The sequence below is a fragment of the Leptospira ainlahdjerensis genome (assembly GCF_016919175.1).
Lineage (GTDB): Bacteria > Spirochaetota > Leptospiria > Leptospirales > Leptospiraceae > Leptospira > Leptospira ainlahdjerensis.
Window position 1 is genome coordinate 1 of record NZ_JAFFPU010000034.1, and the last position, 57,671, is coordinate 57,671.

Genomic DNA, 57,671 nt, shown 5'->3' on the forward strand with positions numbered 1-57,671 from the left:
AAGTGTTCGTGGAGTTCCCACATTGTTTTGTCGGAGCAAGCGTTCGTGGAGTTCCCACATTGTTTTGTCGGAGCAAGTGTTCGTGGAGTTCCCACATTGTTTTGTCGGAGCAAGCGTTCGTGGAGTTCCCACATTGTTTTGTCGGAGCAAGTGTTCGTGGAGTTCCCACATTGTTTTGTCGGAGCAAGCGTTCGTGGAGTTCCCACATTGTTTTGTCGGAGCAAGTGTTCGTGGAGTTCCCACATTGTTTTGTCGGAGCAAGCGTTCGTGGAGTTCCCACATTGTTTTGTCGGAGCAAGCCTTCGTGGAGTTCAATTCGCACCGGGAAACAAGGAACGCAAATCGTTCAAGGACCGAATCCCTTGGATCTGAATGTCCAGACTTTTATCGATCTCACTCAAGTTTCCTTCGGGAACGATCACCTTCTTCATACCGACTCCGGCGAGTTCCTTGATTCTTAAACTCGCCTGGCCGATACTTCTTACTTCACCGGAAAGACCCACTTCTCCTAAAACGCAGGTTCCTTTCGGAAGAGGTTGATCCAGATAACTCGAGATGATCGAAGTGCAGATCGCGAGATCGAGCGCGGGTTCGTCTGCGTCGAGGCCTCCCGCGAGATTGCTGAATATATCACATTCTCCTAATTTGAGTTTGATGTATTTCTCGATCACTGCCGCGAGTAAAATCAAACGGCGCGTATCCGGACCTTCCGCCATTCTTCTCGCTTGCGAAAAACCGGACTTGCTCACAAGAGCTTGCACTTCCACAGTCAGAGCGCGGCTTCCTTCTAGGACCGCGCTGATCACGGAGCCGCTTCTTTCTTCAGCTCCCGTGCTGATAAAAACCTGATTTCGATCTCCGACTTCCCGGAGACCTCCTGAGAACATTTCAAAGATCGCGAGATCTCCTACCGCGCCGAAACGATTTTTGACCGCGCGCAACAAACGATAGTAATTGAGGCGGTCTCCTTCAAAATAAAGAACCGTGTCCACGAGATGTTCCAAAACTTTCGGACCTGCGATTGCACCTTCCTTTGTGATATGACCCGTCATCAAAATCGGAATCCCCGATCTCTTCGCGGTTTCAAGCAACACTTGTGTACATTCTCTGAGTTGTGTTACGGTTCCTGCTTGGTTCGGAAGCGCTTCTCTTGCGATCGTCTGAATCGAATCCACAAAAACAACCGCGGGTCTTTCTCCTTCGATCATCGCAGAAATATTTTCGGCGTAGGTTTCGGAAGTAAGAAACAGATTCGCGGAACGAATCCCCATTCTTTCGGCGCGCATCCGAATCTGAGATGGAGATTCTTCTCCCGAAATATAAAGAACTTTTTTGTTTGCGCTTGTCAGATTGCGAGAAACTTCCAGAACCAACGTGGACTTCCCGACTCCGGGTTCTCCTCCGATCAAGGTTAAGGAACCGGGAACGAGTCCTCCTCCCAAAACGAGATCAAGTTCTTTCAAACCCGTTCCCATTCTTTTGAGAGATTCTTCTTCCACCTTATCGAGAGGAATGGGTTCCTTATACGATTTATTCTTCTGAGAATTTCCGTTCGAGGCGGCGAACCTTTCCCCGCCGACCTCTTCCACGATCGTATTCCAGTTTCCGCAGGACTCGCACTTTCCGGCCCAGCGAGCGTAGTCCTGACCGCAAGACTGACAAACAAAGTTTCGAGTGAGTTTCTTTTTCAATGTTCGAAAAGCGCGGGCATCTCAAGCCAATCGATCTGGTTGAATACGGGAAGACAACGAAACGCGTCTCTTGCCAAAGATTCTCTTCCTTCCCTCACGAGAATTTCTGTGAGTTTTTGTTCGAGAGAAATCAGATACTTCACGTCGCCGCTTGCGTAGTCCACTTGGTCTTTGGTAAGAATTTTTTTACCCCAGTCGGAAGATTGATTCTTCTTATCCAATGTCTCGTCATAAAATTCCCGGATGAGATCTTTGAGTCCGTGTTTGTCCGTATAAGTCCTCGCAAGTTTACTCGCGATCTTTGTGCAAAAAACATTTTGCATCGCGATTCCTAAACGATAACGAAGGAAGAGAGTATCCATTCTTGCGAAATGAAAAATTTTTACGATCTCGGGATTTTCGAATAAGGACTTGAGATGAGGAGCTTCTTTTTGATCCGGAAGAATCTGAACCAAACTCACGTTATTGGAAGAATCGCAGATCTGAACCACGCAGAGTCTGTCTCTTCTCGGGTTGAGTCCCATCATCTCGCAGTCTACGGCCAAACGGTCGTCGGCCAGATATTCTTCGAATCTTTTTTGTGTCAGATCCCCGGGAAAAAGCTCCGGTTTTATAGTTGAACGTTTTGGAGGCATAATTTCATAATAATCCGTACCGCGTGGTTTCGGGAACCAAAAATACAAAACAAGGCCGCTGGAATTTTAGAAAAGTTCCCGTTTGAAAAAACGAAAAGCGATCCAAAGCGATAGAACAAAAGAATGAAAGCTATATTAAACTACAAAGTCTATGAGGACGCGTTCGTTTCCTCTTTCGAATTTTCGGGAAAAGAGCTGAAGAGTAAGAGCGATTGCGGAAATTTCTCCCTTGCCCTCGGTTATAAAAAAACGGGAAAGAACAACGTTTACAAACCGACACTCGAATGGATCGGAGAACTCAGACCCAAGGCGGGAACCGAAATTCTTACCTTGGAAATCGAACTTCCTCCGCATTCGCTTACCGATCCGAAAATCTTTCAACACGGATATCAGTCTTGGAGTCTCACCGGAGTTCATTCTTTAAGCGAAGCGGACGAGTCTCCTCGCCTCGACTTCCTTCAATACGTCCAGGAGAATATCTATACAAAACATTTCGGAGTCGGCGGAGACTGGCACAGCGAAGGAATGATTCTTCTGATCTCTTCTTCCAAGGATCCACATTACTTCGCCGGAGCGACCGGTCCCGGAGAACAAGGAGTCAAGTTCCGAGCGATTTCTTCGGAAAGAAAAGAAGAACTCGCAAACGAAAAGAAAAAATCCTGGTTTCCATCTTCGGGAATTTCCTTGATCTACGATTTTTATCGCTACGAAGATTTCAGAGGAAACAAACTTTCTCTGACTCCAATCAGCGTCGTTCGTTTTAGCACAAGCCCGGAAGCCTTTCTCAAAAAGTATTTTAGTGAATTAGGAAAAGCTCATAAAGTAAAACTCTCCTCGACTCAGGTTCCTACCGGTTGGTGTTCTTGGTATCACTACTACACCAAAATTTCGGAAAAGATCATCTTGAAGAATCTGGCGCTCGTGAAGGAAAAAAAACTTCCGATTCAATTCTTCCAGATCGACGACGGCTATCAAAAGGAAATCGGAGATTGGCTTACCACCAACGACAAATTCCCCGGAGGAATGCGTCTTATAGCCGAAGAAATCCGAAGAGAAAAGCTCACTCCCGGGCTTTGGCTCGCACCCTTCTTAGTGAGAAAAAAATCAGAATTCTTCCAGAAATATCCGGAAGCGGTCTTGAAAGATCGAGACGGAAAACCGGTTCCCGCACTTTGGAATCCTCTCTGGGGAATGGACTACACGTATTGTATCGACGTTACCCATCCCACTTCCCGGGACTTTTTAGAAAATGTCTTTTCCACCCTCGTAAAAGAATACGGATATCCGTATCTCAAACTCGACTTTTTATACGCGGCCTTGCTTCCGGGATGGACCTATGACCGAGGAGTCTCGCCTCACAAACGTTATGCGGATACGATTCGATTCATCCGAAAGGTCGTAGGAAAGGATGTCTTTCTTTTGGGGTGCGGGGCTCCTACGTATCCTTCGATCGGACTTTTCGATGCGATGAGAATCAGTTGCGACGTCGCTCCGTTCTGGGGAAGAGAAAAGAAAAGAATTCTCGTAAACGATAAACACGCACTCTGCACGGAAAGAGCCTTGATCAACGACATCACGCGCGCTTCCATGCACAGAAATTTATGGTACAACGATCCGGATTGTCTTCTCGTAAGAGAAAGTAAAAATCAGATGACTCCGGCACAAACTCAGTTTATGGCGAGTGTGATGGCCGTGAGCGGAGGAATGATTCTTGTGAGCGACGACCTCGCATTGATCGGAGAAGAAAGACTTTCCTTATTGAAAAAAACCTTAGAACTCGGAGCGAAGTGTAGAAGCAAAACTCCGATTCCAGTAGGAATCACTTCCGGTCTATTTCCTCCGGCACTTTATAATCCGGCAGGCTTTTTAGGAATTTGGAATCCAACCGAAGAAGAAAACACGATCGAAATCCAAGCGCCGTTTGTCACAAAACAAAAACAATTCCCCGACTTCTGGACTGGCAAGGTTCCGGAGTCCCTGGAATTTTCACCCAAGACCGGAATTCTCAAATTGAAACTTCCCGCGTTCGGATCCGTCGTTTTGCAAACGGGAAAAGTTGTTTGACTGGAATTCGATCCCGGATAAAATTCCAACCGAAAAAACAAACCACACGGAGACCCAAATCGAATGAAACGCACTCAAAAACAAGTTCTGGCTTTGGTCATAAGTCTTTTTATCCTCAGTCTCAATCACTGCTTTATCTCGGAATCGATCTCTGCGGGCGTGAACTCTCTCAGTAAATCCTCCGATTCTCTCGAAAGTCTTTCCGGATCGATCAAGTCCATCTCCGGTTCCATAAGTTCCGTCCTTTCCTCTTCTTCCGGGGACGACGAAAAAAAGGAAAAGGCCTACTTAAAAGACGTTCGCGATCTCACGGCGATGCACGTTGAAAACGGATTTCAGGAAATCGAATTTAAAAACGATCTTACGACCCTCGCGCTTCAAAACGGACTTACGAATTGGAAGACGTTGCGCGTAACGTATCTCGGAATCGGAAGCGGATTGAAAAAAGCGGGAGTAAGCGAGGAAAAATTCCAAACCTTCGTACAAGGATTAGGAACCTCCAAACCGGAAATCGTGGAATCCATTCAAAAAGGATTTACTCAGCTCTGAGATTTTTTCTTTTCTTTTTGTCGACGGCCCTGCTTAATCCTGCGGGGCTCCGTTCCACACCCACGACAGCAGACTTTATCTACGTCGACGCAAATACCGGGCAATCCAGCGGAGGACATACCGGAATCCGAGTCGGAAACAAGGTCTATCACTATCAATTTTTCCCAGACGATATCTTTCATCTCGTAAGAGAATCCTACGACGACTTCGCATTCGGTTATAATATTCTATCCAATCGGACGAGCGTTCTTACAAGACTCGATTGGGATCCGAAAGAAATTTCAATCTTAGAATCCGGACTCAATCGTCTCTATCTCGTTCAGTTCAAACACTTGCAGAACTGGGAAGTTCTTAGGAAAGAAGCGAAGTTCTTCGAGGAATTGAAATCTCCCGAAAAAAAAATCGGACTTCGAGCGACCGCATACTTTACAAAAGAACAAAATTCTAAAATAACAAAGGATCTTAAGGAAGAATTGGAATCGAAATTTGGTAAACAATTTCTTTCCACACTGGAGAATCGTCTAAAAGAGAACGTTCTTTTTCCGAAGAACGAACTCACAAACCTCCGTTTTCCTCCTCTACCCGAAAACATTTCCGCTATCAAGTTTCCTTTTTTTACACAAGGTCCTTATTTAAAAATCCGTGATACACTCGAAGGCATTCTACTCTGTCAAATTTTAAGGGAAGAATGGGGACTCAATTCCGACCTTCTGATCGGCGATTCCAAAAACAAACTTTCCGAAAAGGAAATCGAACTTTTACAATTCTTCTTCCGGAGACAGAAAGAAAGTCTTTTGCAAATTATCGAAGAACAAGACCCGGGATGGGCGTTCAGTGCGTTAGTCGCGCTTGGAAGGATGCAGGCGGTGGAGGAAAGTTTAGAATCCGGTTTTCCGGTTTTCCTTTCCAGTTTTCCGGAAGATTCTCCGCTCATCCAAAAAGAGGCCTCGGGAGACAAGGAAGCGGTCCGTCATATTGAAGTAGAAACGTCTTCGATAGTATCGTTGGCCCGCGAGAAAATATCCTCTCTCAACTCCATTACGGAAAAGGAATATCAAATCTGGGAGGATGCAACCAATCGGGCATTCGAACTTCAAGAAGGTCTTGCAAAAACGATTCCGGTGCGGATGTATTCCGGGAAGTTGATTCCACAAAGAGAGAATTATTTTTTGATCTCGATGTTTTTGCCTCAGAATTCGAAACTCGAAGAATATGCAAGAATTTCAAAAGAAAGAGAATCGGAATATCATTCCCGATTGAAAGAACTCTATCAGTTTCATCTTCTTTCCGAAAACTGTACGACTGAGATCGTAAAAAGAGTTCAAGAAACCTTCGACTTGAAGGAAAAATCCTTTCCGGGGGAAAAGATCGACCCGAAATTTTCTCCATCCTTCATTCCATTCTACGCATCTCATTCGATTTCAAAACGATGGAAGAATTCCGGTGAAACCGTTTTTCTCTCCTATAGAAGAAAAAAACTCGGGGAAGTTTTAGAGAAGGAACCAGGAATTCGAACCGCCTTTCGGGAATCTCTTACGTTTACTTCTTCGATTTACAAATCCAATCGAGAGGACCCTGTTTTTCCGTTTTTTACGGACGATGTTTTTTGGAAAAGACCGCTCTACGGAATGGTTAATTTTACCGCAGGTCTGGGCCTTACAACGGCGGGGTTATTCAGCCTTCCCTTCGACAAAGGAGAACGTCTTCAAAAAGGATTTCAGTCGGCCTTTTTCAGTCTCCCTGAATTTATTTTTTTTAATATTCGAAAAGGCACATTTCCTTATGTTTCGATGAAAGAACTTCCAAAAGAGCTCTTCCAGTTCCAAGAGGAAGATTGATCGATTCGGATCGAAATCAAATCGTTCCTTAAAGATTCCCCGACTTTTTCGTAAATCGAAATTTCCTGCGAACATTTGGTCCGACAAAGAATTTACTTCCTAAAAAAAGCTTTTTCGAGCATGAAGAGCTCCTAGAAGAAGGATTTTTTAGGAGTTCCTACACGGAGATTTGCGCTTGCAAAAAGTGTAATTTTGTGATATAGAAAAGTCCGTCGTGTTTTTTCCCGCCACCTCACCCCTCCACCCGAAATCAGGGCGGGGCGCGCCGCTTTCACAGAAGATCCGTCGGAGTTCCGACAGAATCTTCTTGAGATTCTGGTTTCAGGGTTTGGAACAAGTTCTCCTTTCGGAAGACAATTATGAAAAATCCTTCCTTGCTCGGAAGTCGTGATCCCTTTCTCAAATCGGAAAAAACAATGATGAAAGAACCTACGGGATTTCGAGTAAAACGTAGGAAGCGTCGTCTCTATATTCTCTTGCTGGAATCGTGGATCTAACATAGGTGTCCAAGGAGTTTTTCATCCTTCCGATCGTATCTCCGCCCGCTTTGTGGATTTCATTCAACTCCGAAATCAAAGGATGCGTGAGATTGTTGATAATTCCATCCGTAAAAAGAAAGATGATATCTCCCGAATTCACGAAAACCTCGTGGCTCGGAAACTCAACCTCTTCCAAAATTCCCATAAGCTGACCGGACCTCTCTTTCAAAAAAGAAAAACCTTCCTTATGAAAGTGCACGGGAAACGGATGACCTCCTCTCGCGTAGACGAGTTTTTTTCGCTCTGGAAATAGAATCACACAGGCAGCCGTCATACTGTGAGTCCCGATATTCAAGCAGAGCTCCTGATTCATTTTTTTTAGAATTTCAGAAGGATTGTCCGAATTCTTAAATTCTTCCCTCGCGAGAGTTGTCATTAAAAGTGCGATCAAACCGGAAGTAACTCCGTGATCCTCAACGTCCCCCAAGAGAAGCAGGATCGATTTTTCTTTTTTAAGAATTACGTTAAAATCCCCGCTCACAAAGGAAACGGGAGTGATATCGGCTTCCACTCGAAACGGAGAAAGATCAGGAATGGAAAAAATTTTCCCTTGAACTCTGGACGCAAGACGAAGATCTCTCATGATCACTTCGTCTCTTAGATCTCTTTCTTTTAGGATCGAATAATAATCGTAAGCCCTTTGAATCGCGATTTGGACGGTTTGTATGGAGAATGGTTTGAGAAGAAAGTCGCTCGCCTTGTGAGTCAAGGAGGTTACTACATTGTTGATATCGCGTTCCCCCGTCATCATAATGACTTGGGTTTTAGATTCTAAATTCTTAAAATAAGGAAGGATTTCAAGCCCGCTGCTTCCGGGCATGTGAATATCCAGGAAAACGATCGGATTGAGTTCTTTTTCGAAATACTGTTTTCCCTGCTCTACGGAATCGAAAAATACGCTCTGGTAACCCAGTTTTGTAAGAATGAGTTCCAGCGTCTCTCCTACGTCTCTATCGTCGTCGAGAATGATGATTTCCGGTCTTAGGGAAAATTCCGCCATATTAGACTTTCCTTATATAATGAGTACCTGAAACGATCTTTTTCACTTTTTTATAATATTCTTCGTCGAAAAGCGTCGATTCGAGATAAGCGCTGATACAAGAGACCATCTCTCCGTACTTCCAGATATAAACTTCTCCGGTCGTGGAATCGCAGATTTGTTCTCCGTGAATTTCGTTGCTGAGTTCCCTCAAATTCGTTCTGCTAAAAGACTGAAGGATCGCTCGAAACTTTCCTTCCTTTTCGGGATCCACGAATTGAAACGACTTATGAAAAAGAACCGCGTCGTGAAAGTATTCCGGAATATTAAAAGCCCCGTAGGCCCCCATTTTGGTCGCGAGAATTCTGATAAAACCTGTGATCTCGTTCATCACGCTTAAACCCGGATATTCTTGACCCTGATGGAGTTTCTTTTTTACTTTCATCGTTTTCGCTTTTAGGTTCTGGGTCAGGAGCCAGTCAATATAAACGAGCTTGTAGGATTGATCCAGCTTTTTAAACTGAAAGTCTGAAAATTTTAGACGCATGTGAACGAGAATTCCGCCGGAAGAATCCTTGATATAAATCCGATTGTCCATTTCGGAAATTCCGTCTAAGGAAATCTGAAAATCGGAATAACCCCTCGCCTCGAGAATACGGAACATTCCTGCGTCTTCCATCATCACTCTTACTTCTTCGATCGTGAACCGATTGAAGAGACTGTTCTCGATTCCGAGCGAAGTCTGAAATTCGCGCGAGATGTCGATCATTCCGAGTTCTTGACCGTCCAAAAAACCGGGATTGCCCTTGTTTTTATCCGAATCCGAGAAGATTCCCATAACGTTAGTCGGCCGCAAAAACCTTGATCGTATTGTAGTGAATCGTGACGGTATCGTGGAAGTCCTTCGCATATCCTCCCGCCGGAAGAATCACAACGGGCGCGTCGACACGAAGCGCAAAGTCTTTTACGATCTTGTCCCTCTTTCTCAAACCTTGAAACGTAAGCTTCAGATCTCCCAAAGAATCCCCTTCGAACGGATCCGCTCCCGCGATATAAAAGATTAGATCGGGTTGAAAAGAAGAATAGATTTTCTCGAGCGATTCTTCCAGAAGTTCGTGATAGGTCTTATCATCGGTTCCTTCTGCAAGAGCAACGTCCATTCCGGACTTTTCTTTTTTGGGATAGAGATTTTCCTGATGCATGGAGAAGGTAAACACGTTCGGGTCGTTTTGAAACACCACGGAATTTCCGTTCCCCTGATGAAGATCCAAATCGATGAATAATACTTTTTTGCGGGGATTCTCTTTTAGAAATAATTTCCCCGCGATCGCGGCGTCGTTGAGATAACAAAATCCTTCCGCACGATCGGGCATACTGTGATGAAAGCCGCCGCCGATATGATAAACGAATTTATATTTTTTTGTGAGTTCCATAGAGAGAATCGTTCCTCCGACCGCGAGTACAAAACTTTGGACGATTTGTTTTGTAAGGGGAAGTTCGGAATACTGAGTTCTGTCCGTGAGTTTGAGAGAAAAAAAATCCTTTAAGAATTCTTTCGTGTGAACCAGGGCCAATTCTTTTTCTTTGGCAGGGTCCGGCTTGTGCACATAGAGATCCGCGAGTTTAGGATCTTGTTTTACGAGATTATAAACCATCTGGTATTTCCTTGCCGGAAATACGTGGGGCCCCAGATCCATATTATAATCCGGATGATATACTAATCCAATTCGTTCTAACTGCTTCTCCAAGGAGAGGACGCCTATTTTTGGTTCATTCTATTTTCCTCTTTCCGTTCGTAAAGAGGAAATATTCGCTGGAACAACGGAAGGTGTTTCTTTAGAATTGCCGTTCATGAAAACCCTACACGGGAAAAAAACCAAAATCGTTTGCACCATCGGCCCCGCTTCCTCATCGGAAGAGACCGTTTTTTCCATTCTCAAGGCGGGAATGGACATCGCGAGAATGAACTTTTCGCACGGAACCCACGAATCCCACAAGAGAGTCTACGAAACGCTCCGAAAATGTGAGCAAATATCCGGGTTTCCACTCGGAATCATGGCCGATCTTCAGGGTCCGAAAATCAGAACCGGAAAATTAAAGTTAAACTCCATTCTACTCCATAAGGACCAGGAAATCAAAATCGTTCCCGACGCGGAACTCCAAGGAGACGAAGCGACGATCGGCTGTACGTATCCGAATCTGATCCAAGACATCAAAGAAGGGGACAAGATTCTCATCGATGACGGGAAGCTTGTTCTCAAAGTCATTTCTAAAACTTCCGACTCGGCGATGTTAAAGGTGATCGTGGGAGGAATCCTCTGGAGCAACAAAGGAATCAATCTCCCGGGAACTCCGATCTCCGCACCCGCCTTATCAGAGAAAGACATTGAGGATCTGAAGTTTGCACTCGCTTTGGGTGTGGACTACGTTGCTCTCAGCTTTGTTCGAACCGGAGCCGATTTGGAATTGGCGAGATCTCTGTTAGCTGGGACATACACGGGGCTAATCGCAAAGATCGAAAGACCCGAAGCGATCGGGAACATAGAAGAGATCATCGAACGTGCGGACGGAATCATGATCGCGAGAGGAGATCTTGGAGTTGAGATCGAAACGGAAAAAGTTCCGATCCTTCAAAAAGAATTGATCTACAAACTCAACCAAGCCGGAAAACCGGTGATCACAGCGACACAGATGTTGGAATCGATGATCGAAAATCCGAGACCCACGCGAGCAGAAGCAAGCGACGTCGCGAACGCGGTGATGGACGGAACGGACGCAGTGATGTTGTCCGCCGAATCCGCGAGCGGCCATTATCCGGTCGAATCCGTGGAGATCATGGCGAAGATCATCCAAGAAACGGAAACCATCGATCATATCTATGAAATTCACTGGAACATCAAAAAAACGTTTTTGGAATCAGAAAGAACGGCGCTTGGAAACGCGGCTAGAGAGATCGCTCACGGGATTCATGCAAAGGCGATCGTCAACTTTACGAGAAGCGGTTACTCCGCTTTGATCACTTCGGAGATGAGACCCAAGGTTCCGATCTACTCTTTTACTCCGTTTGCTACGACCGCGAGAAAGATGAAACTCTACAGAGGTGTGATTCCATTCGTGATGCCGTTCTTTACAAGACTGGAAGATATGATCGCTTATATGAATCAAAAACTCAAAGAAGACGAATTCCTGTTTCCGGGCGACAAGGTCGTGATTCTTTCCGGAGCTCCTGGAACCAGCGTTCGAAGCGTGGATTTTTTACAGATCTATAGAATTCATTGATCTCAAATACGATCCGAGAGAAGAAAGGATTTCATTTTATAAAATTCTAATTTATCTGTGTGAGTTCCCACAAATTAGGCCTTATCGAATTTTTGTGCGATTTCAAATCGTTCTCTGATCGTCCTAAACCAGTGTGAGTTCCTCCATCGTGACCGTTTTGAAAAAAAAGTTAATAAGAATCTCCTAAAGACGGTTTTTCCGGGGTCAACCAGGAAAGGACTGAAAATTCGTTTACCATTCTTTTTCTAAAAGGTTTTCCCAGTAGGAACTCCTCCAAAAATTCTTTTTTATCGTTTCAGAATAGTTCACCAAAACCAACCCGGAATCCCGCGAATCCGTCCCACAATCCGAAAAGAAATCACGAAAGTAAACTCTAAAGAAAAACGCAGGAGTTCCCACATCCTATCCCTAAAAGCGCGCCATGAACTTTCCAAAGAATTGATTTCCGAAAAATTTCAGCGGAGTTCCCACATTTTCTTTCGTACGGTGGACACGGAACCTTCTAAAAAACTCGATCCCGGCTGAGTTCTTATTGGAGTTCCGACATATTCCCGAAAATCGGCCGCTCGTTTCTATCGGAGTTCAACAGGTCTCGAAAAAAGTTCGAAATCATTTTTTCACAGCGGAATTATCAAAACCCAAATAACTCCAACGAATGTTCCCTAACATTAGAATTTTATAAAATCGTTTCAGAGAACAAAAATAGTCCCTATCCCCTTCGCAGATTTTTGTGGGAACTTTGTCCTGGTTCGAAGACAAATACGTAAAAGCAAACTTTCCGATCACCTTGTCGAAAGAAATCGGCCCAAACATTCTGGAATCGATAGAACCGTCCCGATTGTCGCCCAATATAAAAAGTTCGTCTTCCGCAAGTTTGACCTTAGGGAAAAGAAGAATCCCGGAATCGGATTTGGATTCGAGAATCGGAACCAAACGTTCTCCGAGTGCCTCCGCCAAAACAATTCTTTCCTGCAGATCTAAACCGGAATAAAAATCCCCGCTTTTCATTTGAGTTCTTTCTTGAGGAATTTTTTCACCGTTGATAAGGATGCGTGCGATCGTAAAACGATCCGGCGTTGTTTCTTCCAAAACCGAAATCGATTCTCCGGGAAGGCCCACGACTCTTCCGAGCAATTGACGTCCGGAATCTTCATTTTGATAAGCGACAATATCTCCTCGTTTCAGTTCCTTTTTGTAAAACAATTCGGTAACGTAGAAATGATCGTTTACGTTTACGTTAGGAATCATTCCCGAGGAAAGTTGAACCTTTCCTTTTAGAATCCGATCCTTTGCGAATTCGTCGATTGCCACTCCGAAAAACAAAAAGAAAAAGACGCTCAGCGGCAAAAACCAATACGGAGAAGGGAACGGTTTGGAACTGGAAATCGAACCTCTTTTTTCCGAAACAAGAGTAAAAAGAATGAGAATCCCCCCGTTGAAAAAAACAAAAAACACAAGAAAGAATAACGCGGCTTTTCCGGAACGGTTTTCAAAAAGAATATAGGTAAAAACGGAAACGGCAAGTCCACCGAACAAAGTATATCCGTAAAAAATCCAGAATAACAAACGGTCTTTGAGATAATAAAAACCGAAGGGAGGAAAGATCAAATTTAAGAATATTCCGATGACTTTTCGTTTCATAAACGGTAACTTCCGAGTGGTTGTTCCGTTAAGAAAATCATTCCGGCAAAAATAGGGAAATCATAAAACAAAAACAAGATCGCTTATCGTCTTTTGTTCGAAAGAAAAAACGATCAATATCATCCCGATACGTCGTTGCAGTTAGAACTTCCTCCATTAAGGGACACAGGTTCAATCCTCTTTCGATCCGCAAAACAAGAATAAAAGACAAACCGTCCACCAGGACGGGAAAAAGTCTTACAGAATATTATAAAATTCGAATACCCGGAAAAAGTTTAAATTCTTTCAGAATTGTATGAGCGATTTTAGTCTTCATGTCCCTTCTTTCCCGAACGTGCGTCAGATAACGAAGAGAAAAAAGAATCCCTCCCTCCTCGAGAGAAAGATAGACGATCGGGGAAGTTTTACCGAGACGCACCAAATAATTTTTGGAAAGTTCCTGAAGGGTATAATCGATTTCTTCCTGATCGATGATCGCATTGTTTTGTATGATGCCGTTGAGTAATTCTTCAGCTTTTTCAAAATCGGAATCGTAAGGAATTTTGATTCTCATCTCGTCCCAGACGTAATTCATCTTGTCTTTCACGACGACGATCGGTTTTAGGATGACATAGTGATTCGGAAAATGAACGAGACGATTTGTGGATTGATCCGATTTCGGATCGGAGGAAATTTCCATCAGAGTAAAACGATTCATACCGATATTGATCACGTCGCCGCGAACACTTTCGATTTCGATTCGATCCCCGACCTCGAAACCGTTGCTTCCGTGAATAAAAAACCAACCCACGTAATTCAAGGTAATGTCTTTTAAGGAGATCACGATCCCCGCCCCGGCGAGTCCCATCACTGTGGGAAGATAGGAAAGTCCGGAAAAAGCGACGGGAAGAAGAATGATCAATCCGAGAATGACGAACGACATCCGAGCCATCTTTCTGCGATTGTAGCGCGCGGTGACGTCTATCGTAGGTCTGAAAAAATCCAAAATGAGAAGAATAACTCTATAAGAAAGAATCAGAAAAAAAACAAAATAAACGATTAAGATCAATTCTTCCGAAAGGCTTCTTTCCTTGAGTCGAAGCAAAACCAAAGGATTGAGAGATTTTAAAAAATCGAATTCAAAATTCATTATAGACCTTTTTGTTTTCGAATGCTCAGAATGATATCGCGGGAATCCACGGGAATATCGTACACCGGAGAACCGGGTTTTTCCAGAAGGACAAAACGGATCGAACCACCCACGTTCTTTTTATCGTGGAGCATGTGTTTGGTGAGTTCCTTCGATTTCAACTTTGTCTGAAACGGAAGTTGATAACGTTTCAAAGACTCGACCGTTTCCTTCGTAGTAATCGGATCCAAACCGGATTTTTCTTCGCTGATCAGAAGCGCCGTGACAAGGCCGATCGCAACGGCTTCTCCGTGGGAATATTTTTTATACTTCGTAACGGACTCGATCGCATGGGCTGTCGTATGTCCCAAGTTGAGAATTTTTCGAAGACCCGTTTCCTTTTCGTCGCTCGAAACGACGGAAGCCTTAAATCGAACCGACTCGGCGATCATATAAGGAAGAATCGGGGAATCTACATTCAAATCTTGGAATGAATGTTCTTTGACCTTCTCCCAGTATTCCCCTCCGGAAAGAAGAGAATGTTTGATGATTTCCGCCTGACCGCATCTCCATTCCCGATCCGGAAGTGTGGAAAGAGCGAACAAAGGTGCGAATACAAATTCTGGCTGATAAAAAGAACCGATCATATTCTTACCAAGATCCGCGTTGACCGCGACCTTTCCTCCCACCGAAGAATCGACGCAGGCGAGAAGAGTTGTGGGAATCTGAACAAAACGAATTCCACGCAGATAAGTGGAAGCAATAAAACCCGCAAAGTCGCCGACCACTCCGCCGCCAAACGCAAGAATCAAAGACTTACGATCGGCTCCGTGTTTGATGAGTTGGTTGTAGACGTCTCCAGTCTTTCCGATATGTTTTGCTTTTTCTCCGCCCTTGATATAGATCTCTTGAAAACGAATTCCCAGAGGCGAGAGTTCTTTCTCTAAATATTTTGCGTAGATGGAATGAATCGATCTTTCGGTGATCAAAAAGATCGAAGTGACACCTGGAAGTTTTGCGATCTCTTCCGATAAACCGGAGAGGTCCGAATGAATTTGAACCGGGACGGACTTGTGTTCCGTATTCACTGTTATGGTTTCGATATGACTCATTTTTTTTCTGATACCCAGGTGCTTTTGATAAAAGGGGCCGGACTCAAATCTCCTTCGAAAAGAAAGGATTTGATATCGGGTCTAAGATCCATCTCTCTCACGGCGGCCGGACTAAAATAACCGAAACCGGTAATTGCCTTTTCGTTGAGATTAAGTTCGGGAACTTCTTTTTTTACGTTCACTAAAAATACGAGTTGAATGAGATGTCTTTTTCCGCCGGGTTCTATGGACTCGTTTAAAAGTAAAAACGAGGCCGACTTCATTTCCAGAGAAAGTTCTTCTTTCAATTCTCTTTTGAGAGCGTCTTCGGCGCTTTCGCCGAATTCGATTCCGCCGCCCGGTAAAAGCCAATAGTAAGAATCTTTTTTCTTTTGTTGAATGAGAAGGATTTCATTTTGAGAATTGAAAATAAGAGCCGCTACCCTGACTCGCATTCCCTTCTTTTTAAAGAAAAAATCCATACTAACTTGATTGTCGTCCTTTGATCCGTTGAATCTTGATTTGGCGAGGGACGTTTTCTTCTAAGACCCTCTTTGAATCCGATTGTAAAGTTCTCTCGCTGCGTTTTGTTCCGCAGCCTTTTTACTCACTCCGCTTCCGCTCGCTTCCCACTGATCTCGGATTCGAACCGAAACTTGAAAGACCTTTGCGTGATCCGGACCTGATTCTCCTTTCATGCGGTAAACCGGAAGAACCTTAAAATTCTTCTGAGCGTATTCTTGGAGTTGAGTTTTGTAGTCTCTGACAGATTCTTCTTTTTCCGGATTTTCCGCAAATTCTATTAAGTGTTTTAAGATGAATTTTTCGGAAGCTTCGAATCCGAGATCCAGATAGATCGCGCCTACCAAAGACTCGAAAAGATTCGCGGAAAGTTTACGGCGCCCTTTTCCTTGAGAACTCGCCTCCCCTTTACCTAAGAGAAGATACTCGGAAAGACCCAGCTTCTCCGAGATGGTGTTTAGAATGGGTGTAGAGACGATTCTCGACTTAATCCGAGACAATTCGCCCTCGCTCGCTCTGGAATAGTTTTGGAAGAGATAACGCGCCGCGACGAGACCGAGAACGGAATCTCCGAGGAATTCCAGACGTTCGTTGTCTTCGGGAATCTCCAGGTTTTCATTTTTAAAGGAACTATGAATGAAGGCGGTATTATAAAATTCTAGATTGGAAAATTTGATCCCGATCTTTTTGGAAAGTTTCTGTAGAGTTTTGACCCGCTCGGGGTTTTTGAGAGAAGAAGGAGATTGTGATTTTTTAAAGATCAAAGGAAGGAAAAAAGAATTCCGAGTTCCGTGAAGAACCCGGAAAGTCTCAAACGATTAGGACTTGAGGTTGTCGATGAACTTTGTTACGTCACCAACAGTTTGAATTTTCTCAGCGTCTTCGTCAGAGATTTCGATTCCGAATTCTTCTTCGAGAGCCATTACTAATTCAACTGTGTCCAGAGAATCTGCACCGAGGTCATCTATAAAGTGAGCCTCAGGTGTAACTTCAGATTCATCCACTCCAAGTTGTTCTACGATGATAGATTTAACTTTTTCAAAGTCTGCCATTGTTTCCTCCGTACCACATTTTGTGGTATGATGATTTTTTGTTAGATTTAGTCAGGTGGATATAAAATCCACCGAATTTTATAGATTTAATTCCGAAAATATTTGGCAAGCCAATATACTTTTTTTCAGAAAAAAACTCCCTTAAATTGTTCCGAAGTTTTTGTTTTTCAATTCGATTTTGATCATTCAAAAAACGATCTCATGCGTAGCAAAAAAAGATCGTAAAAACACGTTGTATGAGGCCTGGAATGATCTTGAGGAATTGAGGAGCATACTTCTCGCAGAATGCCTCGAGTCCTCCTTTGCGTCGATTCTACGAAGAGAAGTGAATTTGGTCTTTGATAAGAGTTTGTCTCATTAGAATCGCTTTGAATCAAAATTCTTTCTCCTTCTGAATTTTAATTCTCAGAAGAATTCTAAAAAAGAAAAAAAACGAATTTAAGTACAGGGAGGCAGGAAGAATTGACCGCGAATTCTTTTTTTTCGAACGGATTAAAGGAAATAAAGAAATTGAAAATCTTCTTCCACTCCGATTTTGGAATGGAAGAAGATTTCAAAAATGATTATTCGGTGACGCCTGGAAGAAATCCTCCGCCGTTCACTTCTATCACCTGACCGGTAATGAAAGAAGAAATGTCGGAAGCTAAGAATGCAATGGTGTTCGCGATATCATCTGGAAGTCCGGCTCTTTTCAGAGGAATCGCCGCAACCATTGCGTGTCTGATTTTTTCAGGAATCGCATCGGTCATTTCAGTAGCGATAAAACCGGGAGCGATCGCGTTACAACGAACCTTGCGAGACGCCATTTCCAGAGCGACCGCTTTTGTAAATCCGATCACACCCGCTTTCGAAGCGGAGTAGTTGGTTTGTCCGATATTACCGTTTACTCCAGCAATCGAAGAAAGATTGATGATGGATCCGCCGTTTGGATTTTTCATCATATATTTGATTGCGGCTTGTGTGCAGTTGAATGTTCCGGTTAAGTTAACGGCGATCACCGCGTCCCACTGTTCTTTTTTCATTCTCATAAGAAGAGTGTCTTTTGTGATTCCCGCATTGTTTACGAGAATATCAACGGAACCGAATTCTTCCACGCAAGCTTTGATAGCGCTTGCCGCAGATTCGGAATCCGCTACGTTGGTTCCGACTCCGATGGCTTTTACACCGGTTTGTTTTGCGATTTCTTCCGCAGTTGCCTTGCTGGATTCTTCATTGAGGTCTGCGATAACAATGTTGGCTCCTGCTTTTGCAAGAACGAGGGCTGTGGATTTTCCGATTCCGCGTGCGGCTCCGGTGATAACAGCGTTTTTACCTTTTAAATCGATCATAATTCTTTCCTTTCGGGTGCTCTGCGGCTAAGGTATTTTGCTCAAATACCGGGTCAAGGGAGTTTTCCGGGTTTTGAGACTCTGGGACAGAACGAACGTTCTGCTTTGTTCGGAATCCTTTTTGGGACTTTGGAAAGATTAGTTTTATTGTAAGAAAAGGAAATGTAGGAACTCACACTTTTCAAAAATACGGGAGAAATTAGATTCGATTTGATTCGAGATATTCCGAAGTTTTTCGAAGTGTGGGAACTCCTCCTCTTTTGCTTAACAAGGAAGAATCTCCTATTCAAAAACGTCCTCTCTCAAAATCCTTCTCTCTTTTTGTCGAAACTTCTACAAGAATCCTCAGCGAAAGCCGTGGCCTAACCCTGATTTTACATCCCCTTACTCACAAGTTCTGAGGGGTCCTGCAACGAGAAACGTCCCGAGAAGAGGAATTTTTTAGGAGTTCCTACATAGGAGTTTGTGCTTGCAAAATTAGAATTTTGTGATATAGGAAAATTTCCGGAAATTTTCCACCACCCGCCCCGCCACCCGAAATTTGGGCGGGGCGCAACTTTTACGGAAGAGCGTCGTAACTACGACGGATTTTTTTTAAAATCTTTTCTACTTATAGGCAAGGTTAAGCGATTTTCGGGTGGTGGGGCGGTTACGCAGGGAAAAACGCGGAGGCATTTTCCAATATCACAAAATTCTAATTTTGGAAGTTGGACATTCTTCCCTCACACTTGTCGGAAATACAACAAGAAAATCCCTCGGATCGTCTTCAGTTCCCTACTTTAGAAATCGTCCCCTCTGACGGAAGATTTCATCCCAAGAACATAAACGGGAGAAAAACCTCCTCCCGGAGTTCTAAAATTCGTGGTTTGCCCTTGGTATAAACGCGCCGCTAAAAGTAGGATCTCCTCCCGATAAACATAAGTCCGAAGATCCATCTTATAAGGAATTTTTTCCCCTTCCTTGAGAAGAATCCTCTCGGAAGGAAGAACGATCTCTTGAAAAATATTCTCTCCTTCCAAAATTTCTTGGAACGTTCCTTTTGTGAGCTTATCGCCTCTATAGGCGGCCTTGCCTCCGTAACCGCCCGATCCTGGTTTGAAGAAGAATTTTTTTCTTTCTCTCCAGAGTTCTTCCGCGTTCTCTTTTTTTACGACCCCGGTCAAAGGAATCGACCGAGCTAAAACTGCGAGATCGGACTCTTCCACACCGGCTTCGCGTAGGAACTCCTCGTTTTTCCAAAAAACCAAATTCGTTTTTTTTGCATAGAGTTCGTAGTCGAGCGGGTTCGGAGTTACGACCGTCTTTTCCAATTCCCAGGAAGTTCTAATTTTTTGATTCACGGATTCTAAAAGATAAAAATCCGTGAGCCGATTATAAACCAGATCTACAGTTCTCCCTTCGAAAGAAAGAGAACCGTTTTCTTCTAAGGTTAGAAGCTCCGGTTCCAGGATTTCGCAGGCAATTCCTTTCGATAAAAACATCTCACGGAACAAAAGAAATTCCGGAAAAAGAAACTGCTCCTGGGGATGATTGTCCACGATCGCAACCAAAGTAGGAACTCCCTCTTTTGCCGCGGCCTTCCATTCTTCCAAAAAAGAATCAAAGAATCGCGTTTCAATCGCCAAAATTTCTTCGGGACTCGAGAGCGCTTCTCTCACTTCGGGACAACATTCTTTCTGAGCCTCGACGAGTTTTGTCTGTAAAAAAGCCCCGCCCGCATTCGTATTGATCTCGATCAGTTTCGGGCCTTCTTCCGCAAGATGAAAATCAAAGCTTAAAAAAACGCCGCCCTCAGAAAAACGATCTCTTAAGTTCTCGGGAAATTCTTTGAGAATCTCCTTTCTCACCTTTTCGTTTTTAAGAAGTTTCTGAATTACTTGGATCGTCTTTTGAATTTTAAAAAAATCGCTCGGATCCAGAAAAGAGGCGCTGGATGCAAAAAAACGATCCGTCAAGGAATCAAGATCGGAATTCTCCTCGCTCATGGAAGCTTTAATTTTTTTAAGAAAACTCCGGTCCAAAACTTCTTTTTCGATCGTGATACACTGACATTCTCGATTGAATACTTTTGAAATCGTCGTCATCTTAGGCCTCCTTTACGACTGGACTTTGAAACCATCGTTTTCGCATTCCAAGAGCGGCTCTTACAAGAAGAATTAAAGCCGGAACCTCCACAAGAGGACCGATCACTCCCGCAAACGCCTGACCGCTCGAAATGCCAAAAACTCCAATGGAGACCGCGATCGCGAGCTCGAAGTTATTTCCGGCAGAAGTAAAAGCAATCGATGTGGTTTTAGAATATTCAACTTTCATAATTTTTCCGATCCAAAAACTGATAAAAAACATAATAATAAAGTAAATCAGCAAAGGAACGCTAATAATTAGAACATCGAAAGGAATTTCAAAGATCAAATTCCCTTTGAGACTGAACATAAAAAATATAGTAAACAAAAGCGAAAAAAGGGTGATCGGGGAAATCGCAGGGAGGAATTTTTCCTCATACCAGACGTTTCCTTTGGAACGAATCAAAATCACGCGGCTAAAAATCGCGGCCAAAAAAGGAAGCCCGAGATATAGGAAAACACTTTCAGCGATTTGTCCGATCGTAAGATTGATTTCCGCACCCGAAAAACCCAAGTAAGGAGGTAAAACGGAAATGAAAAAATATGCGTAAATACTATAAAAGAATATCTGAAAGATGCTATTCAGAGCGACAAGACCCGCCGCATAATCTCGATTCCCCTCGCTCAATTCGTTCCAAACGATCACCATCGCGATGCACCGAGCAAGCCCGATTAAAATGAGTCCGATTCTGTATTCGGGATAATCTTTTAAAAAGAACACGGCTAAACCGAACATCAACAAAGGTCCTACGATCCAGTTTAGAAAAAGGGAAATTGCAAGAACTCTTACGTTTGAAAAAACTTCCTTCATTCTTTCAAACTGAACTTTTGCGAGAGGGGGATACATCATCAAGATAAGACCGAACGCCAAAGGAAGATTCGTGGTTCCGATCGAAAGGCCACTTAAATCTTCCTCGGCGCTGGGAACCAATTTACCGAAAAGAACTCCTCCGCCCATCGCTAGAAAAATCCAAAGAGTGAGATAACGATCCACAAAATTTAATTTTGAATTCATTTTTGCCTCAGTCGTTAAAAGCCGCAGAGTATAATTTCAATTCTTGGATCCAGTTTTGAGAATATTCGCGGATCATTTCACGAACCTTTCTAAATTCTTCTCGGATTTCCTCTTCGTTTCCTTTGGCCTTTGCGGGATCCGGAAAGTTCTGATGAAACCGCAAAGCCTTGGAAGGGAAATAAGGACAGTTCTTTTTTGCGTGATCGCAGACGGTGAGGATGTAGTCGAACTCGATGTTCTTGTATTCGTCGATATGATTGGAAGTATGATTTCCGATATCGATCCCGACTTCTTTCATCGTTTGAACGGCCCTTGGATTAACCCCGTGAGTTTCGATTCCAGCGCTAAAGATTCTCGCGCGATCACCCGCAAAATGACGCAACCAACCTTCTGCGATTTGACTTCTACAGCTGTTTCCCGTGCAGAGCACAAGTATATTCGGTTTTTTCATGGACAACAATTCTCACTTTGTGATTTTTTTAATCGATTTAGTTTTTCAAAAAAGGAATTCAATTCTTCCTGAAATTCATCCAATCGGGACCAATCGATACAATAACAGGATTTATTTCCTTCCACCTCCCCTTTGATGAGTCCCATCCCTTTGAGTTCTTTCAGATGTTGGGACACCGTCGCCTGAGCAAGAGGAAGCACTTCCACGATTTCACCGCAGATACATTCGTTTCTTTCGGCGATCGTTTGAAGAATGGATAAACGGGCGGGATGAGCCAAAACCTTTGCAAACTCCGCAAGGAGCATCGTATCTTTTGCAAACTTCGCTTTTTTCTTGACGATCATACGCTTTATCGTAAATATACGATAAAGAAGTCAAGAACCTTCTTTGAAAATTTAAATTTTAGAAAAAGGAATCTAAGTGTCGAGTTTGGATTTTTTCTTTCATCCTTCTTTTGAGAATGTTTTAACTCTTCTCCTAGACCAAGGCCTTCCCGTGGAAGATCTTAAAAACCAGGATCTTGATCAATTTATCGGCTATGGAAACGAAAGCGAACTCAGAGCTGTGATCGGTTTGGAATTACACGGTAAATTTGCTTTGTTACGTTCTTTGGCGGTCGGTGACGGCTTTCAAAAAAATGGATTGGGGACAGAATTGGTACAAAAGATCGAAGAACAAGGTCGTCGTCTTGCAGTCGAGACCCTATTTCTTTTAACAACGACCGCGAAAGAATTCTTTCTAAAATTGGGATATCATGAAATGGAAAGAGATTCTCTTCCTGAAGAAATCAAAAGAACTGAAGAGTTTGTATCTCTTTGTCCGGCAAGTTCTTCGATTCTAAAAAAAGACCTTTGATCGAGAGAATTCAATTCAAAGAAGAATGAGACCTTTTTTCTACATTCAAAATCGCTTTTATCCAAAGAGAATTCCAGATTATTCTTACGATAGTTTTCAAGATCATCAGGATAAGAAAAGACATCGATAGAATCTGTTGAACTTCGGACCTCATTCTTTCCAAGCCGTTAAAACGATCCGCCTCCAATTCGGAAGTTGTTTTCCAAAACATCTTGTAAAAGAAAAGAATCCAATTCGAAATCACAATCGATTCCGCAATTAGAACCGCAAAAATCAAAACTCCGGAAAAGATCAAAATTCTTCTATCGATCCTTTTCTCCAAAATTAAAAAGCCGTCTATGAGCGCGAAGTAGATGAGTGAAAATGTTGATACCAACAAAGGTAAATGAAAGTTGCTCATCGTTTCCGGATTCTCCGGATCCCCAACGAGCCCAAGAAAACGATTTATGGAAACGCTGAAGAGATACAACAAAAAGGCAAAGACCAAATCCAAGCCTATGATTTTTCTTACTTTGTTTGAATAAGTGTCATTTTGTTCGGGATAAGTTTCTATATTCATAAATTCAGTAGTTGTGCTCCACTCTCATCACTTTAAAATCTGGGATCTTTTTTAGGGAACGAAACGCGTCCTTGTTTTTTAAACTTTCAAGAATTTCACCGATCGCCTTTGCATATTCGGTTGTCTTTTGTGTTTCATCATCCGCGCCATAGTGTTCTTCGTAAAGGTCGTCGTCAAAAGGCCCCCTTCGATATCCTTCTTCGTCTTCTAAGTTGAGGTCTCGAAAATTGACAAAACCTTGATAAGCCCAATCCCCCGGATTGTATTTTAGTTTTGAGATTTTTTCCTCGGTGTCATATTGTTTCGGCCATTTGGTCGAATATTCTTTCAGAGATTTTTCAAAAGCTTCCAGAGAATTCAAACAAAGGAGACTCGCGTCGATTGCAAATGCATAGAATGTTTCCTCGGGATGTTCTTTTGAAAACTTCTCAATTTCCAAAAGAGCAAATTCTGTGAGTTTAGGAATATCGAACATAAAAAAAGACCGCCGGCAAAAAAGTTAGATTCTCTTCATTCTACAATCGGACAACTATTTTTTGATCCATTTATGGGGAGGAGAATATTCGATTTTATTGATATATTGAGAAAAAAAATCTGAAAATCAAAGGCTTAGAAAGAATCCAATCGCACAGCTCTTTCCGATCCGATCAGAACGTTTTTAAAAAAGATATTTGTCCAAGATTTCCAAAAATCAAAGCGATTTAGAAGATTGTAAAATCGGATTTCAAGTCTTTTCTGGAACGGATTATCACTTTACCAAGATGTTGAGAGGATCTTCAGAAAAAACTGTCGGAACTACGACAATTCTCGCGTAAAATTCGGGCGCCCCGCCCGAATTTCGGGTGGTGGGGTGGGTGGCGGAAAAATTCCGGAGAACTTTCCTCTATCATAAAATCAAACTTTTCGCAAGTAAAATAGTCCCCTTCCCTTCTTTGTCGGAATTCCTACAAACTCACATGGAGTCGATTTTCCCGGCTTCTTTCTCGATTTCAGTTTCTCGATTAGCGGAGTTTAGCGACAAGGACTTGATGATTTGAAATTAGAATCTCAGAAAAACAAATTCTAAATTTCCGAAAACTTGATCAAATTTCTTAAAAAAGAATTCGACTGATTCTTCAATTGGAATGAGTCACGCTCAGGATTCTAAAATCACTTATCTTTTTTAAAACTCGAAACGCATCCTTCTGTTTTAAAATCTCAAGAACCTGATCCATAGCAACCGCATAAGCGCTTTTTTTCTGGGCCTCTTGGTCTAAGTCGCAATGTTCTTGATAAAGAATCTCATCGAACGGCCCCGGATCGGAAGCGTCCTTCTCCGCCGAATTTAAACTACGAAAACATACAAAACCTTTGTAAGCCCAAGTCTCAGGACTTTCTCTGAGTTTTCGAATTTGATCCGGAGAATCATAGTATCTCGGTGATTTGGCGGCGAATTCCTTCAGAGATTTTTCGAAATGTTCGATCGAATTCAGACAAAGCAAGCTGGAGTTGATTGCGAACGTATAAAAAGTTTCGTTCGGGTGTTCTATGGAGAATTTTTCAATTTCGGAAAGGGCAAAATTGGCCAATCTCTGCACGTCAAACATAAGATCCGATCCTGCTTAAAGAGTATTACATTCTCTACAAGTAACGGATTTTTTTTTGATTCCTTTTCGAATCAGATATTGTATTTTTTGATATCCGTCGCGATCCGATCGTTGATTTGGTGCTTTGCACATTCGATCACAACTCGGATCGCACTTTGAACCGCCAACGCGTTAGACGATCCATGTCCGATCAGACATACTCCGTCCACTCCCAACAAAAGTGCGCCGCCGTATTCGGCGTAGTCGAGACGTTTTTTGATCGCGGCAAAAGTCGGCTTGAGCAGTAAAGCGCCGGTCTGTGCGAGGCTGGATTGTTTGATACTTTCTCTTAATACGTTGAAAATGGACTTGGAAAGACCTTCCGTCGCTTTGAGAACGATGTTTCCCGTAAAGCCGTCGCAGACGACAACGTCCACGTCCTTACCGCTTCCGTAGAGATCTCTTCCTTCAACATTGCCCACAAAGTTGAAAGGCAATTTTTTGATCATCTCGAAGGCTTTCAAAGAAACGGTGTTTCCCTTTTTATCTTCTTCCCCATTGGAAAGAATTCCGACTTTCGGATTAGAAATATTGAATATAAGTTTAGAATAAATTTCACCCATCACGGCGAACTGCGCCAGATAATCGGGCTTACAATCCACGTTAGCTCCCGCGTCCAACAAAAGCATCGGAGGCCCGTTCTCTTGAGGAATCGGAGCCGCGATCGGCGGACGTAAAACTCCGGGGACTCTTCCCAGATACAAAAGCGCGGACGCCATTGTCGCGCCCGTATTTCCGGGAGAAAACATACCGACGCAGGTTTTATCTGCAACGAGTTGTGTAGCTTGAACGACGGAAGAATCCTGAAGTGTGCGTACGGCAATCGAAGGAGAATCATTCATATCGATGATTTCCGATGCGTGTTGGATTCTTACTTTGGTTGTATCGTAATCGAACTTGAGGAGGATCTCCCCAATCTCTTCTTCTCTGCCGACCAAGACGACGTGAGCCCCATCCTGGTTAACGGCATTTACGGCGCCTTCAATAATCTTCTCCGGCCCGTAATCGCCGCTCATTACATCGACGGCGACCCACATCATAGGAGTTAATTATCTTCTTTTGCCTTCTTGACTTTCGGCTCTAAAACGATTCCGGTTTTATAGAACCCGCAAGTAGGGCAGATTCTATGAGGGAGTCTGTAAGAATTACAATTAGGACAAGGAACCAAATTTGGTTTTCCGATGGCATGATGGGCCCGTTTTGTCCTTACTTTTGATTTCGATTTGCGTCTTTTGGGAACTGCCATTGATTTCCTCTTGGGAAAATGAATTGTTAAACTATCATTTTTTGAGGCTGGTATTCCTCAACCATTATTTCATTCCATCGATAAGAATGAAGACTCTTTTACCGGTAAAAACCGATCAGCTTCCCAAAAACGCTTTGAAATCGTTCGCGAACTCGAACAAAAAGCTTCGGGACGACCTCTTCGCGGATTGCGTTCTAAAGATTCGAAAGAGAATCCATAAATTCGACCGCTTCCTTTCTTTTTCCGTAAAGAGAAGAACGATTGAACACGAGTCGCGCTGAAGATTCTAAAATTATGTCCAATTCCTTGAGACCGTTGGCCTTTAGAGTTCCGCCCGTTGAAACAAGATCCACGATACAATCCGAAAGACCGACTAACGGCGCCAATTCGATACTACCGTAGAGTTTGAAAATCTCACAGGACAACCCTTTGTGAAAGAAAAATTCTCTGGCTAAGTTTGGATACTTGGTTGCGACGCGAATTTTCCGATGACGGGCTTCCAAGGTAAAACCCTCAGGCGCCGCAAGAGAGAGTCTGCACTTTCCGATTTTCAAATCCAAAGGTGTTGCGAGGTCGTAGCCGCCTTCTTTTAAGACGTCCCAGCCGCTGATACCCGCGTCCGCGGCACATTGTTCCACGTAAGTCGCCACGTCTTGCGAGCGCACGAGAAGAATTCGGATTCTTCCTAAAGGATCATTGTAAATCAGTTCTTTGGAGTTGGGATCGGGTTTGGAAGAAAGCCAGCCTCTGGAGATCATCAGATCGATGCTCTCCTCAGCGAGTCTTCCTTTTGGCAGGGCCAGTGTAAGCATTAGCCTTTCTGGTTGAGTTGAACGAGTAGAAAAGTTGCGTATTGTTTTACGGTGTTGTAATCCGAAGCGGGGGTTTTGATTTCTTGATCCAAAACTTTTTTTAAAGATTGAATCGCCTCCGGCTTTTTACCGTTCTTCGCCTGGAGCCTTCCGGTTTGATACAAACTCCAGGCCAAAAAGCCGTTTGCCTCTCTTGTGTTCGCAAGGAGATTTGCGGCTGTGCTGTAATTCGTTTCCGCGGAAACAAGATTCCCTTCTCTCTCACGAAGATTTCCCGCCAAATAGAAGTAATACGCCTTTACTTCCGTCGGTTCGTCGATCTTCTTACCGGCCCATTCTAATTTGTCTGCGGCCTTTTGAAATTCTCCGTTCCTCGAATAAAGGTCGGAAAGAATTTTTGCAAGTCTGAGTTCGAGTTTTTTGGAAGAATACTGAGAGGAAACTTCTTCGTAAGCCTGAATCTTTTCTTTCAAATCGATCGCAGGATTGAGACGAAATTTTTTGTCTAACGCTTCGAGGGCTATGGTTCCTTTCTCGAATTGGGATTCTTGGTATTGAACGTAAGTAACGATCGCAAGGACGATTGCGAGAATCACCCCTGCCCCGATCAGAACTTCTTTGATATGAGTCGCGACGGATCTGAAAAATTTTATCAGAACCAGCTCGAGCTTACTTCCTTGGAAGTCCGCGTAAGGATCGACTTTGACTTCTTTTGCGGTCTGACCGACTTCGTACCGTTTCATCCTTTGGTCCTTAACTTTGGATTCTTATCTCAGAGAAGTGTTTAGGAAACTTCCCAAACTTTCGCGAGAAGGAGTATCCGAAGTTTTGAGGTATTTGGACATTTCCTCTCTTTCGAGAGCTTTGTCAAAATCCTTGATGGATAAAGAAATTTTCTTATTCTTCACATCCACTTTGATGACTGCGGTTTTTACGATTTCATCCGGCTTGTAAACTTCCAGAATGTTCGTTTCTCTTCCGTTTGGAACTTCGGAGATATGAACGAGCCCTTCGATTCCGGGAGCCACTTCCACAAAGATTCCGAATTCTTTGATGGATTTGATCTTTCCTTCTACGATGGTTCCGATCGGATGTTCGTTACGGAAAATTTCGTATGGGTTTTCCAGGAGTTGTTTCAGACCACAAGAGATTCTTTGTGCGTCTAAGTTCACATCCAGGATCATGTATTTCACTGTGTCGCCTTTCTTCAGTTGTGAAGTCGGGTTGGAAGCCTTTTCGTCCCAAGTGATATCGCTGATATGGATCAAACCTTCGATTCCGTTTTCCACTTCTACGAAAGCTCCGTATTTAGTGATTCCGGTAATCACACCTTCCAGGATATTTCCTCTGCGGATTTCAGGACCGAGTTGATCCCAAGGATTCGGCTGAAGTTGTTTTAGTCCGAGAGAAAGTCTTCTGTTTTTGAAATCGATGTCCAAAACCAGAGCTTCCACTTCTTGACCTTTTTTTAAGATGTCTTTTGGTTGAGGAGGTTTTTTAGCCCATGCAAGTTCCGATGTGTGAATCAGACCTTCTAAACCTTCTTTCAATTCTACGAACGCTCCGAACTTCGTAAGAGAAGTTACGGTTCCGCGGATGACCATTTCTTTTTCCAAAGAACGTTCCGCCCAGACCCAAGGGTCTTCGTAGAGTTGTTTCAGACCTAACGCGAGTTTGTTGTTTTCCTTGTCTAGTTCGAGAACGACGAGTTCCACTTCTTGTCCGATCTGAAAGTATTGTTTGAACGGTGCATATTTTTTGTAAGAGATATCTCTCTGACGAAGAAGTCCGGTAACTCCGTCCACTTCGCAGAAAACTCCGAAAGAAGCGATCTTGCTTACGGTGGAAGTAACTTTATCGCCTACTTTGAGTTTGAGAAGAAGAGCGTCCCATTTTTCCTCGTTCACTTCATCCAGAAGTTTTTTTCTGGAGACTACCCCGGAACGAGTGCGGTCGTTGAGTTCGATGATTTTGAACTCAAGTTCCTTATTTTTGAAGGTTTCCCCTTCTTTGAATTTATAGCTGAGTTGAGAAGCGGGAAGAAAAAGATCCACACCTTCCACGTTAACGATATAACCTTTGCCTTTGATTTCGTTTACCAAACGGCCGGTAACTTGATAGCTGTTTTTAAAAGCTTCTTTGACGATTTCCCAACCCTTTCTTTGGTCGGCTTCTTTCTTAGAAAGAATGCATCCGGAATCCTGAGATTCCTTTCTTTTTACGATTGCAGAGACATAATTTCCGCGTTCCGGAGTTTCATCGAAATCTCCTCTTGGAATACGGCCTTCTTGTTTGAGCCCTTCGATTGCCACATAAACGTAGTCGTTGTCTACAGAGACGATTTTTCCTTCAACGACTTGATCTTTCCGGAGTTCCGGTTCTTCGTGTATTGATTGTTCCCACTGTTTGAATACTTCTGCAAAAGTGGACTTCTCTTCCTTGTTTGTCATGGGGCGTAGGTTACTCGGCTAAAATGGTAGTCTGGGATCCGCTGGATGTCGGGGGTCATCGATCCAGAATCTCGAGGATCTTGCTAATTACACTATTTTTGGAGAGTATATCAGTGTCAATCAGGATTGCGTCCTTTGCCTGATAGAGAGGCGCGATATCCCTTTCCATATCCGATTTATCACGAAGAATGATCTCTCTTTCGATCTCATTTTGATCTGCGGAAATTCCCTGTTCTTTCAATTGAAGAGTTCTTCTTTCGGCGCGAACTTTCGAAGAAGCGGTAAGATAGAATTTAAACTTTGCGTCCGGAAAAACTTCGGTCCCGATATCTCTTCCATCCATGAGAAGTTTATGAAGTTTTGCTAGAGAATGGAGTTCCTTGTTCACAAAATCCCGATAGATCCGTTTGTTCGCGATATGTTTGATTTCTCTCGTGATTTCCGGAGTTCGGATTGCAAGAGAAACATCTTCTCCGTTTAACAGAATTCGATTTTCGTTTCCTGCAGAGAATTCACAGAGAATATGCGCGTGAGAGATCGAAGTTTCGGCCTCATTCGTTTTCACCCATTCGGAGAATTCTCCGGCGTTAGGCGTCTTTTCGTGGAGACGAACCAAATAAAGTGTGAGCGCGCGGTAAAAGGCGCCGGTATCTAAGTAGTTAAATCCGATCTTTTCGGCGATTTGTCTGGCGACGGTGCTTTTTCCGGAACCGGCGGGCCCGTCGAGTGCGATTACATTTTCATTCATACAGACATCCTTTCAGTAAGGCTTCAAATCCGGGAAAGGAAGTTTCGATCCAGGAGGTTTCGTCGATCTCCAGAGCAAATCCGGAAAGAGCTTTTAAGATCAGAAAACTCATCGCGATCCTATGATCCATAAAGGAAAAAATGGGAACTTTTTTTCCGGACGACAATGTATTCCAAACCTCGTGTGATTTCTTGGAGGTTCCGTCTAACGCGTATCCGTCCGGAAATTCTTCCACTTCGATTCCGAGCGAACGGAAATTGGAAACCATCGTATGAATTCGGTCCGATTCCTTTGCTCGCAATTCTTCCGCGTGACGAATTTCAAAACCTCCTTCCGCAAAAAGACCCGCGACCGAAAGGATCGGGATTTCGTCGATGATCGAAGGGATCAACTCTTCCGGAATATTCGCTTTTCTTAAAGTAGACGGATAGGTTCTCAGATCGCCTACCGGTTCCCCGCATTCGATTCTTTGATTTTCGATTTCTATTTTTGCGCCCATCAGCTTGAGCGCGGTCAAGATCCCGGTCCTCGCAGGATTGAGCCCGATATTTTGAATCAAAAGAGTTCCTTCTTTTGCCAAAACCCCTAGGACTAAAAAGAACGCGGCAGAGGAAATATCTCCCGGCACCTTAAATTCTCCCCCGTTCAAAAAATACGGAGGGGAAATTTTAAAATGGAGTGAAGAAAGGTATTCGATCTTGTTTCCCAGAAACCGAAACATATTTTCCGTGTGGTCTCGAGATAGTATGTTTTCTGAATATTCCAATTCCGTTTCAGATGCAATCGCCGCGAGCATCAGACAGGATTTGATCTGCGCGCTTGCGATCGGACTTTCGTATCGAAAGGAAGCGAGTTTTTTTCCCTGGATTTTGAGGGGCGCGGTTTCTTTTTCTCCGAGTCCGACGATGGAGGCGCCCATCGCAGTGAGAGGTTTGATGATTCTTCCCATAGGACGTTTTTTTAGGGAATCGTCTCCCGTCAAAACCGCGTTCACACCGGGGAGGCCGCAGATCAAACCCGCGGAAAGACGAATTCCCGTTCCCGCGTTTCCGAAGTCCAATTCCACGTTAGGCGAAACAAGCTTATCCTTTCCTGGACTTTCAAACTCGTATTCTCCGGGTGCAATTTTTTGCGATTTCAATCCGAGTTTTGTGAACGCGGCCATCGTATTCAAAGGATCTTCCGCTTCTAAAAAACCGGTGACCTTGGATTTCCCCTTGGAAAGGGCCGCGAACAAGACGGAACGATGGGAAAGGGATTTGTCTCCGGGAACTTGTATATCCTTGGACTTGAGTTTAGTGTTTCTTGGAATCATCCTGGTTCTTCAAAATATAATCTCTGGATTTGCGGGAGGTTTCCATAAACTTTTCCCATTCCTGCGGATTCAATGTGTTTTTTGGATTCAATTTTTCTAATATAATATCGAGTCGATCGCGAAAATCCAAAAGGGAACGATAGATCTCTTCCTGATTGGAATTAAAAATGGCCGCCCACATTGTCGGATTGGAACCCGCAATCCTCGTCATATCGCGAAACCCTCCCCCGTTCAACGGAATCGGAGAAAGATCGGTGTATTGTTTTACGATCTTCTGATTGGCCGCCCAATCCGCCATGATCGAAGAAAGTATATGGGGAGAATGGGATAAATAGGAAAGAATCGAATCGTGCTCGACCGCAGGAATTTCAATCACATCCATTCCGATCGACCTCCAAAAATACTCCAGGTTTTCTTTAGTATCTGGTCTTGCATTTTTGGGAGAAGTAAGAATACAAAGTCTTCCTTCGTAGAGCGAAACGTTGGCCGACTCGAGTCCTGATTCTTCCGATCCGCACATGGGATGCGAGGAAACATAATTATGGGAACTTTGAAAACGCGCTTCCACAGCGTGGATGATTTCTTTTTTTGTCGATCCGACGTCGGTAATAATTCCGGAATAATCCAGAGGAAGTTCGGAGATCAACTTTACCGTAAGATCGACCGGAACTCCGAATATGATAAAATCGTAATCTTTCCATTGTTTGGAAGAATGAAACTCTTCCGAAGTCAAAACAGTATCTGCGGATTTCAGGAGCTCCCCCAGTTTTTTGCTTTTGAGAGAGCTGACTACGCCTGTTATGCGGGCGGTGACTCCTTTTTTTTTGAGGGCCAGAGACAGAGAGGCGCCCATTAGTCCCAAACCGTAGATAAGAATATTAGAATATTCTGTTTTCACAGGATTTGAGGAGACATCGGATACGAACCGAGCACCCTTAGAAAGATGGTATTTTCCTTCAGACTCGAAAGAACTTTTTGAATGGATTCGTCTTTTTGATGACCGTTAAAATCGATAAAGAAATTGTATTCCCAAGAATTTCTTCTCGTAGGTCTGGATTCTATCTTAGTCAAATTCAGCTGATGATCAAAGAAAGGTTTTAAAACACGGTACAAAGCTCCCGGCTTATCGGGACAAGAAAATACAACGGATGTTTTGTCGTTTCCTGTCGGGGGACACTGATTTTTTCCGATGATCAAAAAGCGAGTCGTGTTGTCCGCGAGATCCTCTATGGATTCTCGAATCAAACTGAGGCCGTAGATTTCCGCGGCGATCGAGGACGCGATTGCGGCGCATCCTTCTTTTTTTTCGGCGACGATCTGTGCGGCTTTTGCAGTTGAAGAAGTTTCCACAATTTCCACGTGAGGAAGATTTGCGGCGATCCAGTTCTTACACTGAGAGTTTGCGATCTTGATTCCATAGAGAGTTTTGATTTTGGAAAGATCGTGTTCGAATCCGAGAAGGCTGATGCTGATTCTTAAATAATGTTCCGAGTAGATGAGAAGGTCTGAAACCAAAAACTGATCGAGCGTGGAATTGACAAGACCCTCGCTCGAATTTTCCACAGGAACCACTCCGTAGTCGATCTTATCGGTTTCCACCGCGCGAAAGACGTCGGGAATCGAATTGAATTCTAAAGCCTTGATCGAAGCTCCAAAACGAGTCCGCACCGCTTGGTTCGAAAAAGAACCCGCAGGTCCGAGATATCCGACCTCCAATCCCTTCTCAACCGAGATGGAACCGGACATGATCTCGCGATAGATCGCGACAAGAACCTTGTCCGGAAGCGGCCCTTCGCTCAGGGACCTTACCTTTTCATAAACTTCTTTTTCACGATCGGGACGAAAGACGGGTTCGTTTCTCTCTTTTTTGATCTCGCCGATCTTGGACGCAAATTCCGCCCGGGTTTGGATCGCCTTTACGATCTCTTTGTCTAAGGAATCGATCTGATCCCGAAAGGTTTTTAGTTTTTGATCCAGGTCACTCATTTTCGAGTAGATCATCCAAGTTTTCGAATTTCAGCTCTTTGACTTCCACAGGAGCCGGAAGATCCGATAGTTTATTCAATCCAAAATGAATCAAGAATTCTTTCGTGGTTCCGTAGAGCGCCGGTCTTCCGGGGACTTCTTTGTTACCGATCGGTTTGATGAGTTTTTTGGAAATGAGGGAAGTTACCATAGCCCGAGAAGAAACTCCTCGGATCTCGTCGATCTCAGGAAGTGTGATCGGTTGTTTGTATGCGATGATGGCGAGAGTATCCAAACTGGAGCGGGAAAGTTGTTCTCTTCTTTTTTCTTTGAAGATGTTTCCGAGGATTTCGGAAAAGTTTTCGTTGGTCACGAACTGATAGGCGCCACCGATTTCTTTCAAAAGAAAACCGCCGTTCTTTTCGGAATAATCCAAAACGAGTTCGTCTAGGATTTCTCTGGCTTCCGTTTTTTCGATTCCTGCTGACTTGGCGACGCTCGCCAGTTTTAAAGGTTCACCGGAAACAAAAAGTAATGCTTCAATCAATCCTTTGAGTGTTGCTCTGTCCCGTTCCACTGTCCCTCTATCAGAAATAAACGGATTTCACCGAAAAGCTTATGTTGCCTTGCCCGGAGAATCCTCTGCTTACTTAGTTCCAGCAATGCCAGAAAAGTGGCAACGATTTCTGCTTTTTCCGGATGTTCCTTCTCGAATAATTCCGGGAAAGAGACTTCCTTTTTTTCACGAAGGGAAGCGAGAATTTTTTCCATTTTTTCTTCAACGGTAAATCGATGAGGAGTCGTCAGGAGTGCGGGAATTTCCGCGTCGTCCACTTTCGATTCTAAGATTTCGTTGAATGCGGAAATCAATTCCAAAAGAGAAACGTCGAGCCAATTCTCGTCGTCATCCAGCGTAACGTTCGATTCTCTTCTAAAAACTCCGGCCTGAGTCAGATCGATGTCCGAAAGTCTTTTGGCAGTGAGTTGGAATTTTTTATGTTCTAAAAGTTTTTCTACAAGTTCGGGAGGAAGTGGAGGTTCGTAGTCTTCTTCTTCAAATCCAGGATCCGGCAAAAGCGCCTTGGATTTAAGATAGATCAGATTGGCCGCCATCAGCGCGTATTCCGCGCTGAGTTCCAAGGAAAGAGTCTCTGAAATTCGCAGGAAGCTTAAAAAATCCCGGGTGATGCGAGAGAGAGAAACATCAAAGATGTCCACTTTGTAACTTTCAATCAAATTCCAAAGGACTGACAGAGGACCTTCTGACAAACCTCCCTCGGAATTGTTCCATTGAACTACAAAGGACTTACCGGATTCTTCATTCTCCATTCAAAGACAGTTCCTTAGGAATTGAGAGCTTTGTCCGCCGCCTGCTGAAGTCTTTCGGGTGAAAACGGTTTTACAACGAAGTCCTTTACTCCCATCTTAATGGCTTTGGCTAAAAGGTCTTCTTGTCCGAGTGCGGTAACCATGATGATTCTCGCTTTTGCATCCAACTTGAATATTTCCTGAGCGGCTTCGATTCCGTCTTTTTCACGCATGGTAATGTCCATCGTTACTAAGTCCGGTTTTAAAGTCTTATACTGCTCGACTGCAATATTTCCGTTTTCAGCTTCCCCAACGATCTCGTGACCTGTTTGGGTGAGCGCATCCTTTACCATGGTTCTCATGAATTTGGCATCATCCACAACGAGAATTCTGGCCATATTAAATTCCTCTCTCTTTCAAAATGATTTGGATCCTATTGATGATTTCAGTAACAGGCTCGATATATTCGACGCCTCCCATTTCAACGGCCTGACGGTTCATTCCATAAATTACGGAAGTTTGTTCGTCCTGCGCGATCGTAGAACCGCCGGCTTCTCGGACTTTCACCATAGCCGCCGAGCCGTCCTTGCCCATTCCGGTCATGATCACACCGATGAGGCCGCTCTTATATTCTTCTACCGCGCTGTTTAGGAGAACTTCAATGGAAGGTCTGTGTCCATTTACAGGAGCTTCCCTGTTCAGGGCAATCCATTTCCTCCCGGCGCGAGATTGAATCGAAAGATGCGCGTCTCCCGGTGCAACATAACCGGTTCCGGCTTCGATCGCTTCTCCGTCTTCCGCTTCTTTCACTTTGATCTTTGAGTGATCGTTGAGTCGCATCGCAAATGCTTTTGTAAAACCCGCGGGCATGTGTTGAACGACAAGAATGGGAAGAGAAATATCGGCGGGGATTCTTGAAAACACTTCCTGAAGAGCGCGAGGACCGCCGGTGGAAGTGCCGATACAGATGGCTTGCACAGGAGTTTTTTTTCCGGCGACTCCGCCGGAAGGCAAAACGGTGACTGGAACTTTTTTGATTCCCGCGTGAGAAGGAACTTGAACCTTACTTTCAAAATACGCGAGAATTTTTGCTTTGAGAATGTTTCCGATTTCTTCCGGATCGAATTGAAACGCACTCGAAGGTTTGGAAACGAAGTCGATGGCTCCGTATTCAAGAGCTTTGAATGTGGCTTCGGCTCCGTGCTGAGTCAGAACCGAAAGCATAATCACCGGAATTCCGATCTTCTTTTTTTGAAGTTCGCTCAAGGCCGTAAGTCCGTCCATAACGGGCATTTCGACGTCGAGGATGATGATATCGGGATTTAGTTTTTGTGCGAGTTCGATACAATCCACTCCGGTTTTTCCCGTAGCGACAACCGAAATCTTAGAATCTTTTTGGATCTGATCGGAGATGATGTTCCTCACCAAAAGAGAATCATCCACAATGACCGCGCGAACCGGGCTTGGTATCATTTGAATCAGAACCTCGGAAGCAACTGGATCAGTTCGTCAAAGTCCGGAAGGAAGAGAAGAACTCCCAAAAGATCATTCCCCTCGTGATTGAACTCGGTAAGCATACTTAAGAATTTCGTTCTTTCCGGTTTTACGACGTCCAGGACCTGCATAAAAGTTCCTTCTAAAAATTCGGGAACCGAAGGCATAACGGTGGCCTTTGCTTTGTTTGAGATCGAGTTCATAACGGAAGAACAGACGATGTTCGAAATCTCGCTCAAAACGGACTTGGAGTCGTCGTTCAAACCTTCCCCCGGAATCGGTTCTTTGCCGAGGAGTTCTCTGGCGAGATTGCCCGCGTTTTCACGGGAGAACATCATAAGAAGGTTTCCGTTGAGATCGCCGTTCATACGGATTTTTAAACCGTAGAAATGATCTTCTGAAAAACGAATTTCTTCCGCGAGGCCGTCCCGATCGTTCATGATGATTTCAGGAATAAAAAGATCGATGTTCTTTTTGAGAAGTTGGGAAAGGACCATACCGGCGTTCATCATCCCGGTATTGACCACATTCTCCAATTTTTTGAGTTCTTCTTTAGAAAGCGCGCCTTTGAAATCATTGGAAGGCGCGACCGACATCGTTCTTTCTTTTTTCTGAGTTAAAAAACTGTCGATGATCGCCTTCGCGCGTTTTTGTTCTTCTTCGCTCGCAGACTGATCGAGGGCGATGTCCGTGATATGAGAACGGTATTCTTCTTCCGAGGAAACGAACGGCTTTTTCGGAGCGGAAGGAGGATCGGAAGAATACGAAGTAATTGTAGGAGGCGTCGGAGCCACAGGAGTAACGGGAGAATCCGGATTGTTCGAAGGGGGGATCTGTCTTTCGATCGGAGCTTTCATTTCCACGCTCAGAGCGGCAGCCAACTCCTTCTCTTCTCTGTAGACTTCTTCCTTATCAACGACGATTCGTTTTGTGTCCCGATTTCGTTCCGTCTTTTTCTTTTTCAGACGTTCCCGATTCGTAATCTCGTGAAGTTTGTGATTGTAGACGTTCGTAGGATTCGTCGTTTTTTGAATATAAAGTTCTTCTTCCCGATCCGCGGAATGAATCGAACTGATTCTTTGCATCGTCTCGAGATGGTAGTGAACGACCGCGTCCGAGTCTTCGAGTTCGGAAGCGATTTCCACGATTCCCGGAATATCTAGGACCATGATGATCGTTCCGTCTCCCATGATGGAAGCGCCCGTAAGACCGTGGACGTTCTTAAAATTCTTCTCGAGAGATTTGATAACGGTCTCGTGTTTGCCCACGAGTTCGTCGACCATAAAGCCGAGCTTTCTACCCTTGTATTGGACGATGACGACGGGAAATTCATCCCGATCGGTTTTATCCTGAAGTCCGATGATTCGATTGAGTCTGTAGATCGGGAGGACTTCACCGCGAAGGTTGATGATTTCGTTTCCTTCGAGGGTCGTAATCTGGTCGTTGTGAATTTTGATCGTCTCGTTGACTTCGGAAAGAGGAAACGCGTACACTTCTTCTTCCATAAGAACGAGGATAGAAGGAATGATCGCGAGCGCTTGCGGGAAGGAAAGAACGAAAGAAGTCCCCTGCCCCTTCGTACTGTTGATCAGAATTTTACCTTTGAATTCTTGAATGAGATTATTGACGACGTTCATACCGACGCCGCGACCGGAGATGTCCGTGATCTTATCCGCAGTGGAGAATCCGGCCTGGAAGATAAACTGAAAGATATCCTGTTCCGTAAGATTGCCGGCTTCGGTCGCACCGATCAGTCCCTTCTCGATCGCCTTGCGAAGAATTTTGTCGGAGTCAAGACCGCGTCCGTCGTCGCGGATTTCGACCATAATATTACTTCCACCTTGGTAGGCATTGAGTTCCACCGTACCAACTTCGGATTTACCGGCGGCCAATCGTTCTGCGGGAGTTTCGATTCCGTGATCCACGGAGTTACGAAGAAGGTGGAGCAAAGGCTCGCCTAACGCGTCGATGACTTTTTTGTCGAGTTCGGTGGATTCTCCGTTCAGAACCAAGTTAACCTTTTTACCGGTCTCCAGAGAAAGATCCCGGACCAGTCTGGAAAATCTTCTAAAAACGGTAGAGATCTGAACCATACGAATGTTCATGATTCCCGATTGAAGTTCTTTGGAAATGCGGTTGATCAGATCGATTCTGGATTTGAGATCGCTGAACAACTGATCTTCACCGAAGATACGAACCAGGTCGTCGTAGATTCTTTGAAAACCGGAGTTTGTAATGATTAACTCTCCCACGTTGTTCATGAGTTGATCCAGTTTATCCGAAGATACTTTAATACTTTTTAATGTAACCCTGGACTCCGACGCGGCCATATCGTCGTCCATTTTGAAACTCGAAACTGCGGTTTCTTCCTGAACGACGGGCACGTATTCTTGGACGTCAAGAAATTCCACCATGTCCACGTTTGCGGCGTGACGAATCTGTTCGATCGATTCCGAGGATAAGAATAAAAGTGCGATCGAAGTAACGTCGACTCCCTTTTCCAATTCTTCGAGATCCGGAATCGATTTAAAAACGACTCCGAGATTTTTTAAGTTCTGGAGAATCAAAGAAAAACGAAGCCCTTTCATCGGAGAATCTTTTCCCAAGGTCACGGAGATTTTCAGACATTTTCCGGCCTTGCGAATTTCCTCTTCGAGTTCTTTTGCTTCTTCGGCTTCCAACAGAACGTCCAGAGTGTTGGAAGAATTACCTTTTGTTCCGTTTGCGGGTGCCGAAGTCGGAGCCGCGACTGGAGCGGGAGTTAACGTCGGAGCTGCAACGGAAGGAGAAGTTTCCGGAATCGGCGCGGCCACTTTTGTTTCCACGGGAGGCGGAGGAGTCGCGGGAGTTTTTCCGACTCCGGTAAAAGAAGCGGGATCTTTTTCGTAGACGTCCAATTTTTGAATCATCTCCGTAAACGGAGTATCGATTTTTTTTCCTTCGGCTACGTTTCGAATCACGAACTTGATCAGATCAAAACATTGAAAGAGGAGATTTACTAAAGGAAGTTTAACGTCAATTTTTCCATCTCTCGCGAGTTGAAGAAGATTCTCCATTTTATGGGAAAGATCGGAAAGATTATAAAGACCGACGAAAGCCGCTGAACTTTTTAAGGAGTGAGCCGCACGAAAGATATCGTTGATGATCGAAAGATTTTTGTGATCGGCTTCGAGTCTGAGGAGATTTGCGTTCAACTCCTCGATCTGATCTTCGGATTCTTCTAAAAAGAGTTCCGTGTATTCTCCGAGAATTCCGGCCATTAATTTGTCTCCTGTTCAAAGTGGATCAGGACCGATAGATTCAAATTGAGTATCAGAGTGTTGTCAGCTTGACTGACGGATTCGATCAAAGAGCTGTAATTGAGGGTCAGGTCGTCGGTCGCCTGACTGATCTTATCCTGTTGAATCTTGACTACTTGTTTCACTGTATCTACGAGAATTCCCGCGCGTTTTTCTTCGTGTACGACGACGATGATCCGAGTCGAAGGAATGATTTCGCTGTAACCGATTCCAAAAACTTGTTTCAGATCTAATATCGGAATGATCTCTCCCCTAAGATTAATCACTCCCAAAATATAATCCTCTCCATTGGGAATTCTTGTGATCGGAACCGGTTTTAAGATCTCGTGAATCTTTAGAATATCGATTCCGAAAATCTCCTGTTCTACGATAAAGGTTAAATATTCTTTTTGAGACTCGGTGGTTTTTTCCGCTTCCAAGGATTCGAGGTATTGTCGGTTATCAAATGAGGCCATGATTATTTACCAGATGGTTTCTCCATGCAAAATCCAGGATCAATATATAAAACAGAGTGCGATTTGTTTTTCAAGAAATTTCGAAAGAACGAATTCTCTAAACCTAAAAATTCTTCACCGTATTTGGAAATAGACAGTATTTTACCGCTTTTTCAGACGATTTGATAGATTTTTTTCTCCGTTATGACTCGGCCTACCCTTATGTCGTGCTTCTCTTTGTCAAAGTGCGCCGGAAAGAGTTCCTCGTATGTAAGTCCGATCAATTTGCTCGGATTTACTGCAAAGAGGGTTCTATCATAAAAGCCCGCGCCGCGTCCAAGACGATATCCAAGATCATCGTAACCCAAGGCAGGTACGACAATCCACTCCGCTTCGTGGAAATCCAATGTCTTCGTACCGATCGGTTCCGAAATTCCAAAAGGCCCCGATTCCCAGGTTTCCGGTAGTAGGAACTCCAATTTTTGGTCCAACATCTTTGGGAAATAAATTTCCTTATCGGGAGAATTCCATCCGAGAACAGCGGGATCCACCTTGACTTCCCATTTGTCCGGAGAATACGCGATGATTTTTTTGGCGTCGGCCGTTACTTCCTTGAGCATACGAAGGATTTCGCGGTCTTTCTCCTCCCTATCTTTCAAAAGGGTAAGAAGTGTTCGGAGTGCGTTTCGGGATTGTAGTTTCAAAGGGGAATTTTCTAAGGAATCTATTTTCTAACAAAGGGGATCCATCAAAGATCTCCGATGATTCCTTCTTCCAACATAGTAATCAGCTTGCGGGTTTTTTCTTCGATTTCTCCAGTCCCCTTAGTAACAGGAAAAGAAGAATCGGTCTTAGTTTCTTTCACTTGTTGGAGTTCGTCTGCGAAGTTGAGCGCGGCTAAAATGGCTAACTTTTGCCGGGAGGCGCCGGGCATCCCCGCTCCCAGTTCTCTGAGCTTTCGATCAACTTGATCGGCGAGGTTTTGAATATAATCCTCGCCTGTTTCTCCTAAGATCGTATATTCCTCACCGAGGATTCTGACTTTTACCCTACGGGGCTCCATCGACCAACTCAGGATTTAGGATCGTCTTCGATGATGAGAAAATCATCGTCTTCGTCCGCGTCAAAAACACTGATCGCGTCGTCGTCATCTTCAATTATAATATCATCGTCATCGTCCCCGGACGCGAGCGGAGAAAAGTCTTCCACCGCTTCTTCATCCTCTTCGGAGATTTCGATAATGTCTTCATCCTTTTCAGGAGCTTCGGTAATGAGAGAAATATCGTCGTCTTCTTCATCCAAAAGAATGATTTCGTCGTCTTCGCCAAATTCGTCTTCTGCGGAGGCGGTTTCTTTGACAACGTTAGACGTCGTAGCCGCAGTTGCGGCTGCTGCAGCAATAGGAGCCGCGCCGGAAGCAGAAGGTCCGGATGCGGATGCGGAAGAAGCGGTCGCTCCTCCGCTCGCAGGGATAGAATCCAATCTACCCAAGAGCTGATTGATCTTTCCTTCGAGTTTTTGTTCTCTTTCTTTGAGTTCGCTCAGTTCGGTAGTAGTTTTTTGAAGTTGTGCACGGAGAGAGGAAAGTTCTTTTTCCTTTTCTTCCATCGCCAGTTTCATCTGGTCATTTTCTGCACGCAGAGTTTCGTTTTCAGATTCTAAGCGACCATTTTCAGCGCGAAGGTCACTGATGAGTTCTAGGGCTTTTATGACCTTGCTTTCTAATTCTTCAATGGTCTCCATAGTGAGCATAGCTGATTCTCCTTAAAAAACGTTCTCTGAAAACAGAAAAAGCCCTGTAAACTTACAGGGCCGACGATTCTGGTCAAGCAGGATTGATTATCCGGCTACTTTGATTTTTTCAACCAGGGCGTTAAAAACTTCCCGGTCGCTAAAAGCCAGCTCTGCAAGGGACTTGCGATTCATGTCAATTCCCAGTTTCTTTAGGGAATTCATGAATACGGAATAAGACAAACCATTTTCTCTTGCTGCTGCGTTAATTCTGATAATCCAGAGTTTACGAAAATCTCTTTTCTTCGCCTTGCGGTCGCGATAAGCCCACTGGCCCGCTTTCATTACCGCACTTTTTGCCGTTCTATAAAGTTTAGAACGAGCTCCGCGGAATCCTTTGGCGTCTTTCAGGACTCTTCTTCTTCTATTTTTGTGGATTGTTCCGTTGACTGCTCTAGGCATTATCTCACTCCGTAAGGCATTAATCTGACGATGGATTTCCAGTCAGAATTGTTGACCAGAGTCAAACCGCGAAGACGTCTTCTTCTCTTCGGTCCTTTTTTGGTCAAGATGTGACGGGTATTCATACTCTTGCGTTTGATTTTGTTGTTCTTTGTGAACTTGAAACGCTTTGCAGCGGCTCTGTTCGTTTTCAACTTTGGCATCTTCTCTACCTTTTAGGTCCTATTTTAGGAGCTTATTTCGGATTAATAATTACAACGATCTGTTTTCCGTCTTGAATCGGGTCTCTTTCCGCGGCCCCGAATTCTTTCAGATCTTCTACCATTCTATAAACAACTTTCATCCCGAGGTCGGAGTGCATCATCTCCCTTCCACGAAATCGGAGACTCACTTTTACTTTGTCTCCCTTGCTAAGAAACTCTTGTGCATGTTTCTTTTTGATATCGTAATCATGGCTTTCGATCCGAGGACGAATCTTAATTTCTTTTACGTTGATTACGTGTTGTTTTTTCTTAGCTTCTTTACTCTTTTTGAGTAACTCGAATTTATACTTACCATAGTCGATGATCTTGCAAACATGAACTTCTTGATCTCCGGAGACTTCCACGAGATCTAAATTTTCTTCCCGTGCTTTTCGAAGCGCCTCATCGAAAGTGACGATTTCAACTCCGTCATCCGAAACCAAACGGACTCTGGATACACCAGTGATCTTCTCATTTATCCTATGATTGAAAAGCTTATCAGTTGCTGACTTTTGACTCGGTTTCCTCTGCATTCATTCTCCGGCTAGATTTCCAAGATTTTATTCTTAGGCCTGTTTTCAAGCGATTTTTGACTCTATTTCGGGAGAATCGGCCTTTATTTCAAGCTGATTTTACGGAAGACATGGTTCTCATGGGAATTCTCGATTTCTCTCGTGAAGTTCCGTCTTGCAGAAGAGGCTTTCGCGATCAGAACGTCCGTTTTTTTAGTTTCTCAAAGTTCCAAAGGAATTTCCCTTTAGAATCGAGGATGTTGGGAGTTCCCACAAGCAAATTTTTCGGAAGAACGTCCATAGACCAACGCCTTCTCCCGAAATGTAGAAACGTGTGAGTTCCTACATTTCGGTTTGGAGGGAAAATTCAAAGAACCGGGAAACTTGGGCTTCCGGAAACGTGTGAGTTCCTACTCTTATCGAAATCAGAATTTTTTTAGGGAAACCGAAGGACTTCCGAAAAAGTAGGAACTCACACGTTTTCCCTTTCACAAAAAAATCGAAATTGTTCCGAAATTTCGAATCTCTCAAACTGAAACTTCCCGGATAGCGCGTCCGGGAAGCCCGATCCCTTTGGGAAAAGTGATACCGAGCAAGTTTTAGGGAAAATCGTCTTTCTATCGGTCGCCGAACGTTAGGCCTTTTTTTCCGGCTTCTCGAAAACTTCAGCTCGCCTTGATTTCCTCTAAGAGATTGGAGATAAAACCGGAACGAGTGAGAGTTTTCGTTTCTTCCTGGCCGAGTTTCCGAACCGCGATCGTTCCGGATTCCAATTCCTTTTCTCCCAATACAAGGAGATAGTTCGCTTTTTTCAAAATAGAATCTCGAATCTTAGCGCCGATCTTTTCGTTTCTCGTATCCAATTCTACTCGGATCCCCGCATCGACTAACTCACGATAGACTTCTTTTGCGTAGTCGGTTACCTTTTCAGTGACCGTCAAAATTCTTACCTGGTTTGGGGAAATCCAGAGAGGAAATTTTCCTTCGTAGTGTTCGATCAAAATCCCGATGAATCTTTCCAAAGAACCGTAGATCGCTCTGTGAATCATGACCGGTCTTTTTTTCTGACCGTCGCTATCTGTATAATCCAGATCGAATCTTTCCGGCATGGAAAAATCCACTTGGATGGTTCCGCACTGCCAGAGTCTTCCGATAGAATCCTTGATGTTGAATTCGATTTTTGGTCCGTAAAAAGCGCCTTCTCCTTCTTTGATCGCGTAAGGGATTCCTCTTTTTTCCAGAGAAGCCTTGAGGCTGTTGGTTGCGTATTCCCAGTCCTCGTCTCTTCCTTGAGATTTTTCCGGTCGCGTTGCGATGAAGGTTTTAAATTCCGAAAATCCAAATTTCTTATATACGGTAAACGTAAAGTCGATGATATCCATCACTTCGGATTCTAAGAATTCGAGAGGTGCGTAGATATGAGAATCGTCTTGTGTGAAAGCCCTCACTCTAAAAAGTCCGTGAAGAACCCCGTGTAACTCGTGACGATGTACACTTCCGAATTCGGCAAAACGAAGAGGCAGCTCACGATAAGAATGAAGATGGTGTTTGTAGATGAGAGAACAACCCGGACAATTCATCGGCTTCAACGCATAGTCTTCCTCGTCAATGTCCGTGAAATACATGTTCTCGTGAAAGTTATCCCAGTGACCCGATTTTTTCCAGAGTTCGGAAGAAAGGACCGCGGGAGTTTTGATTTCCTGATAACCCCTTTTGTTACATTCTCCTCTGAGATATTCCGCAAGCGCGTTCCAGAGAATGGTTCCCTTCGGATGCCAGAACGGAAATCCGGGACCTTCTTTCTGAAAAGAAAAAAGATCCATTTCTTTTCCGATCTTTCTGTGATCTCTTTTCTTTGCTTCTTCGATTTGAAAGAGATACTGATCCAATTCTTTTTTGGAAGGAAACGCGACTCCGTAGATACGAGTGAGCATCGCGTTGTCTTTGTTCGCCTTCCAATACGCGCCCGAGATCGCGGTTAGTTTAAAAGACTTTAAGATTCCGGAATTCGGAACGTGAGGCCCGCGACAAAGATCGAACCATTCTCCCATTCCGTAGATGGAAACTTCTTCGCCCGGAATCTGATCGATGATTTCGATCTTATATTTTTCGCCGAGTTTTTGAAACGTTTCGATCGCTTCTTTTTTTGAAACGACCTTTCTCCAAACGGGATGATCCGCTTTGACGATCTTCTCCATCTCGGCTTCGATCTTGGGAAGGTCTTCCGGCGTAAGAACGGTTCCCGCAAAATCGATGTCGTAATAAAAATATCCGGGACCGTTTTCGATCACGGGTCCGACTGTGAGATTTGCATTCTTATATAAATTTTGAACCGCCATTCCTAAAAGGTGCGCAGCAGAATGTTGAAAGGTTTCCCATCCGTCTTTTTCGGAATAGGTCAATACTTCGATCGTTGCGTCCGCTGTCACCGTTCGGGATAAGTCCTGGATATCCGTGCCGCCCAGGCGTACAGCGAGCGCTTTGTTTTTTAAGAACGGTAATTCTTTTTCGATGAAGTCGCGGAAGGTAGAACCTTCGGCGATTTCCTTAACGGATTGATCGGGCAGTGTCAGCCTATACATTCTTTTTATTTTCCAGGAACTAAATTGGGGTTTCCCCCTTTTCCATTCGCGAAAATCGGACATATTTTTCAACCGATTTGCATTTGTGGGGGAAAAACCTTGACTATGCCTGAACCCCTATCGACGCTGTATGAGATGAAAGCGTTCTTAGTACTCGATAATGGTACGGTCATCGAGGGAGAATCCTTCGGTTATGAAGCGGAATCGGTCGGAGAAGTGGTCTTCAACACATCCATGGCCGGCTACCAAGAGATCCTAACGGATCCTTCCTATTGCAATCAGATCATCACCCTGACCTATCCGATGATCGGAAACTACGGGATTCACCCGGACAATATGGAGTCCTCCAAGATTCAAGCGAGCGGGTTGATCGTAAAAGAATACGTGGATCGGCCTTCCAACTTTAAATCCCAAAAAACTCTCTCTCAATTTTTAAAAGAATATAAGATTCCCGGAATCCAAGGAATCGACACAAGAAAATTAACTCGTTTTATTAGAACCAACGGATCTCCTAACGGAGGGATTTTTATCGCTCCGGAATATTCTCCTTCTTTTTTAGAAAAGGTGAAATCCTTTCCAGGTATCATCAACGCAGACCTTGCAAGGGTCGTAACAACTCCAAGCAAATATATCTTCGGAACTCATACCGGAAAAAAATACAAACTCGCCGTCTATGACTACGGAGTGAAAACGAATATCCTTCGGCTTCTCGACGCGACCGGATTTGCGGTTACGGTTTATCCAGCCCAAACCTCTGCGGAAGAGATTATGAAGGAAGGAACGGATGCATTCTTTCTTTCTAATGGTCCCGGAGATCCCGCACCTTTGGATTACGCGATTGAAGCCACGAAGAAGATCATGGAAAAAGGATATCCCCTTTTTGGAATCTGCTTAGGTCATCAGATCATCGGACTTTCTCTCGGAAAAAAAACCGAGAAGATGAAGTTCGGACACAGAGGCGGAAACCAACCCGTGCAAAGTCTATCGTCTGGAAAGGTGGAAATCACATCGCAAAATCACGGTTTTGCGGTGATCGACGATCATAAGATCGAAGAACCCGTTTCGTTTATCAATCTGAACGACAACACCGTGGAAGGAATCTTAAAATCGGGATATCCTTTACTTACGGTTCAGTATCATCCGGAAAGCGCGCCGGGGCCGAACGATTCCCGATATCTCTTTCAGAAATTTTACGATCTCGTTGAAACTACAAAAAAAAGGTGAATGACATGGCAGAATTTCCGCAACTCCCCGATCGTTTATTAGGACTTCCGGTTGGAAAAGATTTTTCAGTAGAAGCTTTAGTAAAGGACGTCTGGAATCCAGAGACGGACGATCTTTTTCCCCCGAAAAATTTTCTCGGCCTTGGATACGGCGTAAACTTTTACGCGATCGCAAGAAAGACCGGAATTCTCTAAAATTTCGAAAAACTCGTTCTAAGAATTGCGATCCTATTCTTTAGAGCGAGTTTGATTTTCAAAACCTCCCTCGTTTCCTCTCAAAAATTCTTTTAAACGATTTTACGACATTCTTGCTATTTTTGTAGGAGTTCCTACAAAGCTAAGGTGCGAAAGATTTTTGACAGAATTATGATTTTGTGATAGAGAAAAGTCGCTCGATTTTCTCCCGCGATCCCGCCTCCTCCACCCAAAATCAGGGTGGGGCGCGCATTTCACGGAAGAGCTTGTCGGAACTACGACGGCTCTTCGGATTCCGTTCTATTAATTTAAAATTTTAGCATATACAAAAATCGAAATATAATTTGGGCGATCCGCTCGGAGATTTCATATTTAAAAAGCGAGCGGCCGCGCTTTCCGCTCCAATTCTCGCCGCGGCATTTTACGAAAAAGATCCTCTTTCAAAGACGAAAACCATTCATTCCGTCCGATCGGCGCGAATTTCCGCTACAATCGCTATCGCGGGGAAAAGCGGGAATCATCATCCAATCTTTCTTTCCTCAAAATCATAAGACTCTCGCAAAAGAAAGACCTATCCAAGTTATAAACCAAAAAGAAAAGTTCGTTCAACATGATAGAATTTAAAAAGTATGAAATCAAGAAGTCACTTCCCTAAAGAAATTCTATCAATCGGGTACGATGAAGTTGAAAATTCTTTAGGACCTGAATTTTATAAACAAATCTCATGGTGTAAAAATGAGTATAAACAATTTTCGAATTCTTTAGAGTCTAAAGATTTTAAGAAAGCAAAATCAATTTGGACCCATGTTTTCATTTCACAAAAAGACGATTTTATCAAAGTCTTACGATCCGGAAAAAAAATACGGAAGCAAAAGAATTCTCTGCGAGTTCGTTTTTATTTGCCGCCTTGTTGAAAGACAAGGAGATCGCGGATCAGATGAAATCGATTCTTGAAAATTACGATTGCGAAAATTCGGATATACCGTTTCAGAAAGCGAAGTATTACGGAATTACCGATCAAAAAAAGGACTTATTGGAAACGGTCCGAGATTGTTTGATCATGGGGGCGTCCAATGACCTTTTTTTAGATGACGAATCTTTCCGGTCTTATGTCGAAGATTCAGATTTTATAACGACTCTCAATCGATATCACGAAATCGCCGCTACGATCCAAAAAACGATTGAGACCTTGGATTTTCTAACTTTTAAAAAAATTCTTACAATGGTTCCTTCTTTCTTAACCTTGCAAATTTTGACTCCCAAGGGTTCGGCTGCTTATTTGCCGGAGGCCGCGGCTTGGCATTTGTATCCCAGAGAAGATCCGGAAACGATCGAGCTCATGCGTGAAATCATTGAAAAGACGCCGAACTCGGTCCTAGGGGAATGTCTTGTAAGACTGGCCTCCGAAAACAAATATATAGAACCGTTTCGATTCTTATTAGAATGTGGAGCCGATCCCAATACCAAAAACTGGGAAGGATACACTGCCTTAGGGAGAGCGAATGGGAACGGTTGCGGAAAAATCGTCTCCTATTTAATGCAAAAAAACGGTTCTCTTACTTTCTCGAAGGAACTCGTTCAGTCTATCGAAATAGGCATTCGACAATTCTCTCTCGAACACGCGGACAAAACTGTTGCCGTCTTTGCCATTGAAGACGGCACCTTATCCTTTGCGATCGACGGTGAAAATTTAGATCAATTCGGTTCTTGGAAATACAAAGGATATTATGAAATTCCGGAGGATTCATTCGATCGTGACTCTTATGAGAATGGAGATATAAGCCCGGATGTATTCAGAGAATTATTGGAAGACCTGAATCGACGTAGAGTTTTTAAGACACTAAATAAAAGCGAAAATTTTAAGTATCTGTTCTTAGATCACGTCTATTAAAAGTTCCTCCTAAACAATACCATCTCCATTCTAAATGGTCACCCGTGCAAAAAACCTTTATTTTTCAAATTATCCCGAAAAGGAAAACGAAAAAGCGGATACGTCCGTCTCACTCAATCGACCTGTATAGAGGAAACGTCTATGAACGAAAATTATAAGATACCAAATCTTCCAAAGGATCTTGTAGAAGATCTGAAATTTGAAAGAAGAGTCGAAACCGATTCCCAAGGTTGGTTCGATCTCGCGTCCGTCGAGGAATTTCATTTTAGCTCAGTAAAAATCGGACCATTCAAAGAGGAAGAGAGAGGTCAATACTATACAAACTCAGTCGGACTTATTAAAAATTCCGAGGCTTATGACGAAGATCCCGAAATACTAGTGTGGCTTCCCCGTTTGCAACTCTATGGAACCTGGGACTCCAGTCACGACGAACTTCACGTTTTTCCGAATCAGACTTGGATAAGTATGAAATCGGATTTAGTCCCCTTTATCGAAACACAATGGAGAAGTTACGAGGGGAAAAATAAAATTGCATGTTCGACATTGGAAGGCCCGGACGAATATTCAGATGCCTTTGATTTTATCGCCTACGGCCTGAAGGAAACAGTGGATAAAATTTCCGACGAAGAACTTGCAGAATTTCTAAACAAGCATGAAACGGGAATCCTCAATCATCCCAATGTTTCCTCTTTAGACCATGCGTATTTCGCATTAGCAAACGTATATTTTCGAATGGGGAAAATGGATCCGAGCCAGGAAGGACTCTGGAAAGAAAAATGTCTACGGGTTCTAAATTTTTATCCCGAGGATGCGTTTCATCACGAAAGAGAAGCCGCAGAGATTTGCGCGTGGGTTTCGGCCGATTTCGGATTCAAAACGTTTCAGAATCTCCTCGAAAAGGATAAAAGACAACCGGAATATGGGGGCGGTGCGAGTCTGATCTCCGCCCTCCTGCTCTATCATCCGAACCGATGGGAATCTATTTTAGAAATTTCTAAAATACAAAAATATACGATCGGAGTATTACACTCCGTCGAAACCGCAAAGAATTGGGCTCTTACGGTCATCAACGATCCGCTGGCGGCGAAAATCAAACAAAACCGAAAAGCGATGGACTTAGCTTCAAATCTGATTATCCAAATCGATAACTTCATACTTTCCATGCCGAGTGGAACCTTTTCGGATCGTGAAATTCACAACTCGAGACACAAAAAAATCGTAGAAAGACTGGTTCAAGGTTGGGAATTCCTTAAGAAAAAAGAATATTCGAAAACCGAGGAATTGTTGACTTCCATCTTCCTGGATTATCCCGGAAACGCCGAGGCGCTCTTTTTGGATGCGAGACTTCATTGGTTGAAATCCGGTTCACCGGAAGAAGGAATGAAACGTGCGGAAAAAAATCTACCCATTGCCGCCGTAGGCGATCACGCAGGTAGAAGTCGACTTCACAATTTGGTCGGATGTGCGTTAGACGAAATGGGGAGATGGGAAGAATCGATCCGCTCCTTTCAGGACGCCGAAAAGTTGTCGCCGGAAGAATCCATTTATCCGGCAAACATCGCGGAAATTTTTTGGAAATTAAAAGATGAAAAATCCGCAAACCGATATGCAAAAAAAGCCCAAAGTTTGGGAAACAGATCGGAAATCGTGGAAAAGATTTTACAGGAAACGAAAGAACTCAAATAAATTCGATTGTTTTTTTAATCGAGGAAACTTCGCAAATTCATTGTTAAGAAGAGCAAGGCTCTCCTCTTTTGTTCTTAAACTCAGGAAAGGGAAAGTCTCATTTTCAGAATCGGATAATTTTTTCCTTCCGGATCGAGTTCGCTTCGATCATAGGTTCTAAATCCGAATTTGGAATAGAACCCCACCGCATTCACATTCTGTTCGTTTACGTCGACTTCGGTAGCCCCTAAATCTTGGATCGCCAATTCGATCAGCAATTTTCCGATTCCCTTTCCGATCTGTCTCGGTTCTAAAAAAAGCATTTCGATTTTATTTTCGGCTACCCCGATAAATCCGATCAAACTTTCGTCTTCATCGACACAACAATAAACCTGAAACAAACGAAAGTCGATGCCTGCGACCAAAGTTTTAAAATATTCGATATCATCCGGAGAAACAAATTTGTGGGTTTCTCGAACCGAACGTTCCCAGAGAGAAATCATCTGTGCTCGAAATTTTTCCTCATACGGTTTTATTTTCATTTTTAACCTGGTCCCCTTTATCGAAATCGTATCTATCTCCGAATCGAAGGATCGTTTCGCATAATCTTTATGATAGAATTCCAAAGATTCAAAGGAAGGTTACAGTAAAGAAAAAAATAACTTCAGATTCGATTCAAAATTCTCCAGAAACCAATTTTGGAATGAAATTCTTAGAAAAGAAGAAGTCTGTCGGAGTTTCTACAAAAATCTAAGGGAAATATTTTATTTGAAAAAGCCAAATTTTCTGGATGAGGAGAACTTTTCGTTTTTTTTCCCGATCCACCCCTTGCGGTGCCTATAGAAAGAACACGCTTGAATTCTCAAAATCAGCATTCCTTTTTTTTTACGCACAAGTCGAGAGGAGTTGCAAAGAGGATCGTCCCGAGACAACGGTTTCGTAGGAATTCCTACACGGAATTTTTTAATTGCAAAATTATGTTTTTGTGATATAGAAAAATCACGGAGTTTTTTCCTACAACCCAAGGTCAGGGTCGGGCTCGCGACTTTTACTGTAGAATGTCGTAGTTCCGACGGGATCGTGAGATCAAGATTCTTCTTGTGTAAATTATGATTTTCTGATAGGAAAGAATTCGCGAAATTTTTCCCGCCGCCCACCCCTCCACCCAAAATCAGGGTGGGGCCCGCGACTTTCACAGAAAGATTGTCGTAGTTCCGACAGATTTTCGTACGATCCACACAACTTCCGGTAAAGGTTATCCAAAATCAGGGAAGGCCGCGCTTTTGTATTAGGAACTACGACAAAACGGCGCTTGCCGTGAAAAGAAAAAGCCCGAGATTTTTACTCTCGGGCTTTTTCAAAAAATCTTCAAAATTCTTCTTTCGATTTTGATTCTTTCTTATGCTTGAAACGCATCCAGAACGAGTTGGTCTTGTTCTTGCAAATGCAGTTTCATATGTCCGGCCGCCGGACTCGGAGATTCGTGTCTTCCCGCATAAGTCAAACGAACACCGGAAGGAAGCAGGTCTTCGATTCTTTCTCTTACAAAGAACCAAGCGCCTTGGTTTTTCGGTTCTTCCTGACACCATACGAATTGTTTTGCGTTCTTGAAAGTTTTCACGACCGAATTCTCGATTTCCTTTCCGGCGAAAGGATAAATCTGTTCTACACGAACCAAGGCCACGTTTTTGATCTTATTCTCATCTCGGTATTTCATCAAATCATAATATACTTTACCTGCGGAGAAAATCACCTTATCGATTTTGTCGGCCTTGGAACCGCTATCATCCACAAGAATTTCTCTAAACGCACCTTGAAGAATATCTTCCACCGGAGAAAGAGAGGCCGGAAATCGAAGCAAACTTTTCGGAGTTACGATCACGAGAGGTTTGCGGTAATTTCTAAGCATCTGCCTTCGGAGCAAATGGAAATACTGAGCGGCGGTTGTAAGATTACAAACCTGCATGTTATTCAACGCACAGAGTTGCAGAAATCTTTCCAATCTCGCGGAAGAATGTTCCGGTCCCTGACCTTCATAACCGTGAGGCAACAACATCGTAAGTCCGGAAAGCCTCTGCCATTTCACTTCCGAGCTGGAAATAAACTGATCGAAGATCACCTGCGCGCTGTTAGCAAAATCTCCGAACTGCGCTTCCCACATTACGAGTGCGTTCGGATCCGCCAGAGAATAACCGTATTCAAAACCCAAAACCGAAAATTCGGAAAGGGAAGAATTGATAATCTCCGCCTTTGCTTGTTTTGCGGAAATATGATTCAGAGGAATGTATTTCTCGTTTGTGTTCGTGTCCACGAGCACGGCGTGACGGTGTGAAAACGTTCCTCTCTGAGAATCTTGTCCGGAAAGACGGATTCTAAATCCACTCTCCAAAATCGAACCGAAAGAAAGAGCTTCCGCAAAACCCCAGTCAACGGGAATTTTTCCTTCGGCCATCTCCTTTCTACTCTGAAGAAGTTTTACGAGTTTAGAATTCGGAGTGAATCCTTGTGGAACGTTAGTCAAAGCTTGCACGATTCCATGCATCTGTTCTTTCAGAAGTTTTGTCGCAGGTTCTGAATCCAAGGAAACCTTGGAGAACTTGGACCAAACACCTTGCATGGTATCGACCCTGATCTTAACGTCCTGTTCTTTTGCCCTCTGGAAAGAATCCTCCAATCCGTGCATAGAACCGTTTTTGATAAAGTCCAGGTCTTCCTGAGCGATCTCCCCCTCTTCTATGAGTTTTTTTTCATAGAGAGTTACCGTTGGAGGATGATTCTTAATGATGGAATACATCTTCGGTTGTGTGAATGCAGGCTCGTCCGTTTCGTTGTGACCGAGTCTTCTGTAACATACGAGATCGATGATGAAATCTTTTTTGAACTTCTGACGGTATTCCATCCCGAGTTTTACGACTCTGTAAACCGCTTCCGGATCGTCACCGTTTACGTGAATGATCGGAATCTGAAATCCTTTGGCGAGATCGGTTGCATACAACGTGGATCTGGATTCGTCCGGCAAGGTTGTAAATCCGATCTGGTTGTTTACCACAACGTGAAAACTTCCTCCGGTCGTATATCCTTCCAGGTTCATCAGGTTGAGAGTTTCCGCGACGACACCTTGTCCCGCAAACGCCGCGTCTCCGTGGATGAGAATCGGCATATACTTCGCACGATCCTTGTCTCCGATCAAACCCTGACGAGCGCGAACGGATCCTGTTACGACCGGATTCACACATTCTAAGTGACTTGGGTTGAACGCCAAGGAAAGTTTTACTTCTTTTCCCGCGGTCGTCATTCTGCTGTTGGAATATCCTAAGTGATACTTTACGTCCGCATAACTCAGATTATCTTTATCGGTCTTCTCTTCGAATTCCGCAAAGATGAGAGAAGCCGGTTTCTCGATGATGTTCACGAGAACGTTGAGTCTTCCTCTGTGCGCCATCCCGATCACGAGTCCGTCCATCTTGTGATGTCCGGCTTCTTCCACGATCGTGTCTAAAAGAGGAATGAAAGATTCTCCTCCCTCGAGAGAGAATCTTTTTTTACCGACATATTTTTTTGCGAGGAAGGTTTCGAAGTAATCCGCTTGGAATAATTTTTCGTACAATCTGAGTTTGGTGCTCTTCGGAAGCGGAGCTAAGAATTCCGGAGATTCCATCTTTTTTTGGAGCCATTCTCTTTCCACATCGTCAACGAGATAGAAATGTTCCGCACCGATCGTGTTGCAGTAAACTTTCTCGTAAAGATCTACGATCTCTTTGAGCTTGACTCTTCCCAGAGTATCGCTGTCCACAACGGTTTCTAAGTCCGCCGGAGAAATGCTGTGCAGTTTAGAATCTATAAAAGTTCGATTCGGTTTTTGAATTCCGAGAGGATCGAGTTGTGCAGCCAAGTGTCCTTGTCTTCTGTATGCGTTTAGAAGGTTGATGATCCCCATCTCTCGGATCGATCCGGCTTGCGCGTCCGTAAAGGAAGTGGCGACTGCGGATTTTCCGTTCCCATTTCCATTGCCGTTTCCATTGGAGAATCCAGTGGTGTCCACTTCTTGAAAGAAAAGTTTCCATTCTTTGTCCACCGAATCCGGGTTGATCTTATACTGATCATAAAGTTCTTCGAGGAGAGCACCGTTCTCTCCGTAGAGCGCCATGAGTTTTTCTATTTTCATTCTTGAAACCTGCCTAATCGATTCACGCGTGAATCGCCCACTTATCCACCGCCATCGCCGCTTCCTTGATTACTTCCGCAAGAGTTGGATGTGCGTGAAAACTTCTCGCGACGTCTTCTGCAGACGCGCCGAATTCCACAGCGACCGCCAACTCTGCGATCATATCGGAAGCTCTCGGTCCAAATACAAAGGCTCCGAGGATCTTATCTGTTTTTTTATCCGCTAGTATTTTAACTTGTCCTTCCGCCTCGTTCATCGCTTTCGCACGAGCGTTTGGACGGAATAAGGATTTTCCTGTTTTGTATTCGATTCCCGCAGCCTTGAGTTCTTCTTCGCCTTTTCCAACCCAAGCCATTTCAGGCCAAGTATATATGACGTAAGGAACCGCATCATAATTGACGTGTCCGGATTGACCCGCGATGAGTTCCGCAAGAGCAACACCTTCTTCTTCCGCTTTGTGCGCGAGCATCGGTCCGTCGACCGCGTCTCCGATCGCATAAATCCCGGGAACTGAAGTTTTATAATGTCCGTCGATTTGAATCCGTTTGCGTGGAGTCAATGCGACCCCCGCTTCTTCCAGACCCACACCTTCTATAAAGGGACGGCGTCCGACCGCGACAAGAACGACGTCCGCTTCGAGTTCTTTCGATTCACCCTTAGAATCTTCGATCGTGACTTTCGCCCCTGTCTTAGAAACAGTGGCGCCTTTTACCTTGTGTTCAAATAAGAATTCCATTCCTTGAGAAGTCAGAGAACGTTCGAGTAAAGAACCCATCTGACGATCCACATTGGAAATGAGTCCGGGAAGAAATTCTACGACCGTAACCGCGGTTCCGAGCCGGGACCAAACGGAACCAAGCTCGAGTCCGATCACACCGGCTCCGATGATGATCATTTTTTTCGGAAGTTTGCGAATGTCGATCGCGTGATCGGATGTAATGATCGTTTTTCCGTCCACTGTCAATCCCGGAATATCGATCGGAACCGATCCCGTTGCGACTACTACGTGTTTGGCGGTAAGAACTTCTTTGGTTCCGTCGTTCAATGCGACTTCCACTTTGCTCGCGGAAAGAACCTTTCCAAAACCTTCGTAACGTTTGATCTTGTTTTTGTTCATGAGGAAGTCCACGCCGTCGGTGACTTCTTTCACGATCTGATCCTTTCGATTCATCAGTTTGTTCAGGTCGAGATCGACTTTGCCGACCGTGATTCCGTGAACATCCAACTTGTGTAGAGTTTTATGATATTCTTCTGAAGAATCCAGAAGCGCCTTGGAAGGGATACAACCCACGTTGAGACAAGTGCCTCCGAGGGTTTTTCTTTTTTCGATGATTGCGGTTTTTAAACCGAGCTGAGCGGAACGGATGGCACAAACGTAGCCTCCCGGTCCGGAACCGATCACAACTACGTCAAATTCTGCTGACATGATTCCTCTTTCATTAAAGTTCGAGTAAAAGTCGAGTCGGGTCTTCGATAGCTTCTTTTACCTTCACGAGAAACGTAACCGCTTCCTTTCCATCCACGATTCTGTGATCGTAGGAAAGCGCGAGATACATCATCGGACGGATTACGATCTGATCGTTTACCACCACCGCACGTTTTACTATATTATGAAGTCCTAAAATTCCACTTTGTGGTGGATTGAGGATCGGAGTAGACATCATGGAACCGTAGATCCCGCCGTTGGAGATCGTAAACGTTCCGCCTTCCATTTCCGAGAGTTCGATCTTTCCGTCTTTTACCCGATTGGCGAGTCTTCCGATTTCCTGTTCCACTCCCGCGAAACTCAAAAGATCAGCGTCTCTTACGATCGGAACTACAAGACCTTTCGGTCCGCCGACCGCGACTCCGATATCAAAGTAATTCTTATATACGATGTCAGTTCCGCGAATTTCCGCGTTGATCGCAGGAATCGTTTTGAGCGCGTGAATGGCGGCTTTTGTAAAAAAGCTCATAAAACCAAGACCCACGTTATGCGCTTCTTTGAACTTATCCTTGTAACGATTTCTGACTTCCATCACGGCGCTCATATCGACTTCGTTAAAAGTGGTAAGAATCGCCGCGTTGTGTTGTGCGGAGACAAGTCTTTCCGCGATTACTTTGCGAAGACGAGACATCGGAACCGTGTTTTCTCTCGGAAGATCTCCTCTGCTCGCAACCGGAACAGCTTTTGGAATTTCAGGAGCCGGAGCCGATGCTTTCGCTGCAACGGAAGTCGGTGCGGATGTTTTAGCTTCGATCGCCTTTAATACGTCTTCTTTTGTGATCTGTCCATTCTTACCCGAACCGGAAATCGAAGAAGCGCTGAGTCCGTTATCGTCGATCAACTTACGAACCGCAGGTGGAAGAGTTTCGTTTAGATTTCCGTTGTTAGAAGCCGGAGTGCTGGTTTGTGCGGAAGAAGAAGCTGGAGAAGAGGAAGGGGTTGGAGCGGAGGCGACGGCTGCTGCATCAATGAGACCGATGATCTCTTTTACTTTTACAGTGTCTCCCGCCTTCTTATGAATTTTCTGAAGAACACCCGAAGACGGGGCGGGAACTTCCATGGTCGCCTTATCGGTTTCCAGTTCCAGCAGGATCTCGTCCTGTTTTACTTGTTCTCCTTCTTTCTTTACCCAATTCGCAATGGTTGCTTCCGTGATCGATTCCCCCATTTCGGGGACCTTGATTTCTACAGACATGTATGATTCCTTTTAGGAGGCTTAGGATGCTCTATAAGGCCGGCCTCGGTTTCAATCCTTATAAACGAAAAAATTCTGTAAACGAAATTCTCCAAAACGGAATTATTCCGTCCTTGGTTTGAATTTTCGATCTGTTTTGCCTAATTCTTCATCACTGATCTGATATTCTTTCTGTAAGAATTCTCTAAAATCCATGGACTTGTGATGATCTCTTTCTCCGTCGCACTGACGATTCCCCATCACGGACTTTGTAACTCCGGCGACGGTGATCGGTTTTAAGCTCAGGTTCTGAGTTACGGGACATACT

54 protein-coding genes and 1 pseudogene (1 of these 55 running past the window's edge) are annotated in these 57,671 nt (G+C 44.0%); 9 read left to right on the plus strand and 46 right to left on the minus strand.

Annotated elements, in window-relative coordinates:
• Positions 1-311: 311 nt before the first annotated feature.
• Together radA and JWG45_RS09535 are read right to left on the minus strand one after the other, a co-directional pair.
• A complete protein-coding gene (gene radA, locus JWG45_RS09530; protein ID WP_205279535.1) occupies positions 312-1,691 on the minus strand; it encodes a DNA repair protein RadA in 1,380 nt (459 codons plus the stop codon).
• On the minus strand, positions 1,688-2,326 hold the full coding sequence (locus tag JWG45_RS09535) for a ribonuclease D (protein ID WP_069606629.1): 639 nt from the start codon (positions 2,324-2,326) through the stop codon (positions 1,688-1,690). The genes radA and JWG45_RS09535 overlap by 4 nt, the downstream gene beginning before the upstream one ends.
• A gap of 123 nt (positions 2,327-2,449) precedes the next feature.
• On the opposite strand from JWG45_RS09535, the gene JWG45_RS09540 reads away from it, so the two are divergent.
• The 3 genes from JWG45_RS09540 (at position 2,450) to JWG45_RS09550 (ending at position 6,777) form a co-directional block, all read left to right on the plus strand.
• Positions 2,450-4,390 (plus strand): glycoside hydrolase family 36 protein, encoded by a 1,941-nt coding sequence (locus tag JWG45_RS09540; protein WP_205279536.1) that lies wholly within the window; start codon positions 2,450-2,452, stop codon positions 4,388-4,390.
• 63 nt (positions 4,391-4,453) lie between these two features.
• Positions 4,454-4,939, plus strand: a complete 486-nt coding sequence (locus JWG45_RS09545) for a putative lipoprotein (protein WP_205279537.1) — start codon at positions 4,454-4,456, stop codon at positions 4,937-4,939.
• Positions 4,940-4,968: 29 nt separating this feature from the next.
• The gene (locus tag JWG45_RS09550) at positions 4,969-6,777 is read left to right on the plus strand and encodes a hypothetical protein (protein ID WP_205279576.1); all 1,809 of its coding nucleotides are present in this window, start codon (positions 4,969-4,971) and stop codon (positions 6,775-6,777) included.
• A 429-nt stretch (positions 6,778-7,206) separates the two neighbouring features.
• Here the strand turns inward: JWG45_RS09550 and JWG45_RS09555 are convergent, their stop codons facing one another.
• From JWG45_RS09555 to JWG45_RS09565, 3 genes are read right to left on the minus strand one after another with little or no spacing between them, the layout of a single operon-like run.
• The gene (locus JWG45_RS09555; RefSeq protein ID WP_205279538.1) at positions 7,207-8,316 is read right to left on the minus strand and encodes a SpoIIE family protein phosphatase; all 1,110 of its coding nucleotides are present in this window, start codon (positions 8,314-8,316) and stop codon (positions 7,207-7,209) included.
• 1 nt (position 8,317) lies between these two features.
• Positions 8,318-9,133, minus strand: coding sequence for a hypothetical protein (locus tag JWG45_RS09560; RefSeq protein WP_205279539.1), 816 nt, complete (start codon positions 9,131-9,133; stop codon positions 8,318-8,320).
• Positions 9,134-9,137: 4 nt separating this feature from the next.
• A complete protein-coding gene (locus JWG45_RS09565) occupies positions 9,138-10,043 on the minus strand; it encodes a histone deacetylase family protein (RefSeq protein WP_205279540.1) in 906 nt (301 codons plus the stop codon).
• 103 nt (positions 10,044-10,146) lie between these two features.
• Here JWG45_RS09565 and pyk point away from each other — a divergent pair, with 103 nt between their 5' ends.
• On the plus strand, positions 10,147-11,574 hold the full coding sequence (gene pyk / locus JWG45_RS09570; protein WP_205279541.1) for a pyruvate kinase: 1,428 nt from the start codon (positions 10,147-10,149) through the stop codon (positions 11,572-11,574).
• A 609-nt stretch (positions 11,575-12,183) separates the two neighbouring features.
• Here pyk and lepB read toward each other — a convergent pair.
• The 11 genes from lepB to JWG45_RS09625 form a co-directional block, all read right to left on the minus strand.
• A complete protein-coding gene (lepB, locus tag JWG45_RS09575) occupies positions 12,184-13,215 on the minus strand; it encodes a signal peptidase I (protein WP_205279542.1) in 1,032 nt (343 codons plus the stop codon).
• Positions 13,216-13,462: 247 nt separating this feature from the next.
• Positions 13,463-14,344 carry a mechanosensitive ion channel domain-containing protein gene (locus JWG45_RS09580; RefSeq protein ID WP_205279543.1) on the minus strand — a complete coding sequence of 294 codons (882 nt, stop codon included), beginning with the start codon at positions 14,342-14,344 and terminating at the stop codon, positions 13,463-13,465.
• Positions 14,344-15,435 (minus strand): 3-dehydroquinate synthase, encoded by a 1,092-nt coding sequence (gene aroB / locus JWG45_RS09585; RefSeq protein WP_205279544.1) that lies wholly within the window; start codon positions 15,433-15,435, stop codon positions 14,344-14,346. The genes JWG45_RS09580 and aroB overlap by 1 nt, the downstream gene beginning before the upstream one ends.
• Entirely contained in the window at positions 15,432-15,896 is a 465-nt protein-coding gene (locus JWG45_RS09590) for an NUDIX hydrolase (protein ID WP_205279545.1), read from the minus strand. Before JWG45_RS09590 ends, aroB begins: the two co-directional genes overlap by 4 nt.
• A gap of 60 nt (positions 15,897-15,956) precedes the next feature.
• Positions 15,957-16,700: a ribonuclease III gene (gene rnc / locus JWG45_RS09595; RefSeq protein WP_205279546.1), complete on the minus strand. Its 744-nt coding sequence runs from the start codon at positions 16,698-16,700 to the stop codon at positions 15,957-15,959.
• 54 nt (positions 16,701-16,754) lie between these two features.
• A complete protein-coding gene (gene acpP / locus JWG45_RS09600) occupies positions 16,755-16,988 on the minus strand; it encodes an acyl carrier protein (protein ID WP_000753030.1) in 234 nt (77 codons plus the stop codon).
• A gap of 563 nt (positions 16,989-17,551) precedes the next feature.
• Positions 17,552-18,316, minus strand: a complete 765-nt coding sequence (fabG, locus tag JWG45_RS09605) for a 3-oxoacyl-[acyl-carrier-protein] reductase (protein WP_205279547.1) — start codon at positions 18,314-18,316, stop codon at positions 17,552-17,554.
• Positions 18,317-19,095: 779 nt separating this feature from the next.
• Positions 19,096-20,400, minus strand: a complete 1,305-nt coding sequence (locus tag JWG45_RS09610; RefSeq protein ID WP_205279548.1) for a circularly permuted ATPgrasp domain protein — start codon at positions 20,398-20,400, stop codon at positions 19,096-19,098.
• A 1-nt stretch (position 20,401) separates the two neighbouring features.
• Positions 20,402-21,454, minus strand: coding sequence for an ACR3 family arsenite efflux transporter (arsB, locus tag JWG45_RS09615; protein WP_205279549.1), 1,053 nt, complete (start codon positions 21,452-21,454; stop codon positions 20,402-20,404).
• A 7-nt stretch (positions 21,455-21,461) separates the two neighbouring features.
• A complete protein-coding gene (locus JWG45_RS09620) occupies positions 21,462-21,905 on the minus strand; it encodes an arsenate reductase ArsC (protein ID WP_205279550.1) in 444 nt (147 codons plus the stop codon).
• Positions 21,902-22,249 carry an ArsR/SmtB family transcription factor gene (locus JWG45_RS09625; protein WP_205279551.1) on the minus strand — a complete coding sequence of 116 codons (348 nt, stop codon included), beginning with the start codon at positions 22,247-22,249 and terminating at the stop codon, positions 21,902-21,904. Before JWG45_RS09625 ends, JWG45_RS09620 begins: the two co-directional genes overlap by 4 nt.
• Positions 22,250-22,325: 76 nt before the next feature.
• Here JWG45_RS09625 and arsN2 point away from each other — a divergent pair, with 76 nt between their 5' ends.
• Entirely contained in the window at positions 22,326-22,760 is a 435-nt protein-coding gene (arsN2, locus tag JWG45_RS09630) for an arsenic resistance N-acetyltransferase ArsN2 (RefSeq protein ID WP_205279552.1), read from the plus strand.
• Positions 22,761-22,770: 10 nt separating this feature from the next.
• Here the strand turns inward: arsN2 and JWG45_RS09635 are convergent, their stop codons facing one another.
• From JWG45_RS09635 to thrS, 25 genes are all read right to left on the minus strand, one after another.
• Positions 22,771-23,319, minus strand: coding sequence for a hypothetical protein (locus tag JWG45_RS09635; protein ID WP_205279553.1), 549 nt, complete (start codon positions 23,317-23,319; stop codon positions 22,771-22,773).
• 4 nt (positions 23,320-23,323) lie between these two features.
• A complete protein-coding gene (locus JWG45_RS09640) occupies positions 23,324-23,794 on the minus strand; it encodes a DUF4303 domain-containing protein (protein ID WP_205279554.1) in 471 nt (156 codons plus the stop codon).
• A 640-nt stretch (positions 23,795-24,434) separates the two neighbouring features.
• Positions 24,435-24,905 carry a hypothetical protein gene (locus JWG45_RS09645; protein WP_205279555.1) on the minus strand — a complete coding sequence of 157 codons (471 nt, stop codon included), beginning with the start codon at positions 24,903-24,905 and terminating at the stop codon, positions 24,435-24,437.
• Positions 24,906-24,976: 71 nt separating this feature from the next.
• Positions 24,977-25,984, minus strand: a complete 1,008-nt coding sequence (gene plsX / locus JWG45_RS09650) for a phosphate acyltransferase PlsX (RefSeq protein WP_156781776.1) — start codon at positions 25,982-25,984, stop codon at positions 24,977-24,979.
• 5 nt (positions 25,985-25,989) lie between these two features.
• Positions 25,990-26,190, minus strand: a complete 201-nt coding sequence (gene rpmF / locus JWG45_RS09655) for a 50S ribosomal protein L32 (RefSeq protein ID WP_069606605.1) — start codon at positions 26,188-26,190, stop codon at positions 25,990-25,992.
• Positions 26,191-26,384: 194 nt separating this feature from the next.
• Positions 26,385-27,002 (minus strand): ATP phosphoribosyltransferase, encoded by a 618-nt coding sequence (gene hisG, locus JWG45_RS09660; RefSeq protein ID WP_205279556.1) that lies wholly within the window; start codon positions 27,000-27,002, stop codon positions 26,385-26,387.
• Complete coding sequence (locus JWG45_RS09665; protein ID WP_205279557.1) at positions 27,002-27,745, minus strand: YfgM family protein; 744 nt, start codon at positions 27,743-27,745, stop codon at positions 27,002-27,004. Before JWG45_RS09665 ends, hisG begins: the two co-directional genes overlap by 1 nt.
• Positions 27,746-27,769: 24 nt before the next feature.
• Positions 27,770-29,452, minus strand: a complete 1,683-nt coding sequence (locus tag JWG45_RS09670) for a 30S ribosomal protein S1 (protein ID WP_069606602.1) — start codon at positions 29,450-29,452, stop codon at positions 27,770-27,772.
• A 55-nt stretch (positions 29,453-29,507) separates the two neighbouring features.
• Positions 29,508-30,200: a (d)CMP kinase gene (cmk, locus tag JWG45_RS09675; protein ID WP_205279558.1), complete on the minus strand. Its 693-nt coding sequence runs from the start codon at positions 30,198-30,200 to the stop codon at positions 29,508-29,510.
• Entirely contained in the window at positions 30,193-31,515 is a 1,323-nt protein-coding gene (aroA, locus tag JWG45_RS09680) for a 3-phosphoshikimate 1-carboxyvinyltransferase (protein ID WP_205279559.1), read from the minus strand. Before aroA ends, cmk begins: the two co-directional genes overlap by 8 nt.
• Complete coding sequence (locus tag JWG45_RS09685; RefSeq protein ID WP_205279560.1) at positions 31,496-32,413, minus strand: prephenate dehydrogenase; 918 nt, start codon at positions 32,411-32,413, stop codon at positions 31,496-31,498. The genes aroA and JWG45_RS09685 overlap by 20 nt, the downstream gene beginning before the upstream one ends.
• Positions 32,410-33,501, minus strand: a complete 1,092-nt coding sequence (pheA, locus tag JWG45_RS09690; protein WP_205279577.1) for a prephenate dehydratase — start codon at positions 33,499-33,501, stop codon at positions 32,410-32,412. The genes JWG45_RS09685 and pheA overlap by 4 nt, the downstream gene beginning before the upstream one ends.
• Positions 33,494-34,057, minus strand: a complete 564-nt coding sequence (gene scpB / locus JWG45_RS09695; protein ID WP_118969754.1) for an SMC-Scp complex subunit ScpB — start codon at positions 34,055-34,057, stop codon at positions 33,494-33,496. The genes pheA and scpB overlap by 8 nt, the downstream gene beginning before the upstream one ends.
• Positions 34,024-34,809: a segregation and condensation protein A gene (locus JWG45_RS09700; protein WP_205279561.1), complete on the minus strand. Its 786-nt coding sequence runs from the start codon at positions 34,807-34,809 to the stop codon at positions 34,024-34,026. The genes scpB and JWG45_RS09700 overlap by 34 nt, the downstream gene beginning before the upstream one ends.
• A gap of 14 nt (positions 34,810-34,823) precedes the next feature.
• The gene (locus tag JWG45_RS09705; RefSeq protein ID WP_205275920.1) at positions 34,824-35,186 is read right to left on the minus strand and encodes a response regulator; all 363 of its coding nucleotides are present in this window, start codon (positions 35,184-35,186) and stop codon (positions 34,824-34,826) included.
• A gap of 1 nt (position 35,187) precedes the next feature.
• Positions 35,188-36,261: a protein-glutamate methylesterase/protein-glutamine glutaminase gene (locus JWG45_RS09710; RefSeq protein ID WP_205279562.1), complete on the minus strand. Its 1,074-nt coding sequence runs from the start codon at positions 36,259-36,261 to the stop codon at positions 35,188-35,190.
• A gap of 5 nt (positions 36,262-36,266) precedes the next feature.
• Entirely contained in the window at positions 36,267-39,542 is a 3,276-nt protein-coding gene (locus tag JWG45_RS09715) for a chemotaxis protein CheW (RefSeq protein WP_205279563.1), read from the minus strand.
• Positions 39,542-40,036, minus strand: a complete 495-nt coding sequence (locus JWG45_RS09720) for a chemotaxis protein CheW (RefSeq protein WP_205279564.1) — start codon at positions 40,034-40,036, stop codon at positions 39,542-39,544. The genes JWG45_RS09715 and JWG45_RS09720 overlap by 1 nt, the downstream gene beginning before the upstream one ends.
• 152 nt (positions 40,037-40,188) lie before the next feature.
• A complete protein-coding gene (locus JWG45_RS09725; RefSeq protein WP_205279565.1) occupies positions 40,189-40,719 on the minus strand; it encodes a 5-formyltetrahydrofolate cyclo-ligase in 531 nt (176 codons plus the stop codon).
• 44 nt (positions 40,720-40,763) lie between these two features.
• A complete protein-coding gene (locus tag JWG45_RS09730) occupies positions 40,764-41,078 on the minus strand; it encodes a cell division protein ZapA (protein WP_205279566.1) in 315 nt (104 codons plus the stop codon).
• Between the two features lie 8 nt (positions 41,079-41,086).
• Positions 41,087-41,767, minus strand: coding sequence for a hypothetical protein (locus JWG45_RS09735; protein ID WP_205279567.1), 681 nt, complete (start codon positions 41,765-41,767; stop codon positions 41,087-41,089).
• 87 nt (positions 41,768-41,854) lie between these two features.
• Positions 41,855-42,208, minus strand: coding sequence for a 50S ribosomal protein L20 (gene rplT, locus JWG45_RS09740; protein ID WP_069606590.1), 354 nt, complete (start codon positions 42,206-42,208; stop codon positions 41,855-41,857).
• On the minus strand, positions 42,208-42,411 hold the full coding sequence (gene rpmI, locus JWG45_RS09745) for a 50S ribosomal protein L35 (protein ID WP_002765180.1): 204 nt from the start codon (positions 42,409-42,411) through the stop codon (positions 42,208-42,210). Before rpmI ends, rplT begins: the two co-directional genes overlap by 1 nt.
• Before the next feature lie 32 nt (positions 42,412-42,443).
• Positions 42,444-42,983: a translation initiation factor IF-3 gene (gene infC, locus JWG45_RS09750; RefSeq protein WP_069606589.1), complete on the minus strand. Its 540-nt coding sequence runs from the start codon at positions 42,981-42,983 to the stop codon at positions 42,444-42,446.
• A gap of 644 nt (positions 42,984-43,627) precedes the next feature.
• Positions 43,628-45,544, minus strand: coding sequence for a threonine--tRNA ligase (gene thrS, locus JWG45_RS09755; protein WP_205279568.1), 1,917 nt, complete (start codon positions 45,542-45,544; stop codon positions 43,628-43,630).
• Positions 45,545-45,679: 135 nt separating this feature from the next.
• On the opposite strand from thrS, the gene carA reads away from it, so the two are divergent.
• The 4 genes and pseudogenes from carA (at position 45,680) to JWG45_RS09775 (ending at position 50,539) form a co-directional block, all read left to right on the plus strand.
• Positions 45,680-46,768: a glutamine-hydrolyzing carbamoyl-phosphate synthase small subunit gene (gene carA / locus JWG45_RS09760; protein ID WP_205279578.1), complete on the plus strand. Its 1,089-nt coding sequence runs from the start codon at positions 45,680-45,682 to the stop codon at positions 46,766-46,768.
• Between the two features lie 5 nt (positions 46,769-46,773).
• Entirely contained in the window at positions 46,774-46,962 is a 189-nt protein-coding gene (locus JWG45_RS09765) for a hypothetical protein (protein ID WP_205279569.1), read from the plus strand.
• Positions 46,963-47,591: 629 nt separating this feature from the next.
• Positions 47,592-48,853: pseudogene (locus JWG45_RS09770) on the plus strand (ankyrin repeat domain-containing protein).
• 141 nt (positions 48,854-48,994) lie between these two features.
• The gene (locus JWG45_RS09775) at positions 48,995-50,539 is read left to right on the plus strand and encodes a tetratricopeptide repeat protein (RefSeq protein ID WP_205279570.1); all 1,545 of its coding nucleotides are present in this window, start codon (positions 48,995-48,997) and stop codon (positions 50,537-50,539) included.
• 80 nt (positions 50,540-50,619) lie between these two features.
• On the opposite strand, the gene JWG45_RS09780 is transcribed toward JWG45_RS09775, so the two are convergent.
• From JWG45_RS09780 to JWG45_RS09800, 5 genes are all read right to left on the minus strand, one after another.
• Positions 50,620-51,060 carry a GNAT family N-acetyltransferase gene (locus tag JWG45_RS09780; RefSeq protein WP_205279571.1) on the minus strand — a complete coding sequence of 147 codons (441 nt, stop codon included), beginning with the start codon at positions 51,058-51,060 and terminating at the stop codon, positions 50,620-50,622.
• Between the two features lie 857 nt (positions 51,061-51,917).
• Complete coding sequence (locus tag JWG45_RS09785) at positions 51,918-54,683, minus strand: 2-oxoglutarate dehydrogenase E1 component (RefSeq protein WP_205279572.1); 2,766 nt, start codon at positions 54,681-54,683, stop codon at positions 51,918-51,920.
• A gap of 22 nt (positions 54,684-54,705) precedes the next feature.
• Positions 54,706-56,109: a dihydrolipoyl dehydrogenase gene (gene lpdA, locus JWG45_RS09790; protein WP_205279573.1), complete on the minus strand. Its 1,404-nt coding sequence runs from the start codon at positions 56,107-56,109 to the stop codon at positions 54,706-54,708.
• A gap of 13 nt (positions 56,110-56,122) precedes the next feature.
• A complete protein-coding gene (gene odhB / locus JWG45_RS09795; RefSeq protein ID WP_205279574.1) occupies positions 56,123-57,364 on the minus strand; it encodes a 2-oxoglutarate dehydrogenase complex dihydrolipoyllysine-residue succinyltransferase in 1,242 nt (413 codons plus the stop codon).
• 102 nt (positions 57,365-57,466) lie between these two features.
• On the minus strand, positions 57,467-57,671 hold the 3' end of the coding sequence (locus JWG45_RS09800) for a penicillin-binding protein 1A (RefSeq protein WP_205279579.1). The gene runs 2,234 nt beyond the window's last position; the window shows 205 of its 2,439 coding nt (coding positions 2,235-2,439); its start codon lies beyond the right edge, outside the window — the gene reads right to left on this strand; it ends in the stop codon at positions 57,467-57,469.

What these genes read in the sequence shown, in the direction of transcription:
- JWG45_RS09535 (WP_069606629.1), bottom strand. Translation starts at nt 2,326, where the DNA reads ATGCCTCCAAAACGTTCAACTATAAAACCGGAGCTTTTTCCCGGGGAT.
- JWG45_RS09540 (WP_205279536.1), top strand. Translation starts at nt 2,450, where the DNA reads ATGAAAGCTATATTAAACTACAAAGTCTATGAGGACGCGTTCGTTTCC.
- JWG45_RS09545 (WP_205279537.1), top strand. Translation starts at nt 4,454, where the DNA reads ATGAAACGCACTCAAAAACAAGTTCTGGCTTTGGTCATAAGTCTTTTT.
- JWG45_RS09555 (WP_205279538.1), bottom strand. Translation starts at nt 8,316, where the DNA reads ATGGCGGAATTTTCCCTAAGACCGGAAATCATCATTCTCGACGACGAT.
- JWG45_RS09560 (WP_205279539.1), bottom strand. Translation starts at nt 9,133, where the DNA reads ATGGGAATCTTCTCGGATTCGGATAAAAACAAGGGCAATCCCGGTTTT.
- pyk (WP_205279541.1), top strand. Translation starts at nt 10,147, where the DNA reads ATGAAAACCCTACACGGGAAAAAAACCAAAATCGTTTGCACCATCGGC.
- lepB (WP_205279542.1), bottom strand. Translation starts at nt 13,215, where the DNA reads ATGAAACGAAAAGTCATCGGAATATTCTTAAATTTGATCTTTCCTCCC.
- JWG45_RS09580 (WP_205279543.1), bottom strand. Translation starts at nt 14,344, where the DNA reads ATGAATTTTGAATTCGATTTTTTAAAATCTCTCAATCCTTTGGTTTTG.
- aroB (WP_205279544.1), bottom strand. Translation starts at nt 15,435, where the DNA reads ATGAGTCATATCGAAACCATAACAGTGAATACGGAACACAAGTCCGTC.
- JWG45_RS09590 (WP_205279545.1), bottom strand. Translation starts at nt 15,896, where the DNA reads ATGGATTTTTTCTTTAAAAAGAAGGGAATGCGAGTCAGGGTAGCGGCT.
- acpP (WP_000753030.1), bottom strand. Translation starts at nt 16,988, where the DNA reads ATGGCAGACTTTGAAAAAGTTAAATCTATCATCGTAGAACAACTTGGA.
- fabG (WP_205279547.1), bottom strand. Translation starts at nt 18,316, where the DNA reads ATGATCGATTTAAAAGGTAAAAACGCTGTTATCACCGGAGCCGCACGC.
- JWG45_RS09610 (WP_205279548.1), bottom strand. Translation starts at nt 20,400, where the DNA reads ATGACGACGATTTCAAAAGTATTCAATCGAGAATGTCAGTGTATCACG.
- arsB (WP_205279549.1), bottom strand. Translation starts at nt 21,454, where the DNA reads ATGAATTCAAAATTAAATTTTGTGGATCGTTATCTCACTCTTTGGATT.
- JWG45_RS09620 (WP_205279550.1), bottom strand. Translation starts at nt 21,905, where the DNA reads ATGAAAAAACCGAATATACTTGTGCTCTGCACGGGAAACAGCTGTAGA.
- JWG45_RS09625 (WP_205279551.1), bottom strand. Translation starts at nt 22,249, where the DNA reads ATGATCGTCAAGAAAAAAGCGAAGTTTGCAAAAGATACGATGCTCCTT.
- JWG45_RS09635 (WP_205279553.1), bottom strand. Translation starts at nt 23,319, where the DNA reads ATGAATATAGAAACTTATCCCGAACAAAATGACACTTATTCAAACAAA.
- JWG45_RS09640 (WP_205279554.1), bottom strand. Translation starts at nt 23,794, where the DNA reads ATGTTCGATATTCCTAAACTCACAGAATTTGCTCTTTTGGAAATTGAG.
- JWG45_RS09645 (WP_205279555.1), bottom strand. Translation starts at nt 24,905, where the DNA reads ATGTTTGACGTGCAGAGATTGGCCAATTTTGCCCTTTCCGAAATTGAA.
- plsX (WP_156781776.1), bottom strand. Translation starts at nt 25,984, where the DNA reads ATGATGTGGGTCGCCGTCGATGTAATGAGCGGCGATTACGGGCCGGAG.
- rpmF (WP_069606605.1), bottom strand. Translation starts at nt 26,190, where the DNA reads ATGGCAGTTCCCAAAAGACGCAAATCGAAATCAAAAGTAAGGACAAAA.
- hisG (WP_205279556.1), bottom strand. Translation starts at nt 27,002, where the DNA reads ATGCTTACACTGGCCCTGCCAAAAGGAAGACTCGCTGAGGAGAGCATC.
- JWG45_RS09665 (WP_205279557.1), bottom strand. Translation starts at nt 27,745, where the DNA reads ATGAAACGGTACGAAGTCGGTCAGACCGCAAAAGAAGTCAAAGTCGAT.
- JWG45_RS09670 (WP_069606602.1), bottom strand. Translation starts at nt 29,452, where the DNA reads ATGACAAACAAGGAAGAGAAGTCCACTTTTGCAGAAGTATTCAAACAG.
- cmk (WP_205279558.1), bottom strand. Translation starts at nt 30,200, where the DNA reads ATGAATGAAAATGTAATCGCACTCGACGGGCCCGCCGGTTCCGGAAAA.
- aroA (WP_205279559.1), bottom strand. Translation starts at nt 31,515, where the DNA reads ATGATTCCAAGAAACACTAAACTCAAGTCCAAGGATATACAAGTTCCC.
- pheA (WP_205279577.1), bottom strand. Translation starts at nt 33,501, where the DNA reads ATGAGTGACCTGGATCAAAAACTAAAAACCTTTCGGGATCAGATCGAT.
- JWG45_RS09700 (WP_205279561.1), bottom strand. Translation starts at nt 34,809, where the DNA reads ATGGAGAATGAAGAATCCGGTAAGTCCTTTGTAGTTCAATGGAACAAT.
- JWG45_RS09705 (WP_205275920.1), bottom strand. Translation starts at nt 35,186, where the DNA reads ATGGCCAGAATTCTCGTTGTGGATGATGCCAAATTCATGAGAACCATG.
- JWG45_RS09710 (WP_205279562.1), bottom strand. Translation starts at nt 36,261, where the DNA reads ATGATACCAAGCCCGGTTCGCGCGGTCATTGTGGATGATTCTCTTTTG.
- JWG45_RS09715 (WP_205279563.1), bottom strand. Translation starts at nt 39,542, where the DNA reads ATGGCCGGAATTCTCGGAGAATACACGGAACTCTTTTTAGAAGAATCC.
- JWG45_RS09720 (WP_205279564.1), bottom strand. Translation starts at nt 40,036, where the DNA reads ATGGCCTCATTTGATAACCGACAATACCTCGAATCCTTGGAAGCGGAA.
- JWG45_RS09730 (WP_205279566.1), bottom strand. Translation starts at nt 41,078, where the DNA reads ATGGAGCCCCGTAGGGTAAAAGTCAGAATCCTCGGTGAGGAATATACG.
- JWG45_RS09735 (WP_205279567.1), bottom strand. Translation starts at nt 41,767, where the DNA reads ATGCTCACTATGGAGACCATTGAAGAATTAGAAAGCAAGGTCATAAAA.
- rplT (WP_069606590.1), bottom strand. Translation starts at nt 42,208, where the DNA reads ATGCCTAGAGCAGTCAACGGAACAATCCACAAAAATAGAAGAAGAAGA.
- rpmI (WP_002765180.1), bottom strand. Translation starts at nt 42,411, where the DNA reads ATGCCAAAGTTGAAAACGAACAGAGCCGCTGCAAAGCGTTTCAAGTTC.
- infC (WP_069606589.1), bottom strand. Translation starts at nt 42,983, where the DNA reads ATGCAGAGGAAACCGAGTCAAAAGTCAGCAACTGATAAGCTTTTCAAT.
- thrS (WP_205279568.1), bottom strand. Translation starts at nt 45,544, where the DNA reads ATGTATAGGCTGACACTGCCCGATCAATCCGTTAAGGAAATCGCCGAA.
- carA (WP_205279578.1), top strand. Translation starts at nt 45,680, where the DNA reads ATGAAAGCGTTCTTAGTACTCGATAATGGTACGGTCATCGAGGGAGAA.
- JWG45_RS09765 (WP_205279569.1), top strand. Translation starts at nt 46,774, where the DNA reads ATGGCAGAATTTCCGCAACTCCCCGATCGTTTATTAGGACTTCCGGTT.
- JWG45_RS09775 (WP_205279570.1), top strand. Translation starts at nt 48,995, where the DNA reads ATGAACGAAAATTATAAGATACCAAATCTTCCAAAGGATCTTGTAGAA.
- JWG45_RS09780 (WP_205279571.1), bottom strand. Translation starts at nt 51,060, where the DNA reads ATGAAAATAAAACCGTATGAGGAAAAATTTCGAGCACAGATGATTTCT.
- JWG45_RS09785 (WP_205279572.1), bottom strand. Translation starts at nt 54,683, where the DNA reads ATGAAAATAGAAAAACTCATGGCGCTCTACGGAGAGAACGGTGCTCTC.
- lpdA (WP_205279573.1), bottom strand. Translation starts at nt 56,109, where the DNA reads ATGTCAGCAGAATTTGACGTAGTTGTGATCGGTTCCGGACCGGGAGGC.
- odhB (WP_205279574.1), bottom strand. Translation starts at nt 57,364, where the DNA reads ATGTCTGTAGAAATCAAGGTCCCCGAAATGGGGGAATCGATCACGGAA.